General features: G+C 49.4%; 51 protein-coding genes (1 of these 51 cut by a window edge). 13 read left to right on the top strand and 38 right to left on the bottom strand.

The genetic code is table 11. The features are described 5' to 3' along the window. The 15 genes from N774_RS0112055 to N774_RS0111985 form a co-directional block, all read right to left on the bottom strand. On the bottom strand, positions 1-131 hold the beginning of the coding sequence (locus N774_RS0112055; protein WP_024861489.1) for an ABC transporter permease subunit. Its footprint begins 589 nt before the window's first position; the window shows 131 of its 720 coding nt (coding positions 1-131); it begins with the start codon at positions 129-131; the stop codon falls past the left edge of the window. Next, a complete protein-coding gene (locus tag N774_RS0112050) occupies positions 131-1,264 on the bottom strand; it encodes an ABC transporter ATP-binding protein (RefSeq protein ID WP_024861488.1) in 1,134 nt (377 codons plus the stop codon). Before N774_RS0112050 ends, N774_RS0112055 begins: the two co-directional genes overlap by 1 nt. A 112-nt stretch (positions 1,265-1,376) precedes the next feature. Further along, positions 1,377-2,255: a riboflavin biosynthesis protein RibF gene (gene ribF, locus N774_RS0112045; protein WP_024861487.1), complete on the bottom strand. Its 879-nt coding sequence runs from the start codon at positions 2,253-2,255 to the stop codon at positions 1,377-1,379. Positions 2,256-2,259: 4 nt separating this feature from the next. Then, entirely contained in the window at positions 2,260-3,153 is an 894-nt protein-coding gene (truB, locus tag N774_RS0112040; protein WP_024861486.1) for a tRNA pseudouridine(55) synthase TruB, read from the bottom strand. Then, positions 3,153-4,103, bottom strand: coding sequence for a DHH family phosphoesterase (locus N774_RS0112035; RefSeq protein WP_024861485.1), 951 nt, complete (start codon positions 4,101-4,103; stop codon positions 3,153-3,155). The genes truB and N774_RS0112035 overlap by 1 nt, the downstream gene beginning before the upstream one ends. A 12-nt stretch (positions 4,104-4,115) precedes the next feature. Continuing rightward, positions 4,116-4,454 carry a 30S ribosome-binding factor RbfA gene (rbfA, locus tag N774_RS0112030; RefSeq protein WP_024861484.1) on the bottom strand — a complete coding sequence of 113 codons (339 nt, stop codon included), beginning with the start codon at positions 4,452-4,454 and terminating at the stop codon, positions 4,116-4,118. 17 nt (positions 4,455-4,471) lie between these two features. Then, positions 4,472-5,050 carry a hypothetical protein gene (locus N774_RS0112025; protein ID WP_024861483.1) on the bottom strand — a complete coding sequence of 193 codons (579 nt, stop codon included), beginning with the start codon at positions 5,048-5,050 and terminating at the stop codon, positions 4,472-4,474. 41 nt (positions 5,051-5,091) lie between these two features. Next, positions 5,092-7,776, bottom strand: a complete 2,685-nt coding sequence (gene infB, locus N774_RS18880; protein ID WP_024861482.1) for a translation initiation factor IF-2 — start codon at positions 7,774-7,776, stop codon at positions 5,092-5,094. A gap of 106 nt (positions 7,777-7,882) precedes the next feature. Beyond that, positions 7,883-8,209: a L7Ae/L30e/S12e/Gadd45 family ribosomal protein gene (locus N774_RS0112015; protein ID WP_024861481.1), complete on the bottom strand. Its 327-nt coding sequence runs from the start codon at positions 8,207-8,209 to the stop codon at positions 7,883-7,885. After that, complete coding sequence (gene rnpM / locus N774_RS0112010) at positions 8,178-8,456, bottom strand: RNase P modulator RnpM (protein ID WP_024861480.1); 279 nt, start codon at positions 8,454-8,456, stop codon at positions 8,178-8,180. Before rnpM ends, N774_RS0112015 begins: the two co-directional genes overlap by 32 nt. A 2-nt stretch (positions 8,457-8,458) precedes the next feature. Continuing rightward, complete coding sequence (gene nusA, locus N774_RS0112005) at positions 8,459-9,691, bottom strand: transcription termination factor NusA (RefSeq protein WP_024861479.1); 1,233 nt, start codon at positions 9,689-9,691, stop codon at positions 8,459-8,461. Positions 9,692-9,740: 49 nt separating this feature from the next. After that, on the bottom strand, positions 9,741-10,214 hold the full coding sequence (gene rimP / locus N774_RS0112000) for a ribosome maturation factor RimP (RefSeq protein WP_024861478.1): 474 nt from the start codon (positions 10,212-10,214) through the stop codon (positions 9,741-9,743). A gap of 309 nt (positions 10,215-10,523) precedes the next feature. Next, a complete protein-coding gene (locus tag N774_RS0111995; RefSeq protein ID WP_024861477.1) occupies positions 10,524-10,991 on the bottom strand; it encodes a hypothetical protein in 468 nt (155 codons plus the stop codon). Between the two features lie 303 nt (positions 10,992-11,294). Further along, on the bottom strand, positions 11,295-12,023 hold the full coding sequence (locus tag N774_RS0111990; protein ID WP_024861476.1) for a hypothetical protein: 729 nt from the start codon (positions 12,021-12,023) through the stop codon (positions 11,295-11,297). Between the two features lie 12 nt (positions 12,024-12,035). Next, positions 12,036-12,482, bottom strand: a complete 447-nt coding sequence (locus N774_RS0111985) for a LytTR family DNA-binding domain-containing protein (RefSeq protein ID WP_024861475.1) — start codon at positions 12,480-12,482, stop codon at positions 12,036-12,038. Between the two features lie 451 nt (positions 12,483-12,933). Here N774_RS0111985 and N774_RS0111980 point away from each other — a divergent pair, with 451 nt between their 5' ends. Both N774_RS0111980 and N774_RS0111975 read left to right on the top strand, forming a co-directional pair. Further along, a complete protein-coding gene (locus tag N774_RS0111980; protein WP_024861474.1) occupies positions 12,934-15,351 on the top strand; it encodes a GH36-type glycosyl hydrolase domain-containing protein in 2,418 nt (805 codons plus the stop codon). Positions 15,352-15,647: 296 nt separating this feature from the next. Beyond that, positions 15,648-16,778 (top strand): ATP synthase F0 subunit B, encoded by a 1,131-nt coding sequence (locus tag N774_RS0111975; RefSeq protein WP_024861473.1) that lies wholly within the window; start codon positions 15,648-15,650, stop codon positions 16,776-16,778. Positions 16,779-16,844: 66 nt separating this feature from the next. On the opposite strand, the gene N774_RS0111970 is transcribed toward N774_RS0111975, so the two are convergent. From N774_RS0111970 to N774_RS0111935, 8 genes are all read right to left on the bottom strand, one after another. Beyond that, a complete protein-coding gene (locus N774_RS0111970) occupies positions 16,845-17,057 on the bottom strand; it encodes a helix-turn-helix transcriptional regulator (protein ID WP_431767935.1) in 213 nt (70 codons plus the stop codon). A 4-nt stretch (positions 17,058-17,061) separates the two neighbouring features. Continuing rightward, the gene (locus N774_RS0111965) at positions 17,062-17,400 is read right to left on the bottom strand and encodes a DUF6442 family protein (protein ID WP_024861471.1); all 339 of its coding nucleotides are present in this window, start codon (positions 17,398-17,400) and stop codon (positions 17,062-17,064) included. A gap of 14 nt (positions 17,401-17,414) precedes the next feature. Beyond that, the gene (locus N774_RS0111960; RefSeq protein WP_024861470.1) at positions 17,415-17,744 is read right to left on the bottom strand and encodes a DUF6442 family protein; all 330 of its coding nucleotides are present in this window, start codon (positions 17,742-17,744) and stop codon (positions 17,415-17,417) included. 15 nt (positions 17,745-17,759) lie between these two features. Continuing rightward, the gene (locus N774_RS0111955; RefSeq protein ID WP_024861469.1) at positions 17,760-18,089 is read right to left on the bottom strand and encodes a DUF6442 family protein; all 330 of its coding nucleotides are present in this window, start codon (positions 18,087-18,089) and stop codon (positions 17,760-17,762) included. Positions 18,090-18,103: 14 nt separating this feature from the next. Continuing rightward, positions 18,104-18,427, bottom strand: coding sequence for a DUF6442 family protein (locus tag N774_RS0111950; RefSeq protein ID WP_024861468.1), 324 nt, complete (start codon positions 18,425-18,427; stop codon positions 18,104-18,106). 253 nt (positions 18,428-18,680) lie between these two features. Beyond that, on the bottom strand, positions 18,681-22,142 hold the full coding sequence (gene mfd / locus N774_RS0111945; RefSeq protein ID WP_024861467.1) for a transcription-repair coupling factor: 3,462 nt from the start codon (positions 22,140-22,142) through the stop codon (positions 18,681-18,683). A gap of 17 nt (positions 22,143-22,159) precedes the next feature. Next, on the bottom strand, positions 22,160-22,786 hold the full coding sequence (gene pth, locus N774_RS0111940) for an aminoacyl-tRNA hydrolase (RefSeq protein ID WP_024861466.1): 627 nt from the start codon (positions 22,784-22,786) through the stop codon (positions 22,160-22,162). Between the two features lie 366 nt (positions 22,787-23,152). Next, complete coding sequence (locus N774_RS0111935) at positions 23,153-23,917, bottom strand: histidinol-phosphatase (RefSeq protein WP_024861465.1); 765 nt, start codon at positions 23,915-23,917, stop codon at positions 23,153-23,155. A gap of 656 nt (positions 23,918-24,573) precedes the next feature. On the opposite strand from N774_RS0111935, the gene N774_RS0111930 reads away from it, so the two are divergent. The 4 genes from N774_RS0111930 to N774_RS0111915 all read left to right on the top strand — a co-directional run bounded on the left by N774_RS0111930 (position 24,574) and on the right by N774_RS0111915 (position 29,249). Then, complete coding sequence (locus N774_RS0111930; protein ID WP_024861464.1) at positions 24,574-26,013, top strand: hypothetical protein; 1,440 nt, start codon at positions 24,574-24,576, stop codon at positions 26,011-26,013. 17 nt (positions 26,014-26,030) lie between these two features. After that, positions 26,031-26,705: a 2-C-methyl-D-erythritol 4-phosphate cytidylyltransferase gene (gene ispD / locus N774_RS0111925; protein ID WP_024861463.1), complete on the top strand. Its 675-nt coding sequence runs from the start codon at positions 26,031-26,033 to the stop codon at positions 26,703-26,705. A 187-nt stretch (positions 26,706-26,892) separates the two neighbouring features. After that, entirely contained in the window at positions 26,893-27,414 is a 522-nt protein-coding gene (locus tag N774_RS0111920; protein WP_024861462.1) for an RNA polymerase sigma factor, read from the top strand. Further along, entirely contained in the window at positions 27,384-29,249 is a 1,866-nt protein-coding gene (locus N774_RS0111915) for a hypothetical protein (RefSeq protein ID WP_024861461.1), read from the top strand. The genes N774_RS0111920 and N774_RS0111915 overlap by 31 nt, the downstream gene beginning before the upstream one ends. A gap of 284 nt (positions 29,250-29,533) precedes the next feature. On the opposite strand, the gene metG is transcribed toward N774_RS0111915, so the two are convergent. Further along, a complete protein-coding gene (metG, locus tag N774_RS0111910; RefSeq protein ID WP_024861460.1) occupies positions 29,534-31,525 on the bottom strand; it encodes a methionine--tRNA ligase in 1,992 nt (663 codons plus the stop codon). A gap of 210 nt (positions 31,526-31,735) precedes the next feature. Here metG and N774_RS18360 point away from each other — a divergent pair, with 210 nt between their 5' ends. The 3 genes from N774_RS18360 (at position 31,736) to N774_RS0111895 (ending at position 35,336) form a co-directional block, all read left to right on the top strand. Then, positions 31,736-32,875: a leucine-rich repeat protein gene (locus N774_RS18360; protein WP_024861459.1), complete on the top strand. Its 1,140-nt coding sequence runs from the start codon at positions 31,736-31,738 to the stop codon at positions 32,873-32,875. Positions 32,876-32,973: 98 nt separating this feature from the next. After that, positions 32,974-33,663, top strand: a complete 690-nt coding sequence (locus tag N774_RS0111900; protein ID WP_024861458.1) for a dockerin type I domain-containing protein — start codon at positions 32,974-32,976, stop codon at positions 33,661-33,663. 164 nt (positions 33,664-33,827) lie between these two features. Continuing rightward, positions 33,828-35,336: a zinc ribbon domain-containing protein gene (locus tag N774_RS0111895; RefSeq protein ID WP_024861457.1), complete on the top strand. Its 1,509-nt coding sequence runs from the start codon at positions 33,828-33,830 to the stop codon at positions 35,334-35,336. A gap of 100 nt (positions 35,337-35,436) precedes the next feature. Here the strand turns inward: N774_RS0111895 and N774_RS0111890 are convergent, their stop codons facing one another. The 5 genes from N774_RS0111890 to N774_RS0111870 all read right to left on the bottom strand — a co-directional run bounded on the left by N774_RS0111890 (position 35,437) and on the right by N774_RS0111870 (position 42,266). Continuing rightward, positions 35,437-36,405, bottom strand: coding sequence for a GTP-binding protein (locus tag N774_RS0111890; RefSeq protein ID WP_024861456.1), 969 nt, complete (start codon positions 36,403-36,405; stop codon positions 35,437-35,439). A gap of 19 nt (positions 36,406-36,424) precedes the next feature. Continuing rightward, positions 36,425-38,815: a leucine-rich repeat protein gene (locus N774_RS0111885; protein ID WP_024861455.1), complete on the bottom strand. Its 2,391-nt coding sequence runs from the start codon at positions 38,813-38,815 to the stop codon at positions 36,425-36,427. 135 nt (positions 38,816-38,950) lie between these two features. Further along, positions 38,951-39,964 (bottom strand): sensor histidine kinase, encoded by a 1,014-nt coding sequence (locus N774_RS0111880; RefSeq protein WP_024861454.1) that lies wholly within the window; start codon positions 39,962-39,964, stop codon positions 38,951-38,953. Further along, positions 39,961-40,626, bottom strand: coding sequence for a response regulator transcription factor (locus tag N774_RS0111875; RefSeq protein WP_024861453.1), 666 nt, complete (start codon positions 40,624-40,626; stop codon positions 39,961-39,963). The genes N774_RS0111880 and N774_RS0111875 overlap by 4 nt, the downstream gene beginning before the upstream one ends. Before the next feature lie 314 nt (positions 40,627-40,940). Next, the gene (locus tag N774_RS0111870; RefSeq protein ID WP_024861452.1) at positions 40,941-42,266 is read right to left on the bottom strand and encodes a hemolysin family protein; all 1,326 of its coding nucleotides are present in this window, start codon (positions 42,264-42,266) and stop codon (positions 40,941-40,943) included. A gap of 522 nt (positions 42,267-42,788) precedes the next feature. Between N774_RS0111870 and N774_RS17450 the strand changes: the two genes are divergently transcribed. After that, positions 42,789-43,982, top strand: coding sequence for an acyltransferase family protein (locus tag N774_RS17450; RefSeq protein ID WP_024861451.1), 1,194 nt, complete (start codon positions 42,789-42,791; stop codon positions 43,980-43,982). A 148-nt stretch (positions 43,983-44,130) separates the two neighbouring features. On the opposite strand, the gene N774_RS18355 is transcribed toward N774_RS17450, so the two are convergent. After that, positions 44,131-46,260 carry a sensor histidine kinase gene (locus N774_RS18355; protein WP_080770490.1) on the bottom strand — a complete coding sequence of 710 codons (2,130 nt, stop codon included), beginning with the start codon at positions 46,258-46,260 and terminating at the stop codon, positions 44,131-44,133. 18 nt (positions 46,261-46,278) lie between these two features. Then, complete coding sequence (locus N774_RS0111855) at positions 46,279-46,947, bottom strand: response regulator transcription factor (protein WP_024861449.1); 669 nt, start codon at positions 46,945-46,947, stop codon at positions 46,279-46,281. Between the two features lie 319 nt (positions 46,948-47,266). Between N774_RS0111855 and N774_RS0111850 the strand changes: the two genes are divergently transcribed. Continuing rightward, on the top strand, positions 47,267-47,968 hold the full coding sequence (locus N774_RS0111850; RefSeq protein ID WP_024861448.1) for a hypothetical protein: 702 nt from the start codon (positions 47,267-47,269) through the stop codon (positions 47,966-47,968). A gap of 1,091 nt (positions 47,969-49,059) precedes the next feature. Here the strand turns inward: N774_RS0111850 and N774_RS0111845 are convergent. The 6 genes from N774_RS0111845 to N774_RS0111820 all read right to left on the bottom strand — a co-directional run bounded on the left by N774_RS0111845 (position 49,060) and on the right by N774_RS0111820 (position 54,483). Beyond that, positions 49,060-49,926: an alpha/beta hydrolase gene (locus N774_RS0111845; protein ID WP_024861447.1), complete on the bottom strand. Its 867-nt coding sequence runs from the start codon at positions 49,924-49,926 to the stop codon at positions 49,060-49,062. Between the two features lie 20 nt (positions 49,927-49,946). After that, positions 49,947-50,156, bottom strand: coding sequence for a DUF3006 domain-containing protein (locus N774_RS17440; RefSeq protein ID WP_037280268.1), 210 nt, complete (start codon positions 50,154-50,156; stop codon positions 49,947-49,949). Positions 50,157-50,161: 5 nt separating this feature from the next. Further along, the gene (locus tag N774_RS19840; RefSeq protein WP_051463399.1) at positions 50,162-50,917 is read right to left on the bottom strand and encodes a ComEC/Rec2 family competence protein; all 756 of its coding nucleotides are present in this window, start codon (positions 50,915-50,917) and stop codon (positions 50,162-50,164) included. A gap of 101 nt (positions 50,918-51,018) precedes the next feature. Beyond that, on the bottom strand, positions 51,019-52,998 hold the full coding sequence (locus tag N774_RS0111830; RefSeq protein ID WP_024861446.1) for a YgiQ family radical SAM protein: 1,980 nt from the start codon (positions 52,996-52,998) through the stop codon (positions 51,019-51,021). Positions 52,999-53,008: 10 nt separating this feature from the next. Next, on the bottom strand, positions 53,009-53,737 hold the full coding sequence (locus tag N774_RS0111825) for a M48 family metallopeptidase (RefSeq protein WP_024861445.1): 729 nt from the start codon (positions 53,735-53,737) through the stop codon (positions 53,009-53,011). Positions 53,738-54,024: 287 nt separating this feature from the next. Then, entirely contained in the window at positions 54,025-54,483 is a 459-nt protein-coding gene (locus N774_RS0111820; protein ID WP_024861444.1) for an NUDIX hydrolase, read from the bottom strand. Between the two features lie 176 nt (positions 54,484-54,659). Between N774_RS0111820 and N774_RS0111815 the strand changes: the two genes are divergently transcribed. Together N774_RS0111815 and N774_RS0111810 are read left to right on the top strand one after the other, a co-directional pair. After that, the gene (locus tag N774_RS0111815; protein ID WP_080770488.1) at positions 54,660-55,835 is read left to right on the top strand and encodes a leucine-rich repeat domain-containing protein; all 1,176 of its coding nucleotides are present in this window, start codon (positions 54,660-54,662) and stop codon (positions 55,833-55,835) included. 207 nt (positions 55,836-56,042) lie between these two features. Beyond that, positions 56,043-56,345, top strand: coding sequence for an HU family DNA-binding protein (locus tag N774_RS0111810; RefSeq protein ID WP_024861442.1), 303 nt, complete (start codon positions 56,043-56,045; stop codon positions 56,343-56,345). A gap of 41 nt (positions 56,346-56,386) precedes the next feature. Here N774_RS0111810 and N774_RS0111805 read toward each other — a convergent pair whose 3' ends face one another. Beyond that, on the bottom strand, positions 56,387-57,475 hold the full coding sequence (locus N774_RS0111805) for an endonuclease/exonuclease/phosphatase family protein (RefSeq protein ID WP_024861441.1): 1,089 nt from the start codon (positions 57,473-57,475) through the stop codon (positions 56,387-56,389). Positions 57,476-57,671 lie beyond the last annotated feature (196 nt).

The raw sequence follows: 57,671 nt of genomic DNA, 5'->3' as shown, positions 1-57,671 counted from the left end.
TCGGCAAATCCGCTGGCGATAACTCCGTTATAGAAGAATATGCCCGATACCAGCCAGAACACAGCAAGAAATACATATGCTACGCCCGACGTAAAGAATGCGCCCATTTCGCGCCTGTATATAGCCAGCATTATTCCTCACCTCCGTTATTTTCCTCGCTGTCGGCAGCAGATGTATCATCATCGCTGCTGTCAACGATAGATTCTTCCTCATCAGCCTCCTGCACGGCTCTGAGCTTGCCGCTTGCAGTGGTCTTGATATCTATCTTTGGCTTGGACTTGGTCTTTACGTCGCTGTCGCCGTCTTTGCCGAGTCCCTCGTCCATGGTTATCCTGAGGAAGATGTCCTCGAGAGTGAGGTCTGAGAGCTGGAGCATGAGTATATTCCAGCCATTGTCAGCACAGAGCTTGTTGAGGTCACGGCGGATATCAGTCTTTCCGTCTGTCTCAACATCGTAATCGTAGATGCCCTTTTCGCGCTCCATATCTGCGCGGACATACTTTACGCCGCTCATAGCTCTGACAGCGTCTGCGATAAGACGCTTGTCGTCTGCGGTATGTGTGGGACCTTCGATACGAAGTGTCATCTTGTGCTTGTTTGTGATGTTCTTTGCTATCTCCTCGGCAGTACCGTCAGCAGCAACAGTTCCCTTGTTGATGATGATTATCCTGTCGCAGACAGCCTGTATCTCGGGAAGGATATGGGAAGAAAGGATAACTGTGTGCTTCTTGCCCAGCTTCTTGATAAGAGTTCTTATCTCGATTATCTGGTTGGGGTCCAGACCAACTGTAGGCTCGTCAAGTATGAGCACGGGCGGATTGTTGATAAGCGCCTGTGCGAGACCTACTCTCTGACGGTAACCTTTTGACAGGTTCTTGATTATTCTTCCTCTTACGTCCTCTATCTTGCAGAGGTTGCAAACGTCCTTGAGATGCGCTTTTCTCGGAAGCTTGCACTTCTTCATGTCGTATACGAAGCCCAGATATGCCTCAACTGTCATATCCACGTAAAGCGGCGGTATCTCGGGGAGATAGCCGATATTTGCCTTAGCTTTCTTTGGGTCCTCGAGAATATCCACTCCGTCGATGAGAACATCGCCCGAGGTAGACGAGATATATCCCGTCAGCATATTCATGGTCGTGGACTTTCCTGCGCCGTTTGGCCCCAGGAAGCCGAGTATCTCGCCCTTTTCGACCTTGAAGCTTATATTGTTTACGGCAAGCTTGTCGCCGTACATCTTAGTAAGGTTCCTGACCTCTATCATTGGGTTTTACCCTCCTTATTGCATTATCTTTGCGGCCGAACGCTGTCATGCCGCAGTTTCTTTACTATGTTAATACTTTATTGTGATAACAAAGTGAAAGCAATACGAATTTTTATAATATTTTCAGTGCGGACTTTATGTCGTTATCTATCTGCCCCTTCAGCTCGTCAAGTGAGCCGAACTTCATTTCGGGACGGATAAATCCGCATAATTCCACTATGAGCGGACTTCCGTAAAGGTCTCCCGAAAATCCGTGTATATATGTTTCGGCAAGAGGAGCGCCGCCGTATTTCACGGTGGGCTTCACGCCGATATCCGTTATGGACGGATAGGTCTTCCCGTTCACATGGGCTCTCGACGCATACACACCGTACTTCGGCACAAGCTGTCCCTCGCCGAAGAGCTGATTTGCCGTAGGAAAGCCGATAGTGCGTCCCAGCTGAGCTCCGCGGCTGACATCTTTGGCTATGATATAGGGCATGCCCAGCATAGCGTTTGCGCGGCTGAGCTCTCCCGAAATAAGGAGTTCACGCACCGCAGTCGAGGACACTCTTTCGCCGCCGCAGTATACGTCATCCACGGTCTGTACCGTGAAGCCGTACCTTTCACCAAAGCTGCGCAGCTCGTCCACGCCGCAGGAGGCTCCCTTGCCGAAGCGGAAGTCCCTGCCGCAGCATACAAATGCGGCGTTCATTTCGCCGCAGAGTACATCCTGTGCGAAGCAGCCGCCGTTCATGCCGCATATATCCTCAAACCGCGGAGAAAACACACGCTCGATGCCGCATTCCCTGCTTAGCAGCAGGCTCTTTTCGCTCTCGCTGTAGATGTAGCCTGCCGCGCCCTTGTTCGCCGTACTCTCAGGCGGAAAGGTAAAGGCGCAGGGTATGAGCCCCTGTTTTTTCTGCTCAAAGGCAGCTCCCAGCACAGCACGGTGCCCCAGATGCACTCCGTCGAACATTCCCAGAGCCACGGCTGTTTTGTTATTTCCCATGCCGTCACCCTAAATTCTTTCCGACGCGGAGCTCGCCGCTTTCAAGGTCCGCAAAGGCAGTGCCGATGAAGCCTCCGTCGAAGCCGTAGACTCCGTACTGTGATTCTCCCTCGCGTATGCCGCGTACCCTTGATATATCGAGCTTTACGCCGTTTCTGTACATTCTTGTCTGAGCCTCGCCCAGTCTCAGCTTCGGCAGCTTTTCAAATACACGCTCTATGGGGAGTATGAGCTCTTCGAGCCTGCCCTCGTCCCTTGCGCGCTGTATCTCCTCAAAGCTGTGGCAGTCATCAAGGGTAAAGCCCCCCGACGAGTTCCTCACCAGAGAGGTCATTATGCCTCCGCAGCCCAGCCTTTCGCCGATATCGCTGATAATAGTCCTTATATATGTGCCCTTGCCGCAGGCTATGGACATGACGCCCTCATGGGTGCTTTCGTCGTAGCTCTCCAGCACAAGGCTGTCAACTTCTATCTCTCGTGCCTGACGCTCGACCTCTATGCCCTGCCTTGCAAGGTCATAAAGGCGCTGTCCGTTGACCTGCACAGCGGAATACATGGGAGGGAGCTGCATTATATTCCCCGTAAAATCAGGCATTACAGCTTCAATATCCTCACGGCTCACCGCCATGTCCGAGTGCTTCCGCACCTCTCCCCACACGTCCTGTGTATCGGAGACAGCTCCCAGTCGGAAGCCCGCACGGTAGCTCTTGGTATTGTCAGGCATTATATCGCAGGCTTTCGTGGCGTTGCCCACGAAAACAGGCAGCACTCCCGTAGCCATGGGGTCGAGAGTACCACCGTGTCCGAGACGTTTCATTTGCAGTATGCCGCGGAGCTTCGCCACCACATCGAATGAGGTGAAGTCCTGCGGCTTGTTTACGCAGAGGATACCGTTCATCAGCTCAGTGCCCTTTCGACAACTTCAATGAGCTGCTTTTTAGCCTCCTCAAGAGGTCCGTTAACGGTACAGCCTGCTGCCTTGGCGTGACCGCCGCCGCCGATAGACTGGCATATAGTGGATACGTTTACGTCGTTTGCCGAGCGGAATGAGCACTTGTATACTCCGTCCTCACGCTCGCGCATGAGTATGCCCACTTCCGTTTCCTCAAGCTGTATGGTAAGAGGCGCAAAGCCCTCCAGCTCCTCCATGGAAACGTTCATTTCCTTCATCATATCCTGGGTCACCGCAGCTATGGCAAGCTTGCCGCCGAGACAGTACTCCATGAGCTCGTTGACCTTGGCTTCAAGCTTCAGTCTGCCCATAGACTTTACGTCGAACATATAGCGGTTTATCCTTGCGAAGTTGATATCGTAGCTGCGCATCATCTCTGCCGCTATCTCGTGAGCGCGTGGAGTGGTGCAGTCATACTTGAAGCAGCCCGAATCGGTTGCAATGCCGGTATAAAGGCACATTGCACAGTGTTTTGTTATCTTGACGCCCATGTACTGAGCCAGCTCGTAGATTATCTCGCAGGCAGCTGTAGCGTCGCCGCGGAGCAGTGTTCTCTCCGCGAAATTCTTGTTTGAGATGTGGTGGTCGATACATAACTGTACCTTGTCGCCGTAGATGTCCTTATAATCGCCCATAAGAGTAACATCAGCGATGTCCACCGCAATGACGGTCTTTGGTTCAAAATCCTCCCCCGCTCCCTCATCGGTGAGAAAGCTGTAGCGGGACGGAAATACGTCGTGGCACACTACTCTGCTGCGGATACCAAGCTGTGCAAGGATATCCTTCAGGCCGAAGCCTGCGCCTATGCAATCGCCGTCGGGATTGCGGTGTGTCAGTATTACTGCGTCCTCGCAGTTTCTGAGAAAGAGCTCAGCCTCACTGAAGCCTATATACATATGAAGCACTCCTTACAGTAGGTCATGGAGCTTTTTGCTTATCTCCGCACTTCTCTCTATTGAATTGTCGGCTATAAACGTAAGCTCAGGCGCTTTGCGCATTTTTAGTCTGTGAAAAAGCTCCCGCTTGATGAAGCCTGCGGCGCTTTTGAGTCCCTGAACGGACTCATTTGCTCTTTCGATGCCCTCAAAGCTGGATACATATATCTTGCAGCTTGACATGTCGCCCGAGAGGTCGGCACGTACGATAGTGAGCATCTTGTCTATCCTCGGATCCTTGAGTTCACGCAGGATAGCTGTCATTTCTCTCTTTATATCTTCAGCCATACGGCTGTTCTTGAAATTAGGCATTTCGATCCTTTCTGTCGTCAGAGTTTGACGGTAAAGCCTCCCCCTGTTGTTTCCTCATGCTTATCTGAGTCGGCAGCCTTTGCGGTCTTTTTTGAAGTCTTTTTAGCAGGCTTCTTTGCCGCTGTTTTCTTTGTGGCTGACTTTTTTCCGGAAGCTTTCTCCTCTTCGGTATCCTCGGGCTTTTCGGCTGCTTCCTCAGCCTCTTCCGCCTTCGGCTCCTCAGCATCCTCGGCAGACTCGCCTTCCTCTGCACCTTCGTGCTCCGTAAAGAAGCCACCCCCGAAGATATCCGCAGAAAAAGCCTCGTCCTCAGCCGTCAGGCTGTAGTCGGGGATCTCGTCGTCCCCCTCCTCGCCGTAGTAGATGTCGGCATAGTTGCCGTACTCAGGTTCAAGCTCTACATCGCGTACAGGACGCTCGATGCCCATAAGGTCGTCTGTATAGGGCTCGGGCGCCTCTATTGCACTGCACTGACCGAGAAGTATCTTCTTGACCGATTCAAAGAAGAATATATCGATAGGTCCGAAGTCGTCCCATGCCAGTGCTTCATTGCAGTACTGCAGCATATCCGCAGTACTCATTCTGCTGTTATCCATAAAGATTCCCCCTTTATCATTATTGAAAGATCATTAAGTCATTAATCCTCGCGGTACTCCTCAACGATGTAGGTCTCGAAGATATCGCCTTCCTTGACATCGCTGAACTTTTCAAGGCTGATACCGCACTCATAGCCCTCGGCTACTTCCTTTGCGTCGTCCTTGAAACGCTTGAGTCCTGCTATTTCGTCGTCTGCGATGATGATACCGTCGCGGACAACTCTTACCTTGCTGCCTCTTGTAACCTTACCGCTGAGTACGTAGCTTCCTGCTACCATACCAACGTTGGAGATCTTGTATACCTGACGGACCTCTACACGTCCCTGCTCAACATCGCGGAACTTAGGTGCCAGCATACCCTTCATAGCTGTAGATATCTCTTCTATCGCGTCATAGATGATGCGGTAGAGTCTGATATCTACGCCGTCACGGACTGCATTCTCCGCAGCAACTGGATCGGGTCTTACATTGAAGCCTACGATGATAGCGTTTGAAGCGGCAGCCAGCATTACGTCGCTCTCCTTTACCGCACCGACTGCACCGTGGATAACTCTTACTCTTACCTCGTTGTTGGAGAGCTTTTCAAGAGACTGCTTTACAGCCTCCACAGAGCCCTGTACGTCTGCCTTGACAACGATGGGGAGCTCCTTGATCTCGCCCTCTGCGATCTGGCTGAACAGGTTGTCGAGTGTGACCTTGCGGTATGCGTTGAACTGCTCCTGCTTAGCCTCGTGCTTTCTCTGCTCAACAAGCTCTCTTGCCAGTCTCTCGTCCTCAACAGCATTGAAGATATCGCCTGCGCTGGGAACTTCTGCAAGACCTGTTATCTCAACAGGTACGGAAGGACCTGCTGCCTTGACTGTTCTGCCCTTGTCGTTGGTCATAACTCTTACACGTCCAACGGCTGTGCCTGCGATGATAACGTCGCCCTGCTTCAGAGTACCGTTCTGTACCAGGAGTGTTGCGATAGGACCTCTGCCCTTGTCAAGACGAGCTTCGATAACTGTACCCTTTGCAAGTCTGTCGGGGTTAGCTTTAAGCTCCTTGACCTCTGCAACGAGAAGCACGTTCTCGAGAAGGTCGTCGATGCCCTCGCCTGTCTTAGCTGATACGGGTACGCAGATAACGTCACCGCCCCAGTCCTCGCATACGAGGTCGTACTTGGTGAGCTCTTCCTTGATTCGGTCGGGGTTAGCCCCCTCCTTATCCATTTTGTTGATAGCAACTATAATGGATACGCCTGCTGCCTTTGCGTGGTTGATGGACTCGACTGTCTGGGGCATGATACCGTCGTCTGCGGCAACAACGAGGATAGCGATATCTGTGATATTAGCACCTCTTGCACGCATAGAAGTGAATGCCTCATGTCCGGGAGTATCAAGGAATGTGATGTCCTGTCCGTTTACATTTACCTGATAAGCACCGATGTGCTGTGTGATGCCGCCTGCTTCGCCTGCTGCAACGTGAGCGTTTCTGATACGGTCAAGTATGGAAGTCTTACCGTGGTCAACGTGTCCCATTACAACTACAACAGGGCAGCGTGGCTGGAGGTTTGTATCGTCGTCGTCGGTATCGTCGATAAGACGCTCCTCGATAGTAACGATAACTTCCTTTTCTACCTTTGCACCCATTTCGTCTGCAACGATAGCTGCTGTATCGAAGTCTATCTCCTGATTTATGGAAGCCATTACGCCCAGCTTCATCAGCTGCTTGATAACATCTGTAGCTGTAGCTTTAAGACGTGTAGCCAGCTCTCCCACTGTGATGCTGTCGGGGATAAGTACCTTGAGCTGCTGCTTTCTTGCTCTCTCCAGCTCCAGTCTCTTGAGCTTCTCAGCCTCGCTCTCCTTCTTGGAGAACTGCTGACGTGTCCTCTGAGCGGACTTCTGATTTATTTTCTGCTTCTTTGAAGAGTAGTTGTCGTTCTTGTGCTTGTTGGAGGCTGCCATCTGGTCGTATCTCTCGTTGTACTTGTCGAGGTCAACGTAGCTTCCTCTTGTATCGACAGTACGGCGCTGAGTTGATGTCTGAGCCGTCTCGGAGCTGAATGCGGCGTTGAACTTTGTTCTCTCGCCTCTGTCCTGAGCCTTTGCAGGCTCTGTCTTTTTCTTGTCCTTTTTCTTGTCGTTCTTCTTTTCGGGTGCGGGAGCGGGAGTCTTTACCTCGGGCTTTGGCTCAGCCTTGGGAGCTTCCTCCTGCTTCTTTTCGGGCTCTGCCTTCTTCTCGGGCTCGGCAGACTTTGCAGGCTCTGACTTGACCTCAGCCTTGGGAGCTGTCTCCTTGACGGGAGCTGCTTCCTGCTTCTTCTCGGGCTTCTTCTCAGGCTTCTTCTCAGGCTCTGCCTTCTTTGCGGGAGCCTCCTGCTTCGGCTCTGCCTTTTTCTCGGCTGCGGGAGCCTTAGCTGCCTTTTCCGCTTTCTTCTCGGCAGGCTTCTCCTTTTTCTCGGCAGCAGCTGCTGTCTTCTTTGCGGCAGGCTTCTTCTCAGCCTTGGGAGCCTCCTCCTTTACAGGACGGGGATCGTTCTTGGAGTTGAAGTAATCGTTCAGTGAATCCACGGAATAGCGGTTCTTCATGTAGTGTTCGAGAACTGCGTTCATCTCCTCCTCTGTGAGAGAAGAGCCTGTTTTCTTTTTATTATCGCCCTTTTCAGCGAAATAATCGATTATTTCCTGTGCAGGGACGTTGATATCCTTTGCTGCGTCGCTTAACTTTATCTTTTTTGCCATAGGCTTTATTTACCTCCATTGTACTATGCCGTGCAGGTCACGGCGAAATTATGATCCGTATCTATATCAACGCATTACTGCGATATTTCGGACATTATAGTTAACGTCAAAAGATTTTGTCGTTTGCTATGATCTTCTCAAAGCCGTCTGCAAAGCCCTTGTCCGTCACAGCTATGACAGCTGTTTCCTTGCCGCAGAGCCTGCCGACGTCGAACTTGCTTATATCGGCTTCAAAATGTCTCACGGCGTACTTTTCACAGTAGTAGCGGACCTCCTTGACGGTCTTGGGGGAAGCGTCGGAAGCTGTCAGCAGGCATACGGCGGTGCCGTTCTTTGCGGCTTCAACTGCGCTGTCAAAGCCCTTTACGACTTTTCCTGCCCTAATGCATATTCCCAGCAGATTAATTATCCTGCGGTTCTTCTCCGAGCTCATTCATCATCACCTCGTAAACGCTGTCCTCTATCTTGCACGAGAATGATTTCTCAAAGCGTCTTGCCTTTCTGGCTTTGTCGAGACACTCACGGCTGCGGCAGATATACGCTCCTCTGCCTGCTGCCTTGCCCTTGAAGTCAAGGCTTATATCGCCCTCGGGAGACTTCACTACACGGATAAGCTCCATTTTGGGCTTCATCTCGCTGCAGCCGAGACACATTCTCATGGGTATTTTCTTAGGTTTCATAATTATTCCTCGTTTGCGGGAGCTTCTTCCTCAGCTGCTGCCTCTGCTGTTTCCTCGGCAGGAGCTGTCTCCTCAGCCTCAGCGATATCTGCTGTCTCCTCAGCTGCGGTCTCCTCCTCATCGGGAACAGACTCGAACACGGGAGCTACAAAGTCGGGGCTCATCTCGGGAGCTTCCTCGCCTGTGAGGTTGTCGAACTGTGGCTTGATGTCTATCTTGAAGCCTGTGAGCTTTGCAGCAAGCTTAGCGTTCTGACCCTTGTTGCCGATAGCAAGTGAGAGCTGATTGTTGGGAACGATAACTGTGCACGCCTTTTCCTCCATAGAGGTGATGACTGTCTTGAGAACCTCTGCTGGAGCAAGCGCTCTTGCGATGAACTCCTCTGGGACCTCGCTCCATGGGATAATGTCTATCTTCTCGCCGCTGAGCTCGTTGACTACAGCTGTGATCCTTGAACGCTTGGGACCGATGCATGCGCCTACTGCGTCAACGTTCTCGTCCTTTGACCAAACTGCGATCTTTGTTCTTGAACCTGCTTCACGTGAAATTGACTTAACTTCAACAGTTCCGTCGTATATCTCGGGGACTTCCTGCTCGAAGAGTCTCTTTACGAGGTCCTTATGTGTACGTGAGATCTTTACTACAGGCTTCTTGTTCTTGCCGATGATGCCTGTGATGTATACCTTTACGGACTTGCCCTCTTCAAGGTTCTCGCCGGGTATCTGCTCGTTGCGGAAGAGATAGAGCTCTGTTCCGTCGTAGACTACGGTAACTGTACCTCTGCCCGGCTCTACCTGTGATACCTTGGCAGTGATGCACTCATGCTCCTTCTGCTCGAACTTGCTGAGCATCTGCTCGCGGTTTATCTCTCTCAGGTCGCCCTTGATGGACTGCTTTGCGGAGAGGGCAGCCATTCTGCCAAGCTTGGAGATGTCAAGCTCCTTCATGATAGTGCCGCCCACCATAGCGTTGGGATCCATAGTCCTTGCAACGTCGATGTTCACCTCGTTCTCATCGATAGGCTCATCGTCGATGATATCCTGTCTGATATACATCTCGAACTTCTTTGTCTTGGGATCGATCTCAACGGAAATCCTCTCCTCGCTGTGGGGGTAAGCTCTTCTTGCTGCCTTGAGCATTGCCGATTTAACCTTTTCGATGAGAAGCTCGGTCTCTACGCTGTTTTCCTCGCCGAGTGCCTCGAGCGCCTTGAAAAAGTCCTTGTTCATGTTCATGTCTGTAAATTCCTCCAATATATTTTATTTTGGTTTTAAGCAAATATTGTTAAAAATCCAGATAAAGCTTTACAAAAGCTATATCCGCCAGAGGGAACTTCTTTTCCTCTCCGCTTTCGAGGACGACTGTTACGCCCTCCTTGTCTGCGCCTGCAAGCTGCGCGACTATTTCCTTTTCGCCGTCAATGGCTCTGATAAAGTGAACTCTTACGGTGTCGCCCTGACAGACCTCAAAGTGCTCCTCCTTGACCAGCTCGCGCTCCAGACCTGCCGAGCCCACTTCAAGCATGTAGCTCTGGGCAATGGGGTCCTTCTCATCAAGTATGTCGCTGATAGGAGCGTTGGCGCGTTCACAGTCCGCAATGGTTATGCCCTCGTCCTGATCGATGAACACGCGGAGATACCACATGGCGCCTTCCTTTTCGTAGCACACGTCCCAGAGGTAGTAGCCCAGCTCGTCGGTTATGGGCTTGATAAGGTCGTATACCTTTTGTTCCGTACCGCCGAATTTTTTGAATTTCATAGGCAGTTTTCCCCGATATATCGGGTCTCTCCTTTCTCTGTAAAGTTTAAGTTTCGATATAAATACTAAAGACCGGAAGGGTTCCGGTCTTTGGGTTTACTATCATCATAAAGTATTATACCACGGTTTTTCGCAAAAATCAAGTGTTTTTCGGAATTTTTTTCAAAAAATCGCAGTTTTTTCCCGCAAAACGGAAATACCCTATCGGCATGGACCGAAAAAGCTCCTCTCAAAACCTTGCGGCGGCTCTGAGAGGAGCTTTCTGTATATATATTATTAAATCCCTTTTTGTCCTATACCTGTATATGATCATCTTGTGCGAATACCGCTTTCGACTACAGCGAGCCGATCGCTTTCGCGTACATAAGGCCCGAAAGGACCCCAGTCCCTATCCCAGGCATCAGGATCATCAGGATTAATATAAGCTATCTCGCCAATAGAAACAGCTGTATTGTCAGCCATTTCAAGCCCGGGCTTTATTGGGTCTCCGCCGTGTATCAACTTCCAGATCTCAAATCTTCTTTTTGCTTCCTTCTCCTGTCTTTCCTTGATCGGGTCTCTTAAAGTCACGGTAGCTGTGCCTTTTACTAATGCTGCATCTTCACTGCTGACATATTTGAGAAGTTCGGCAATATAAGCCTCTTCAGCCTGCTCATCAGCCTTTGCCAGACTATAGCTTCTTCCCGCCGCGCTTGCGGACATTGCACTTGTCATTGGTACCGCACACATTGCTGTCGCTGCTAAAACTGTGATCATTCTCTTAAAATTAACCTTCATAATACTTCCTCCTTAAAAGAAATTGAAAAATACGTTTCTCGTAAAAACTCTTATGTATGTATTAAAATGTCTTTTTTTGCTTTGGATTTGTTTTAGGTGTCGCGCAACCCTATGCTTTTATTATACTTGTTTTTCAGCTTTTGCATAGGTGTCATTTGTCACTTTCTCAGTGACATTTGTCACTGTCTGAATGACAAATGTCACTCGGACGCATTGCTCGGTCAGATAACCTCATGCAAGGCTCGGATATCGGAACAGGCGACTCATAAAGCCGCCTGTAAACCTTCTTTTGTTCCTTTTGTTTTAATCCCAGCTGTCCACTGTAAGACCAAGCTGCGGGCATTCTATCGAGCCCGACTCATGTATCCTGAAATCAAATTCATAGCTTTCATCAGGCTCTTCATTCAGCAAATACTCTATATCGTTACTGTAATATACATTATGTGTGAATTTAAACTTGCCCTTATATCCGCCGATATCTATTGCTACCAGTGAATCGGGACATATATCATTCCCCCATTTCTCATGGGAAAAGGTGTAATCCACCCCTTCGCTGACTGTTATCTCCTGTTCGTCTCCCACATAATCGGAAGCGACCAGAATATACGGAAATACATCAAAGCTGTTCTTTGTAACATATATTTCAAGCTTTACATCGCCGTACTGCTTTGAAAAACGGTCATAGCCCTTTATCTCATCGCCGAATTTATAACCTGCGAACAGCGAATCCTCAAGGCTCTCTTCTCTGTAAAAATGCACCGACGGATATAATATCATGTCTTTCTTCTGCTTATTCATTTTTGCACTGAAAATCGATAATAATATCATCCATATCAGTGCAGTGCAAAGCATTGTAATGATAATGAACTTGACAGGTGACATCATTGGCTTAATGTCAGATTCCCTGCCCTCTGCAAGGCGCTTGTTTATCTTGTGCTTATACGCCGCCTTGTATATTGCAAAGCCTATCACTGCTTCCAAAAACACAATGCCTGTAGGTATAATGATACTTAAAATACTTATTCCACTCATGCTCTCCCCTCCTTATATACCTAAGAATTCCTTGAATATGTAGTAGTACGTCCTCGTCACGTCCACCTTTGCTCCGTTCTTCATGGTCAGCATGAACTTCTGGGACAGGGCGGGACGTATGCTTTTTATGTGCGATACGGACACTATAACGGAATTGCTCACGCGTATGAACTCCTTTGGGTCAAGTATCTCTTCAAGGCGTTTCAGTGTCTCGGACAGTCTGTACTCGTCCTCGCCGCAGTAGGCTGCGATATCGTGGGCAAAGCTCTCGATGTGGGATATCTCCTTGGTCTCGAGCCTGTATATCTCGCCGTTCCGCCGCCCTATAAGGTGAGACACTGTGACGTTGCTCTCGGAGAGTATGAGCTCGGCGCTGTCGTCTATGTCTATTCCCTTTTTTATAAGCTCTGACGCTATGGAGTCGTAGTGTTCGTCGCTTACTAACAATCTTATTTTCATTTGTGACTATCGCCTCCCTATATTTTTCCCCGCCGCAGTCGGGGCGAACATTGTACCTGTACATTGATTTTGAGACCAGTATTCTTCTCCCCGCCGCAGGCGGGGAGAAGAAACCCATAAAATAATGATAACACGTGTTTCCTGTGATTTTATTATAATTGAGCAGAATAAAAAAATCAATACTCTCCGCACACCTTGCACTCAGGACTTCACAGGTTGCAACCCCTACAACATAATGTATAGGTCAGGAGCGGCAGCCTATAACAATGTGCTTAGATTTACCAATATAATACAAATAGTAGTAAAAATATGCTCTTTTATCCCTGATGTTAATAATTTGTTCATCAACACCCCCTTGTCAAATTTTGCATTACATGGTATACTTAGAATGATATTTTATTGCCCATAGGAAAGCACTGTCCGAGGGCAGAATGAGAAGGAGAAATGTTTTATGCAGTACGGACACTTTGACCTTGAAAACAAAGAATACGTCATCACCAACCCCGCTACCCCCGCACCCTGGGCAAACTATCTCGGAGACCCCGAGTACGGCGCTATGATCTCAAATAACGCAGCAGGCTACAGCTTCGTTAAGTCAGGCGCAAACGGAAGACTTTCACGCTTCCGCTTCAACTCCGATATGGCTCTCCCGGGACGCTATATCTATATAAGAGACAATGACACTGCAGACTACTGGTCTGCTTCATGGCAGCCTGTGGGCAAGCCCCTTGACAAGTACAAGAGCGAATGCCGCCACGGTACTGCTTATACAGTAATTTCGGCAGAATATGCAGACATCAAGTCAGAAACTACATACTACGTTCCCTACGGCAAGACCTATGAGGTATGGAGAGCCAAGGTGACAAACAACTCCTCAAAGGAGAGAAAGCTGTCAGTATTCGGCTTTATCGAGTTCACCAACGAGCCCAACTATGAGCAGGATCAGGTAAACCTCCAGTACACTCTCTTCATCACACGTACAAGCTTTGAGGGCGGCAACCGTATCCTCCAGCACATGAACGAGAACACAGGCTTCGACGAGAACGGCTACAACGGTCAGGAGCGCTTCTTCGGTATGGTAGGTCAGCCCGTTACAGGCTGCTGCGGAAGTCTCAGCGACTTCATCGGCCCCTACAGAACATTCTCAAATCCTATCGCTGTCGAAAACGGCAAGTGCAGCGGCGTTATGAACTATAACTCCAACTCCTGCGGCGCTCTCCAGAGCGATATCACTCTTGCTCCCGGCGAGACAAAGGAGTTCATCTTCGTCCTCGGCGAGCGCAAGGACCCCGAGGCTGCTGCGATACTTGATGAGTACAAGGCAGCAGGCAAGGTAGACGCTGAGGTAAAGCAGCTGAAGGACTACTGGCACGGTCAGCTCTCTAACTTCAAGGTAGAGACTCCCTCCGACGAGTTCAACAACATGATAAACGTATGGAACGCTTACCAGTGCTTCATCACATTTATCTGGTCAAGGGCAGCTTCATTCGTATACTGCGGTCTCAGAAACGGCTACGGCTACCGCGATACAGTTCAGGATATTCAGGGTATCATTCACCTTGACCCCGAAATGGCAGCAGAGAAGATCCGCTTCATGCTTTCCGCTCAGGTAAGCAACGGCGGCGGACTTCCTCTTGTTAAGTTCGACCACAACGCAGGTCACGAGACCTGCCCCGACGAGAACGACGAGCACAGCGTTTACGCTAAGGAAACAGGTCACCCCTCATACCGTGCTGACGATGCACTGTGGCTCTTCCCCACTATCGTGAAGTACCTCGGCGAGAGCGGCAACAAGGGCTTCCTCGATGAAGTCATCACCTACGCAGAAGAGGGCGGCGGAAAGGCTACAGTTTATGAGCATCTCAAGAACGCTATCCGCTTCTCCATGGAGCGTCTCGGCAGCCACGACATGCCCGCAGGTCTCCACGCTGACTGGAACGACTGTCTCCGCCTCGGTGCACAGGGCGAGTCCACATTCGTGGCATTCCAGCTCTACTACGCTATGAACGTTATGCGTGACATGGCTAAGGACAAGAACGACAGCGACTATATCACATACCTGGACGGCGCTCAGAAGAAGCTTGGCGCAGCTCTTGAAAAGTGCTGGGACGAGGACAGATTTATCCGCGGTATCCGCGACAACGGTGTTATCGTAGGCGCTAAGAAGGATCCCGAGGCTAATATGTGGCTCAATCCTCAGAGTTGGAGCGTTATCTCACGCTTTGCTTCCGACGAGCAGGCTGAAAAGGCTATGAACAGCGTTCACGATATACTCAATACACCTTACGGAGCTAAGCTCCTCGAGCCTCCATACAAGTACCACCACTTCAAGGGCGCTCTCATGCAGGTATTCAACCTTGATACAAAGGAAAACGGCGGTATCTTCTCACAGTCACAGGGCTGGCTCATACTTGCCGAGTCCCTCCTCGGTCACGGTGACCGCGCATTCGAGTACTTCCTCGAAAGCTCACCTGCTGCAATGAACGACAAGGCTGAGATACGTGTTATGGAGCCATACGTTCACGGTCAGTTCACCGAGTCAAAGGCTTCACCTTACGAGGGACGTTCACACGTTCACTGGCTCACAGGTACAGCTTCAACTGTTATGGTAGGCTGCGTAGAGGGTATCTGCGGTATGCGTCCCGACCTTAACGGACTTGCTATCGCTCCGTCTATCCCTGCTATGTGGGACGGCTTCAGGATCGAGAAGAACTTCCGCGGCAAAAAGCTCAACATCACTGTTGACAACTCCGCACACGTTCAGAGCGGTGTCAAGGAGATAACTCTCAACGGCGAAAAGCTCACAGGCAATTACGTTCCTGCTGACAAGCTTGCTGCTGTAAACGAGATAAAGGTAGTTCTTGGTTAATGCATAATTAAGGCGCTGTGATGATCACAGCGCCTTTTTGTATCTGTAGGGGCGCCGTTTCGGCGCCCGTGAGCTTCGATGATATTGGCGCAGGCGGATAATATCCGCCCCTACACTACACACTCGCGGACGCGCAATGCGCGCCCCTACAAGCTAACGGCTAACAGCTAATATGACAGGCGTGTGAAAAAACGGAAAATTAACAGAAAAGACTTTACTTGCATGACCTTTTGTGCTACAATGTTGGTGTAAAGAAAGAAGGAGCGAGAGCTCCGAAATATACAAGGAGTGACATTATGAACTATAAAAGCTTTATCGCAGGTGCTATGGCTTTTGCACTGGCTGCCTGCGCGGCAGGCTGCGGAGATAAAAAGGACTCCGACAGCAAGCCTGACAGCAATAAAGAGACTACTGCTCCCGCAGAGACAACTGCCGAGCCTACCACAGAGGAGGCTGCCGAGCCCGAGCCGCCTAAGCCTGTAGAGGCAACAGACCCCAATGCGGTCACATTTGACGACGGCGTTTTTGATTTTGCATTTGCAAAGAATGACGACGACGACTGTGCAAAGGGTGAGCTTTCCGTTGTGGAGCTCATGGGCAACAAGATGCTGAAATTCACCGATGACAATACAGTTCCCCTAAAGGGCAAGGTCCAGAAAATAGGCATAAGCGCAACAAAGCTCCTGGGAAACGAGGGCGCAGCAAAGGTCCGCAGCATTGAGTTTGATATGTACGCTCAGGCTACAGCCGACCACCTCAAGACCGACGAAGCCGACGGAGTAAGAGCTCCCGGCTGGATAGGCGGAGGCGGCGGTACTGTCACCGCTCAGGAGAAGTGGTACGACTTCAAGGAATTCAGCGGCGGCGAGTACAACTTTGAGACCTCGGGCAATGTCCATGCGGTATTCAAGTTCCTCCTTGCTGACAGCGGACAGTGCTGGAGCGAGGAAATGGAGGACGCAAACTTCCTTATCATGCGCTGGGGCGTAGCCAATGAGTCGGATATGTTCATCGACAACATCGTGTTCTACGACGAGGATGGCAAGTCCATACCTCTTCTTAACCAGAAGTCAGATGCGGACAAGTTAAAGGAGTCCGCAAAGGAAAAGGCTTCGGAGGCTAAGGCTGAGTTCGACGAGGCAGTTGAAAATGCCAAGGCTGACGCTGAAAAGACCAAGGAAGAAATGAAAGCCGAAGCTGAAAAGACTAAGGAAGAGATGAAAGCCGAGTATGAAAAGGCTGTCTCTGACATGAAGTCTGATTTTGAAAAGGCAAAGAGCGAGATAGCAAACTCAGAGGAATACGAAAAGGTAAAGGCTGAGATAGAAAAAGCCGAGGAGCAGGTAAAAAATGATGCTGCCAAGGCTAAAGAGGCTATCGAAGAGGCTTCAAAGGCTATCGAAGAAGCAAAAAAGAATAATAAGTAATTATAAAGGCGAACCGCATGGTTCGCCTTTTTTGTAGGGGACGGCGTCCTCGACGTCCCGAAATAATCAGTCAAAATAAAATATCTCCTCGAACTTCTTATCAAGGGCGATGCAGAGTATCAGTGCCAGTTTGGCTGTGGGACTGAACTGCCCTGTCTCTATGGAGCTGATAGTATTACGGGACACGCCCACCATTTTCGCAAGCTCGTCCTGTGAGAGACGCTGCTCCCTGCGTATCTCTTTCAGGCGGTTTCGGAGTACAAGTGAATCGTCTATCATGTGCTCACCTCTTATAGTCCATAAGTGAAGTAATTTCACAGAATGCTAAAAATCCGAACCACAGCGCGAACCATACGGTGGCTGCAATTATGGGCAGCTTATGCTTCTTTTTGCTTGTGAAGCACCTGTACAGTCCCATAATAACAGGAGCGCTGAAAACAACTGTCATCAGTCCGATGTTGTACTCACCGTAAACATGCTTTTCCGCAAGAACGATAACACATGCGAAAATCACAACTGCTACAAGAGAAAAAACTGACATTTTTCTTATTTCTTCAATTTCGGGCAGATCCTGATTTTTGAATTCCTTCCTGCTTTTTTTGAGGATATCTTTTTTGTTCATGTGCTCTCACCGCCTTATGGTTTGAAGCCGAAAAGCTCGCATATTGCTATTGTAAAGAATATGAGAAATGTGAAAGCCGAGCTTGCCGCGCAGAAGATGTCAACTGCTTTTTTGCCCTTAATGGCTTTGTACAGGTGCATTGAGAATATCATAAAGCACTCCGTTGCTATAACAGCGAAATTTACTCGCCACGTAGCGATTATGGAAAGCAGAGTCCACAGGCAGGTAAATCCTATACTGCACATCAGAGCGAAAAAAGTGCTTTTTTTCATGCGGTCTATCTCGACGTAATCACGGTTCTTGTTTTCCTGACGGCTTTTTTCGAGTATCTCTTCTTTATTCATGATACAGTTACCTCCTTATGGCTTGAAGCCGAAAAGCTCGCATACAGCTATGAAAGACATAAGCAAAAACGTAGCTCCGCTAATGGCTGCACAGACAATATCCGCTGAATTTTTGCTCTTGACAGCTTTGTAAAGATGCATTGAAAACGTGATACAGAATTCCGTTGCGATAACGCCGATGTTCACGCGGCCTGTAGCGCAAAGCGACAGCATGGTGAATATTACGATAAAGCCCATACTGAAAACGATTGAGAACCTTGCGGCGCTTTTTGCCTTGTCAATCTCGGCAATGTCGCGGTTTTTATTTTCAAGTCTGCTTTTGGCGAGAATCTCTTCCTTATTCATATTGATACACCACCTTATTTTTCAAACAATTCCATTATTGCCACAAACGAGAACATAAGGAATGCTGCTCCCATAAGAAATGCACATACTATATGTTCGTTTTTTCTTGTTTTTATTGACTTGTGCAGATAAACTGCAAACATAACGCAGGTCTCCATAGCTGCAATGCTGCTGTTAAAGGGCTTATGAGCTATCATAGTAAGCGTTGAGAATATCAGGTAAAAGGCGAGACTGAATATTATAGCAAATCTTGAAGCGTCCTTTGTCTGAGATATTTCGGCAACATCGCGGTTCTTGTTTTCCTGTCTGCTTTTAGCAAGTATTTCTTCCTTGTTCATATTTGTACCTCCCATATCATGCAAAGTTTTATTGGCAATTTTTGACAAGTTTACTTGGTAATTGCATTATAGCACTGCCAAGTAAACTTGTCAAGACTTTGCAAAGCAAACTTGTCAAAATTGTGTAAATGCACAATTGGAGATAAGCAAAATAATGCTGATCGCACAATAATGTAGGGGCGGATATTATCCGCCCACGACAATTGTATTGTAACGCACGGGCGCCGAAACGGCGCCCCTACAGTCTTAGCTCTTAGTTTTTCTCGCGGTTCTGATAGATTATCTCCACGGTGTCGCGCATCATGTCAAAGGGACGAATCTTCGGCGATATCTTGACTGCCACATAGGACTTCCCTGCGCCGTTGAATGATATCCTGCCCTTGTACGCCTGCTGCAAGCCTATTATCTGCTCGGGCACAAGGTACTCCGTATAGAAGTACATAGCACCATTCTTCTGGGATATCTCAGTGATACCGAGGTGTGCTGCCTTGTTCCTCAGCAGTGATACGTCGATGAGTCCCACAACCGACTTGGGCGGCTCGCCGTAGCGGTCGATGAGCTCGTCGATGAGGTCGGTCTTGTCGCTGTCCTCGTTGACCAGCATTATCTTGCGGTACATATCTATTCGCTGATTGAGGCTGGAGATATACTTCTCGGGGATATGTGCGTCTATCTGGATATCCACAAGGCACTCGGGTACCTTCTCGGGCTGTATGCCCTTTTCCTCTGCAATAGCTTCGGAGAGGAGCTGCAAGTACATATCGTAGCCCACGGCTTCCATGTGTCCGTGCTGACGTCCGCCGAGAATACTTCCCGCACCTCTTATCTCAAGGTCGCGGAGGGCTATGCGGAAGCCGCTGCCGAACTGGGTGAACTCGCGCATGGCGTTAAGACGCTTTGTGGCAATCTCCGTCAGCACCTTGTCGCGCTGATAGGTGAAGTAGGCATAGCCGCGGCGGTTGGAACGTCCCACACGTCCGCGGAGCTGATAGAGCTGTGAAAGTCCGAATCGGTCGGAATCCTCAATAATTAGGGTATTGACGTTTGGTACGTCCACGCCTGTCTCTATGATTGTTGTGCACACAAGGATATCCACCTCATGCTCCACAAGCTGTTCCCATATGTCGGACATCTCGTCCTCGCTCATCTGACCGTGTGCAACGGCGATACGTGCATCGGGAAGCATTTCCTGCAAGCGTGAAGCGCAGGCGCGGATAGTCTCAACGCGGTTGTGGATATAGTAGACCTGACCGCCGCGGCGAAGCTCCCTGACGATAGCCTGAACCACCGTACCCATGTTGTACTCGATCACGTAGGTCTGGACGGGGTATCTGTCCTGCGGTGGCTCCTCGATGACGGACATGTCACGTATGCCGCTCATTGCCATGTTCAGAGTTCTGGGTATAGGCGTTGCGGAAAGCATGAGCACGTCAACTCCCGTAAAGCTCTCCTTGAACTTCTCCTTGTGAGCCACGCCGAAGCGCTGCTCCTCGTCGATTATGGCAAGTCCCAAGTCCTTGAACTCCACGGACTTCTGGATTATTTTATGCGTGCCGATTATGAGGTCGATGCGCCCCTGCTTCAGCTTCTTGATTATCTCCTGCTGCTGCTTTGGTGAACGGTATCTGCTGAGGAGCTCTATATTCACGGGGAAGTGCTCAAAGCGGCGGAGAGCGGTCTGGTAGTGCTGATAGGCAAGTACCGTGGTAGGCGCAAGTATAGCGCACTGCTTTCCCGAGAGCACACATTTCATGGCAGCTCTCAGTGCTACCTCGGTCTTGCCGAAGCCAACGTCGCCGCAGAGCAGCCGCTCCATAGGACGTGGACGCTCCATGTCAGCCTTTATCTCGGCTATGGAAGTGAGCTGGTCGTCGGTCTCCACATAGGGGAAACGCTCCTCGAAATCGTGCTGTATCTCGTCGTCGGGATAGAACGCAAAGCCAACGCTCTTTTCACGCTTTGCATAAAGGGCGATAAGCTCCTGTGCCATATCCTTTACGGCACGCTTTACGTTGCTGCGTGTCTTCTGCCACTCGCCCGAGCTGAGCTTGCTGAGCTTCACGCCGCTGTCGTCGCGGGGACCGATGTATTTCGACACCATATCCAGCTGAGTTACGGGGATATAGAGCTTATCCGTACCTGCGTACTGTATGGTGATGTAGTCCTTTGTGACGCCGTCCATTTCAAGCTTGCGTATGCCGATAAAGCGTCCGATACCGTGTCCCGAATGTACAACAAGGTCGCCCTCGGTGATATCCGCAAGGGAGCGAATCTCCTCGGCTTTGTTCTTCTTTTTGCGGCGCTTGCTGCGGACGGAATCCATTGAACGTCCCTGTGTAATGAGAACGGTCTTGTTCTCGGGGTACTCAAATCCGCCGCTGAAGCTGCCCGACATAAGCAGCACTCTGCCTGCAATGGGCTCAATGCCCTGAGAAGCAAGGTCGCAGGATATGCCGCTCTCGGTGATGTCCTGCTGTATTATGGGTAGGGTCTTGTCGCTGCCTGCCGCAAGTATCATGCGGTAGCCGCGGCGCTTGTATTCCTCCAGATCCTCGATGAGCTGCTTCATCTCGCCGCTCCAAGGTGCGGTCTGCATCGCCTCAAAGCTTACAAGTCTGCGGAAGTCTATACGGTCGCCGCCCTGCATGAAGCTGCTCATGTAGAGACATACACGCTTCTCGGCTCGGTGCTGCACCTCAGCCAGTTCAAGGACATAGCCGTCCAGTCCCTTGCAGAGCTGGCCGTCCTCCATGAGTATCTTTACGTCCTCGTTGTGACGGTTCATAACTCCTGCGGCAGTGTCCATAACGTCGGAATAATCACTGAAAAGCACAACTCCGTCAATATAATCGAAAACCGTTGAGGGCTCGCCGTAAACAAGAGGGTAGTACTTCACGCTGTGGGAGAGTATCTCCCCTGCCCTCAGCCTGTGAACATCGGCGCCAAGATGCTCGCGTACCTGCTCCATGCGCTTGCCGCGGACTTTCTTGCAGAGCTCCTCTATCTTGTCCGCAAGCTCCTCGTTGTCGTAGAGGACTTCTCCCGAGGGGTATATCTCCACCTTTTCAAGAGCGTCCGTGCGGCGCTGAGTGTCGGTCTCGAACTCGGATATGCTGTCTATCTCGTCGCCCCACAGCTCGATACGAACGGGCTTGTCGGACTGCACAGGGAATATGTCAAGGATAGAGCCGCGTATGGAGAACTGTGAAGCGCCCTCCACCTTTTCGCAGCGCTGATAGCCACACTTTGCAAGCGTAACCGCAAGCTCCGTTAGGTCAACTTCCTGTCCCTGTGTAAGCTCTATGCCTGCGGCGATAAGGACTCCCACAGGGATAACGGGCTGCATGACAGCCTCGATACTTGCGCAGATAACGCTGCAGCGACTTTTAGCCGCCTTTATGAGGGCGGCTATACGCATATGCTCGTATTCGTGGTTGGTACTGTCAACAGGAGTGAATACCAGCTCCTTTGAGGGGAAAAGCACAGCCTCCTCGCTGCCCGACATCATGTTGATGTCGTCGCTGAGCTTCTTAGCTTCCGCCTCCGAACCCGTGATGACAAGATTTATCTTTCCGCCGCTGAGGGCGTTTATGAGCTGCGCCCTGTGTATATGGGAAATACCCGTCACCGAGACGGGTGAGATATTTTTGTCAACAGCCTCCCGCAGACTTTTAAAGCCTGCAAGCTCGCTGAATAGTTGTTTAAAAAGTTCCATTTGCTTCTCCGTAAGAATCAGGAATTATACTTGTTCATGGCTTCGTCGGTCTTGTCCTGAACCATGAGCTTTATGCACTCGCAGGCGTTCTTCACGGACTCAGCCATTTTCTCCGAGTCCTCCTTGCCGAACTTGCCAAGCACCCATTTTGCTAAGTCGTAGTCGGGGTGAGGCTTCTTGCCGACGCCCATTTTTATGCGGGGAAAGTCGTCCCTTCCCGTCAGCTCACATATGCTGCGGAGACCATTGTGTCCGCCGTGGCTGCCCTTGCGGCGTATGCGGAGCTTTCCGCAGTCAAGGGATATATCGTCACATACGACTATTAGATTAGCCGCATCTATCTTGTAGAACTCCAGAGCCTGCACTATGGCTTCGCCGCTGTTGTTCATATAGGTGGTGGGCTGCAGCAGCAGGCAGCGCTTGCCCTCGATAGTGACCTCGGCAGTCTTGCCCTTGAACTTCAGGCGGTCTATCTTCTCGCCAAGCTGCTCCGCCAGCTCATCAAGCACCATGAAGCCTGCATTGTGGCGTGTGTTCTCGTATTCAAGTCCGGGATTGCCAAGACCTGCTATAACATATTCTATTTTACCTCTTGCCGCGTTAGAATTTGCGGCGATCCTGTCGAATACATCAAAAATGCTCATTTTATTTCTCCTTATGCCTATATTGTTGCTTTAACCAATGAACGGGATTCCAAAGGGTTCACAACCCTTTGGTCAGGTCAAGGGTTACTCCCCACAGGGTGGGGAGATGTCGCAATGCGACAGAGGGGACGGACCCGATTAGGGGGACAGCCCTTGCGGGGTTCGGGGCAGCGCCCCGAATACGACAGGCGCTCCGCAAAGGGTGAATTCAAAAACAGTCCAGTGGACTGTTTTTGAGAGGGTGACTCCCCACGGTGTGGGGAGATGTCGCGTAGCGACAGAGGGGACGGGCACGATTAGTGCCGCCCTGCAAGTGAGAGCGTTCCCTTTCTGGGCGGATAATATCCGCCCCTACAAGTTAGTCCGTTAATCTAAGCCCGTAAGTGTCTCCACAAGCTCAATGCCGATTTTTTCCGCAAACCGCATGCCCATTTCCATTGCTGCATGGTCGCACAGCGACTGCGGCAGATGTGCGTCACAGCCGATTATCGCCTTGTTCCCCACCTTTTTCGCAATGCGGAAAAAGCGCTCCGACGGGTAGTGTCTGCCCCCTGTCATGCCGAGCAGATTTATCTCCACGGGGATATTTTTTGATCTAAGGTACTCGCAGAGCCTCGTGTAGTGCTCCTCATAAAGCTCCGCATCTCCTGTGAAATCCAGCAGATCGGGGTGAGCGAGATAACGGTATCTCCCCGACTCCATGCCCTCGATTATGCGGTCAACGTACTTCACCAGTATCCTCTCGTCAGCAGTGGGAACTCCCATATAAACGCCGCAGGTCTCGGGATCGTTGAAGTGCTGTCCCATTATCATATAGTCAAGGGGATAGTCTGCAAGAAGCCTGTCCTGCGCTTCAACAAGCTGTGGTATATACTCCGCTTCAAAGCCGATATAGAGCTTTATATCGCCGGCGTACTCCTTTTTCAGTGCGGTCAGGGAGCTGAAATAGCCCTCCACCTCTGCGGGAGTCATTCTTATCTGTGAAACATAGCCGTCCTCAAACACCCACGGGCAGTGGTCCGCAAAGCCGAGCACCTTGAAGCCGCCCTCAATGGCGCTTTCCACGAATTCTCTGTCCTTTCCCCGTGCGTGACCGCAGCGGCTTGTGTGAGTATGATAATTTGCCAACATATGCAGCTATCCTTTCAAAGTATTGCTCCACCAATTAAGCATTGCCAAAAAGACGAAGACAGAAAGGAAATTTATCAAGGAAGGAAAACGCAGGAATGCTCTCGCATTTCAAGTTTTTCTGACGCAGAGAAATTTACTTTATGCCAAGGATTGGTTGGCAAGGTTTAGTTGGGGGAGCAATTAGATTATACCACTTTCCGCAAAAAAATTCAAGTCGGATCCAGCGCATATCAGGTTGACATCTTTTCGGCGTTATATTATAATTGAGATATATAAATGCTTATGTAGGGGCGGCGTTTCGCCGCCCGTTAGGGAACGCCTTCACTTGCAAGGCGGCACTAATCGTGCCCGTCCCCTCTGTCGCTACGCGACATCTCCCCACACCGTGGGGAGTCACCCTCTCAAAAACAGTCCACTGGACTGTTTTTGAATTCACCCTTTGCGAAGCGCCAGCCGTATTCGGGGCGCTGCCCCGAACCCCGCAAGGGCTGTCCCCCTAATCGGGTCCGTCCCCTCTGTCGCGTTGCGACATCTCCCCACCCTGTGGGGAGTAACCCTTGACCTGACCATAGGAACACAGTCCCTTTGGAATCCCATTCATGGGCTCGGCAAGTAATTTCGACAAATCATTTTTTGTTTAGATTTGGAGCTTTAATATGGAAAATATATTCTCCGTAAAACTTGGCAGGGCGCAGTGCGCCGCTGATTTAGGCGACGGCAGTGAGCGCGGCGAGTATGTCCCTCAGGACTACATACTGCAAAAGCTTGGCAGACCTCACCGTGCTGTAAGCCTTATGTACTGCTACTATCCGCTGGACAAGGAGTTCCCCGCGCGTATTTCAGAGGTGCCCGACATGCCCAAGGCTCGCTTCCAGTGGGACTACCCCTACGACGACTACTTCCCCTATCTGGGCGGTCTGAACGGCAGTACCGACGGCGAGCCCTTTGCTTCTATGCGCGATATACGCCGCCACGGTCAGGACGTTATCCTGACCCTGACCATCGACCCCTTTGTGTCCGACGACCACCTCGCCGCTATCGGTGACGACCTCCGCCCATTCGGCAGGCTCTTTCTGCGCATAAATCACGAGGCTACGGGCAACTGGTTCGAGTTCAACAAGCGTGCCACCTATCAGCAGGTTGCGGACTTCTACTGCCGCGCCGTTCACATCATAAAGGAGCATGCCCCCAATGTGCTGACTATACTTTGCATAGGCGGCGTGGAAGACCTCAGCTCCGAAGAAATGGTCAGGGAAAAGGAGTTCGCTCAGGCTGTCCGCGAGACCGATATATGGTCGGTGGACAAGTACATCTCCCTCCACTGGGGACACCCATTTGACATTGCTGAGACGGGCGGAAACTCTCATCAGCGAACCTCGGTACGTGATATCTTTGAAATGATAAAGCGAAGCTATGAGCGCTTCCTCTGCCTTAACGGCGGCGTTCCCAAACCCATGCTCGTATCGGAGCTGAACTCCGACGGCAATGTGGTGGGAGCTTTCGGACAGGCTGAGGACATACGCCGCTTCTACGACATGATAGATTCGGAAAATGCAGACTGGCTCAGTGGTGTGACATTTTATCAGTTCCGCGACCGCGGCAGGCTGGGACTTGAGATACAGGACGTGAACCGCTGCGATACAGGCGTTGAGCAGCCTGTTCTCGGCGTATACAGAGAGATAATAAACCGTCCCCGATTCATGCCGACCATGGCTGCAGGCGGCGAGGTATCCCTCCCTGTGAAGCTTCGCTGGGGCAGCTCCGAGGACGCTGAGGGCATTGCCATACCTCTGCATTTTGACGCTCAGCCCTGCTTCTGCGAGCTGTACTTCGAGGACGATTCAAACCTTATGATAGAGCTTAACGGACGGTGGTTCTACAAGTCACCCGAAGCAAGCTTCATCGACCTTATGCCTGCATTTTATAAGCGCAGGATAAGTACTCCCGCAGATATGGAGCTGAGGATATTCGCTCCACCTGCAACAGGCGAGAACGACCTGTCACAGCCCGACGGTATGTTCAATTATTATTATACACTGGAAAAGCTTCCGACTATACGGATAAGAACCTCTCCTGCCGAACCGTGCAGGGACTAAACATAAAGGAGAAAATTATGAAAACATCAGTTGTTATAGTTTGCGCAGGAAACTCCACCAGAATGGGCGGAGTAAACAAGATACTGCTCCCTCTTGGCGAGCGCAAGGTCATAGGCGTTACCATGCAGGCTTTTCAGTCCTGCGAGAGCGTCAGCGAGATAATCATCGTTGCCCGTGAGGACGATATCCCTGCTATTCAGGCAGAAGCGGAAGCCGCAGGCATAACCAAGCTCGCTGCCTGCACCATAGGCGGCTCTACCCGTCAGGAGAGCGTTTTCAACGGAGTCCGCAAAATATCCAAGGACACAGAGCTGGTAGCGATACACGACGGAGCTCGTCCCCTCGTAAAGCCCGAGCACATCGAAAAGGTCATCAAGGACGCTTCCGTATTCGGCGGCGCGACTTTGGGCGTTCCCGTAAAGGACACTATCAAGACCGTTGACGGCGGTCTTATAATCGACACTCCGCCGAGGAGCTCCCTTTACATCACTCAGACCCCTCAGATATTCAAGCGCAGGCTTTACTTTGAGGGCATCGACTTTGCTCTTGAGCACGGCCTTGACTTCACCGACGACTGCCAGCTTGTAGAAGCTATCGGCGGCAAGGTTGCCATGACCGTAGGCGACTACACCAATATAAAGATAACCACTCCCGAGGATATCGCCATTGCAGAAGTCCTTCTTCAAAGTTGAGAGTTTAGAATTGAGAGTTGAAAGTTGTGGTGTCGCCTGCGGCGACACTATTCAAATAATGTGAGCGAAGCGAACACATTAACTCTTCACTCTCAACTAAAAATTTTTTTCAAAGAAAAAAATTTTTTCTCCCCCTGCACAATTCCCGCTTTCCCATGTGTGTTATATGTGAAAGGAGGTCACAGCAATGAACAACGATACTACAGCATTATATGCTTTCAAAAAATACGGAAATACAGTTCTGCGCGCTGCTTTCGCGTTCAGCGGCAGCTACGCCGAGGCAGAGGACATCGTTCAGGACGTTTTCCTTTCATTACACACCGACCGGCGCACCTTCAACGACGACGAACACCTTAAAGCGTGGCTCCTGCGTGTCACTATCAACAAATGCAAGAATCTGCGGAGAAGCTTCCGCTTCAGCAGGACCTGCTCCATTGACGAACTCGAAGGCTCTGAGGTCATATGCGAAATGGATACTGCAAGCCGTGAGCTCCGACAGCAGATAGCTGCTCTGCCGAAGAAATATGCAGAGGTGATATTCCTGCATTACTATGAGGGCTACAGTATCAAGGAGATCGCTGCGATCACAGAGAAAAATGAAAACACCGTGGGTTCGCTGCTCAGGCGCGGACGCGAAAAGCTCAAAGCTGAACTCAGCAAGGAAGAGGAGGGAGATCTATGCCAAGTAAAGATTATAAAGACGCTCTGAACGACCTGCGTCTCAGCTCGGAATTCTGCGCAAAAATGGAGAAAAAGCTTTCAGAGTCTTCTTTCACCGACGATGAATATGAGGAAGTCGAAAACCACGTTGAGGTCGTAGAGACCAAGGGCTTCAAGAAGTACATCGCAGCAGCTGCCGTTATCGCTGTTATAGGTGCTGTTGGAAGCGGCGGATATCTGCGCATAAAGAACGACTTCGACTCAAAGGAACAGTACGGTATCGATTCCGAGATCGAAGAGGAGTCCGAAGTTAATGAAAGCTATGGAAAGATATTTGAATTTCCGTTCGGCTCAATAGATCTTGAAGGTCTGCTTTTCATTTACAGCGCTCCGAATTGCACCACCGAGATCTCTGCTACGGCTTCGGCAGAAACAGCCGATAAGCTTATGAATGTTCTGTCTCAGATCGATTGGGAAAGCTCCACAAGTATCTACGATCCGCTGATCGTAAACGACGAAACATCAGATATCAATGTCGGCAGTATGGGCATGCTCGGCTGTGATGCCATAAACTTCACTTATTACAAGGACGGCAGACAGATCACTGTTTATTTTTACAGCAGCGGTGATATAACAGCATTTCTGGACTCTTCCCGCAGCACCGTATTAAGGTATTCCATGACCTCTGAGCAGTTCGGCGAGATAAAGCATATACTCTTTGGTGATGAAACTATCATGCCTGATTTTGTAGGCATAAGGGCTGACTTTAACGGCGTCCGCTACAGCATGAAAAACAAATCGGGCAATGTCAGCGAAGATCAGGCTCTGCTTATATCATCATGCCTGAGCAGCAGCTTCTGGTATACCGATAACGAGTCCTATGAATGCTCCGACGAGGACGCCATAACATTTGCCATAACATTTTATCTCAGTGATGAAGACGGCGACTACAAGGTCGATCTTTACCCGTCGGGTATTGCGTTTGTTTCGACAATTGACAGCGAAAGCGGAAAGTCTCTGCAAAAGACCTATCATTTTTCTCCCTACAACTACTCTGACGTAGAAAAGATACTGAACGGTCTGCAGGACAATATTACCTGCCCCGTTGATCTGAGCTGTACGGGCGGAACTCTCATCAAATATGTAAACAAGAGTGAATGCACCTGCTATGATATTGGCAAATATGAGCTGGAGAGCTGGCAGAAGGTCCTTAACGCAGGCAGCTGGCATTCGGAACTGTCCACTGCAATGACGCAGAATTTAACTAAAACCACTGAGTCGATCATCATTAAGAACAATAATGCCATGTTATATATCTGCGACAACGGAACAGTAATATATGGTGATCTGAAAAAATCAAGCTTTCTCCCCGAAGTGTACAGTATAGATGATTTCGCGCCGCTGACAGAAGAAATGAAAGAGATGAGCAGCAAGATGACACCTCTCACTGACGACGAGCTTGTTAAAATGGAGCTCAACTCCTCACTGAACAATAATGATAAAGTCGACATATTGTCGGAATCTTTGAATAACGACTGGGAATCGACCCATATGTCAGACTCGGCCCACGACATTTCATCGGATGCTATAAGAGAAATATTTGAAAACACAGAATGGGAAAAGTCTGAAAAATTCTCGATGCCTGATATAAGCTCCGATGAGCAGGTTCGCTCCTTTGGATATTTTTCTGTTGTCATCACCGCCGATGACCCCAATGTAAAGGTATACACAATAAACAGTCACAGTGCGACGACTTCATTCGTATTCACCAATCAGGGCTTATACTCGGATTCAGAAACATCATGTGTATACAGATGCAAGGATCCCGAAAAGCTGGTCGAACAGATCGAAGAACTGATAAGTCAGAAAAAACATCAAAACTGAGATCTCAATAAATGATATAGTGAAATAGAAAAACTCCGCTTCACAGCGGAGTTTTTTGATGTCAATGACTTTTGTTTATTAAGGGACGCCCTCACTTGCAGAGCGCTTTATAACTGTGGGGCTTCGCCCCACACCCTACAAGGGCTGTCCCCCTAATCGGGTCCGTCCCCTCTGTCGCGTTGCGACATCTCCCCACCCTGTGGGGAGTAACCCTTGACCTGACCAAAGGGAGTATACTCCCTTTGGAATCCCAAGCATAGATTCAGCAATTTATATGCGTCATTCTACCTTATCTTTGAGCCTACAGGGATACTGTCGTCAACGAATATCACCTTTACTCCGTCGGGAGTATCTGCGGCACATATCATGCCGTTGCTGTCAACACCTCTCAGCTTTACAGGCTTTAAGTTTGCAATGAGCTGAAGCTTCTTTCCGATAAGGTCCTCGGGAGTATAGTACTGTGCTATACCCGATACCACCTGACGTCCGCCCATGCCGTCGTCAAGCTGCAAGCAGAGGAGCTTGTCTGACTTCTTCACCTTTTCGCAGGCAACTACCTTTGCAACTCTTATCTCTACCTTTGCAAAGTCATCAATGGTTATCTCGGGTTTGAGTTCTATCTTCTCGGTCTCGGCAGCAGCCTCGCCCTTTTCCTCTGAGGACAGCTTTGCCTTTGCCTCTTCCATGTTCTTTGTGAGGATAGCATTGAGCTCCTCTATCTCCTTGTCAACGTCGATTCTCGGGAAGAGTATCTCGCCCTTGTGAACTGTTACGTTTGCAGGAAGTACGCCGAACTTGCTGAGCTTTTCGTACTCAACATCTGCTGCGGAAGCGCCTATCTGCTCCCATACCTTTGGCATTGTGGAGGGCATGAACGGTGCAAGAAGCGCAGATGTAACACGGATAGCTTCAAGGAGATTATAGAGAACTGCTGCAAGACGGGCTTTCTTTGTCTCGTCCTTGCCCAGCTTCCACGGCTCGGTCTCATCGATGTACTTGTTAGCGCGGTCGACTACCTTGAATATCTCTTCAAGCACCTGCTTCAGCTTGGTCTCGTCGATGTACTTGTCAGTCTCAGCGCAGAGCCCTGTAACTGTTGCCTCAAACTCGTCGTCGATAGCCTCGCGCTCCCTGTCTGTGGGGAGAGTTCCGCCGAAGTACTTGTCAGCCATTGCAACGGTACGTGAAACAAGGTTTCCGAAGCCGTTGGCAAGGTCAGAGTTTATACGGTTTATCATTATTTCGTTGGAGAATAAGCTGTCTGCTCCCAGAGCCATCTCACGGAGGATATGGTATCTTATGGAGTCGCAGCCGTAGCGCTCGCCAAGCACGAAGGGGTCAACAACGTTGCCCAGTGACTTGGACATCTTAACGCTCTCGCCGCCCTTGCTCTGCATGGTGATATAGCCGTGTACTGCAAGGTGCTTAGGCAGTGGGAGCTCCAGAGCCATGAGCATTGCAGGCCAGATGATAGCGTGGAAACGCATGATATCCTTTGCTACCATGTGAACATCGGCAGGCCAGTACTTCTCATAGTCGCTGTGTGCGGAGTTCTCATAGCCGAGAGCTGTGATATAGTTTGAAAGGGCATCGATCCACACGTATACAACGTGCTTGTCGTCGAATGATACGGGTACGCCCCACTTGAATGTGGTTCTTGATACGCAGAGGTCCTCCAGACCGGGCTTGATGAAGTTGTTTACCAGCTCAACAGCTCTTGTCTTTGGACGGAGATAGTCAGTTTCAAGGAGAAGCTTCTCGATACGCTCTGCAAATGGTGACATCTTGAAGAAGTATGCCTCTTCCTTGGCGTACTTGACGGGTCTGTGACATTCGGGACAGCAGCCGTTCTCGTCAAGCTGAGAGTCTGTCCAGAAGCTCTCACAGGGAGTGCAGTACTTGCCCGAGTACTCGCCCTTGTAGATATAGCCCTTGTCGTAGAGAGCCTTGAATATCTTCTGTACCGCCTCTACGTGGTAGTCGTCGGTGGTACGGATATATCTGTCGTATGAGATGTTCATATATTTCCACAGGTTCTTGAACCTGTCAACGATGACGTCAACGTACTCCTTGGGAGTTACGCCCTGCTCGGCAGCCTTCTGCTCAATTTTGAGACCGTGCTCGTCAGTGCCTGTGAGGAACATTACGTCATAGCCCTGCATTCGCTTATAACGGGCGATAGAATCGCAGGCAACTGTTGTATAGCAGTGACCTATGTGGGGATTGCCCGATGGATAATAAATCGGCGTTGTGATGTAAAAGGGTTTCTTTGACATAAAAATCGCTCCAATCTGAGTGTAAAGATTCCGTTTCCGAATGAAAGAAACGGTTATCTTATATTATAACACATATGGTTAAAAAATGCAAGCTTGCGGAAAGACTGCACTATGTCTGTGTTTTTCATAAAAAAGTTTGCAAAAAATCAATAGACAACTGCTGCGAACCGTGATATAATATGTAAAAATACAGCAAAAAGGAGCGTCATTATGAAGTTATCAAAAATACACGCAATTCTCACCGCAGCCTGCCTTACAGCATGCCTTGCACCGGCAGCATTTGAAGCTATCCACGCAAACGCAATATATTACGCATGGACGGAAGCCGAGGACAGCGACTACATCGACGATATCCGCTACGACTTCTTTTCCGACCACGTTGTTGTCAGCCACTGCGAAAAAGGCGGCGATATCGTTATCCCTGCCGAGATAGAAGGACTTCCCGTTACGGATATATTTGACGGAGCATTTTACTCGGATACGATCACCTCTATCGTTCTTCCCGACTCTATCAAATCGCTGAGCAGCCACATGTGTTCAAGCTCTCCCAACCTGAGATCAGTAAAGCTCCCTGCAAATATCACGTCCATACCCGAACACGCATTTTCGGACTGCCGTTCTCTTGAAGAGATAAACATTCCCTCAGGCGTCACAGAAATAGGCAGATTTGCTTTTTTCGGCTGCACCTCACTAAAAAAAATTGATCTTCCAGATGGACTTTTAACTCTTGGTGACAATTGCTTCTGTGACTGCTCTCTGGAATCCGTCACTATCCCCAAGGGCGTTACCGAGCTGCCAAATTGGTGCTTCGGCGGCAACAGCTTCAAGGAGCTCACTATCCCCGAAACTGTCAAAAAGATAGACGGTTGGGCGTTCCATGAGTGCTATAATCTGGAGAAGCTCACCGTGCTCAATCCTCAGTGCGATATCGAATCCCGTCTTGATTTTGTCTTCGGCGGAGGACGCAGAGACGAGAACGGCGAGCTTATAGAGAAAAGAGTTCCATGCACCTGCTACGGCTACAAGGGCTCTACCCTTGAAAAATTGGCAAATGAAAGCACAGCCAAAAGCGCAGGCTTCACCTTTGTTGCTCTTGACGCCGAAAAGACCGTATCACTCGGCGACCCCAACGGCGACGGCAAGATAAACGCCGTTGACGCTTCCATAATACTTTCCAATTATGCAAGATTTTCCACCTCTGACGAAAAGCCCACAGCAGACGAAACAGCCTCCTGCGATGTCAACAAGGACGGCAAGATAAATGCCGTGGACGCCTCCACTGTCCTCACGTACTACGCTTACTGCGCCACAAACGAGGCTGTAGCCTTTGAGGACTTCCTGAAAAAATAAGGGTATATCTGCGAAAAATACACCTGTTGTATCTTGACTTTTTGTGCTTTGTAACGTATAATAAATGTAAATTTATCTACAGATAAGGAGGCATTCCCATGAGATCAATGAAATTATTGGCAGGTGCACTGGCAGGTATGTGCCTTGTATCCGCAAGCTCTGTTTTACTTCCGGCTTCTGCCGAGCAGTCCGACAACTCTATATCAGCTGTTATCGAAAAGATACTTGGCGACCCGTCGGGCGACGGTATCATAAACGCAGTGGACGCTTCGTATATCCTTGAGACCTATTCTGAATATTCAATAAACCTCGGCGAGCTCACAGACGAGATACTTGCCGTATGCGACGTCAACAAGGACGGCGCCGTAAACGCTATGGACGCTTCGTATGTACTTTCATACTACGTTGACCAGTCTATGAACAGCACTGACATCTCCATTGAGGATTTCATCAATAATATCATCAGCGAGGTCCGGAAGTGGAGTGACTTCGATAATAGTACATGGGATCCATGGGCGTCTGATGCGTCGAATCCATGGGATCCTGCAAGCTCAATGGAACCCGGTTACCAGATAGACCCGAACTTTGACTGGAGTTCATGGCTTCCCGAGGATCTCTTGGATGAAGACAATCCGTGGACATGGCCAAATCCGTGGAGTGACCCGAATGATATCGAAAACTGGGGCAGCTGGTACGATCAGCCGCTGCAGGAAATAGACGACAGCTGGTTTGAGGAAACTCTTAATGCTCTCAAAGAGATAGAGGATACCACAAACGAAAATGAATAAACACGAGCCCGCTTCGGCGGGCTTTTTATCGTTATATGCACTTTTTTGTCAAAAATCCCGATATGTAATACAATGTAACAGTTTTTTTTACTTGACATATCTATTGGTATGACTTATAATTGTAATAGCATTTACACAAAAATTTCTCATAGGAGGGATACCGAATGATATGCAAAAAATGCGGCAGTGAAATGCCAGACGACGCTTTATTCTGCACAGAATGCGGAGCTCACCTCGATAAGGAGCCTGCTCCCGATGTACATACCGATGACGAGCCCACCTCTATCCTCCCCCACCTTGAGGAGGTCATAGCAGCCAATGAGGAAACTCTCAGTCTTACCAGCGAGGACGTGGAGCTCCTTAACGACGAGCCCACGGAGATACTCAGCTCCTCCGAGACTATAGAGCTCCCCGAGCCCGAGCCGGTATCAGAGCCAGAGCCCGTGACCGAGGTCTTTACCGCTCCCAAGCCTGTGGCTGAGGAAAAGCCGCAAAAGCCTGCGGAGTTCCCCAAGCAGGAGGCACCCGCTGCTCCCGCAAATAATAACGGCTTCAACGACAACAGCAGCACCATGAAGATACCCGTACAGCCTCAGCAGTACGGCTCTAACAGCAACAGCAATCAGTCTACAGGCAATTCTCCTGTACAGAGCAGCATTGCTCCGCCACCTCCCATACCGCCTGTGCAGCCTGCTCCCGCACCTGCACCAGCTCCTGCTCCCACACCTATGCCTCAGCAGGAAAACAAGCCCAAGGCACGCAAGAAAGTGGGCGGCGGACGTATCTTCGGAGCTTCTCTCGTGACTATATTCACTATGCTTTTCCTGCTGGCGTTCAGTCTTACCCTTGCGGTAAAGATAGGCGCTAACGGCAGCGTTATCAGCAAGAGAGCCGAAAAGCTCAACGCAGAAACTACTCTCACAGCCCAGTTCGACGGCAAGGAGCTGTCAAAGACCCTCTATGATTCCATGGGCTTCCGCACAGCTACAAGAGGAGCTGCTGACGAGGCAGGCTTCAAGAGATACATGTTGAATACAGACTTCCGCGAGTACGCAGGAAGAACAGCCAAGGGCTATCTCGACTACATCATCGACGGCAAGGGCGGCGACCCGTCCATTACTGCCGAGGACTTCGTGAACGACTTCATCAGAGCAAACAAGAACGCAGTTGTCAATGAGTTCGAGTACGAGCTCAAAGACGACGAATATGAGCTCATCGAGAAGAATCTGGAAAAGGACAATTTCAGCGACACCATGAGCGTCAGGGAGTGGAGCAGAAAGATAGGCTTCGACGTGGACAAGTGCAGCTATGCTTTCTCATTCATCACTATCGGTATCCTCGGAGGTCTTGTGATCCTGTTCCTTATCTGGACCGCTGTTATAGTGGACAAGCGCGCAAAGCACGTTACAGGCTTCTTTGCGACCTCTTTCAATGTTGTGGGATTACTGGTGTTCTTATCGGGACTTGCTATCCTTATCGGTTCCGCTATCGCATTCACATTCACACACAAGGCTGTATACTACCTGACAGAGAGCCTGCTCCTGCCGTTTACAGTTATGCTTCTGATAATTGGTGCTGCGGAGCTCTTCCTCGGATTCATTTTCAGAAAGTCAAACAAGGCTATCAAGAAAAAGGCTAAAAAGGCAGCCGCTGCTGCTGCAGCTAACAAATAATAACTAAGCCCGAAAGCACATAACTTTCGGGCTTGCTTTATTGTGATATGTAGGGACGCCCAATGGGCGCCCCTACAAGCTAACGGCTAACGGCTAATGGCTAAATAGACACATATTCGGTATCGGTGTTCAGCGGCTTCAGATACTCATCGATACGCTGACGGGATATGTTGTCGCCTATGACTATGAGTACGGGCTGTCCCTCTGCAACACGGGACAGCTCTGTCTTTTCACGGGTAGCGTTTATTTTCAGCCATCCGACCTCCGCAGGGAGCGCTCCCTTGATGCGGAATATCCTGCCGCAGCTCTCGTCTGCGAATATCTCGGCAATAAGGTGCTCCACCTTATCCTGCGGAATGGCGATATGCATGAAGTAGTGAACGGAGCTCTCAATATCCTCGGGGCTGAACTTCTTAACGTAGCTCGAACCGCGGTAGCCTGCGCCGCCAAGAAGCCTGTAATCATCGTCTGTAAGGCTCTCCCAGTCCTTTGCAAAAACGTCGCGGAACGCAAGTCTGCGGTCACAGCGTATATCCTCAAGGGCTGAGTTCACATGGTCAAGTACGGACTGCACAAGGCTGTCCTCTGCTTCTCCGCGGAGCTTGCTTATTACCAGCTTTCCGCAGCATGCCGCCTGGGAGCCGAGCAGGTACTCCATCTGCGGAGAGAGCTGCTGCTCCATTTCTCCGTCGGCAATAGTGAGGATACTTCCTATCTCAAACCAGTTGTCCAGCGGCGGATCGTGGAGTATATCGAAGAACTCGTCCATGTCGAATATGCCCGAGGGCTCAACGATAACGCGGTCAAAATGCTGCATACCGAGAGATATGAGCTGGGTCTTGAAGCGCCGTCTGTGGCAGTCCGCGTCGCAGCCCCCCGCTATCATTTCAAGGCGGCAGCCCTCCTCTTTCAGCTCCTGCAGCATGAGCATGTCTATATTCACAGCGCCGAAGTCGTTTTCCAGTATGGCGATGCTCTCGCCTCTGCTCATGCAGTGCCGTGCGTATTTCAGCAGGAATGTGGTCTTTCCCGAACCGAGTATTCCCGTTATAAGGTCAATCCTTGTCATTTTATGAAGCTCCTGTGTGTTATTTGTCTGAGGGCGATATTGTTATTGTGTATGTGCCGCCCCTGAGATATGCAGGATTATCTGCGGGATCTTCCTTAGAGCTGGACAACATATCATTTTCCCAAAATGCACTTGGCGTATAATCAGGTCCCGCATGGAAATCCGAGATCTGCACTTTCAGTCCCGTATCCACGGTCATATCGCCGTTTTCGTCGTACCATGCAAAGCCCTCAACGCTGCCGTCGATGATGTTCCTGTAGTTAAGACCTCTTGTGCCCGGGTAGAACATTCCGCCAAGATTCACAAGCCGCAGCACACGCTGCTTTTCGTCGCTGACATCATAGTGAGGACTGTTTATGCTGTACTTGAACTCCATGCCGAATGCGTCATTCGACACCTCTGCGTCACAGTGCAGGATACGGACTCCGCCCTTTTTCGTGAACAGGGCATTGTGGTTGCCCTGCCAGCCATAAACCTCATTATTGGCTTCTCCCGTCACAAACTCAACTATGAAGTACTCGCTGAGCCAGTCGTCCTCCTGCTTTTTCGGTATGACGATGCAGGAGGGCTTCTGCTGTGAGGAGCTCAGAGTAAATGTCTGCTCGCCCCCTGTATAGACCTGTATGTCGTCATCTGCTATCCAGCCCAGCATGAGTTTTGAAAAAGCGGACAGGTCGCCGCTGCCCTCGTCCATGAGCTCCACACCTGCTTCGCCTTCCATTCCGCCGTTGCCGTTATCCTTGTCCTTGTCAAGAACGTAATAGTCCGTAAGTCCCATAGCATGGCAGAGCTCGTGAGCTAATTTGGCATTGTTGCCTGCACGCTCCTGATTCCAGAACGGACTCACGCAGTAGCTGCCTACCGTTATGCCGTCATAGCTGTTGCTGCCGTAATACTTCGCAGAAAAAGGCCACCAGTCAGGCATTTTGTCGCCGTCGTTGTCAACAGACGCCAGTCTTTCGGAAACCACTATCATCATGGAGTCCAGCACAGAATCATCGTTGACATCATAGGCACTGTAATCCAGCTCGTCTTCGAATGCCGCCATTATCTCCTCCACCAGCTCCTGAGCGTTGTTGCTGACGTATTCCTCGGCAGGCTTCTGTGCGGTATAATCAATAACGTCAAATTCAAGGTTCAGCTTTCCGTAGGACGCGCGGTCAAAATAAGCAGGTATGCTCTCCAGCGGATAGGCAAGGTCATTCTTGTTTTCCTCGCCGAAGCAGTGCTCCTTAACCGTTTCCGCAAAAATACCCGAAAAGAATACATCATCGGGGAAGCATACTGCAAACACGGGGATACGGCAGCTTCCGACACTTGGCAGTGTGGGCTCCAATGCGCTTACGTGAGCTTCTGCCCCAAGTCCTGTCATACTTGTGAGGAGCAGCCGCCTGAGCTCCACAAGGTCGAACATATCCAGCCTGTTATCCTCGCATAGATCAGCTGTTTCCCAGTGTTTCAGCTTTATTTTCCCGTTTCCCGACAGCCACCTCTGAAGCAGCACCAGATCGGCGATACTCTGTCGCTTGTCGCCGTTGACGTCGCCCCTCAAATGCTGAGGTGAGGTGTATTCGCTTACAGGCTTTATAGCATGGTTCGCTGCAAATATACGGCTATACTTCTCCATGAATCCGTCATAGCTCTCGTCGGGCAGATACACAGCGACTTCATCGCTGCAATTGTACATAAATGACAGTGGGTCGTAGCTCCAGTCGGGATTCCCACCCCATTCACTGTTTTGTTCTATGGCTTTGGTGCTCTCCAGAACAATGCTTTCCAGATGATCGCACTGCATAAAAGGTATGATCATCTCCGAGACATTTTTCGGGATAGTTATGGTCTCAAGGCAGTTATTGTGCGCAAAGGCTCCGTCGCCGATATATTCAAGAGACTCGGGCAGACAGAATGTAGGTATCTCAGTCTCCGCAAAGGCAGCTTCCCCTATCTTCATCAAGCCCTCGGGCAGTTCAACCGCAGCAAGCTCCTCGGCATGGCAAAAGGCATACTGATCTATCACCTTTACGGTATCAGCCACCTTATAGCGCCTGTCGGTCTTTCCCTGAGGATAGCGCACAAGCCTGTCCATAGCCTTGCTGTAGAGAACTCCGTCCACCGAGCAAAGATAGGGATTATCCTCAGCAGTATAATAAGCTGCGGCGGAGCAGTCTTCCGCATAAACAGTCCTGACTGTATCGGGCAGGCTGACCGATGTTATGTTCTTGTTGCTGACAATGTAGACCTCTGTTACCGCCCTGCCATCATGTTCCGCAGGTACAGCTACATCACCCGAACAAAAGCTGTCCAGCACAAAGGTATAATCGTCGCTGTATTCCATGCTGACTGCATCTGAGCCGACGGCAGGCTGTACCAGCATCGCCGCGGCTGCCGCTGCTGCAATAAGTCTGCTCATAGTATCACCTCTTTGTCTTAGTGAGTAGAGAGTAGAGAGTAGTAAGTAGTAGGGAACGGCGCCCCTACTACTCTCTGCTTTCTACTCACTACTTACTTAAATCAAAATTTTGCTCTGCAAAATTTTGATTTGATCTTACATTTTATAAAAGTCGTTCTTTGAAAAGGCTATGGTGAACTCGGTATAGCTGCCCTGCTCCGAGGTCACGGATATGGTGTGTCCGAGACGCTCGCAGAGGCTCTTCACGATGTACAGTCCCATACCCGTGGACTTTGCGTAGGAGCGCCCGTTCTCGCCTGTGAAGCTCTTATCGAACACTCTGCTTATGTCCCTTTCGGGTATGCCGATACCGTTGTCGCGGAAGTGCAGCAGCACTCGGTCGGAAAGCTCCTCTGCGCTTATGCGCATTACTATGTCCCGACCCTCAACTGTGTATTTAAGGCTGTTTGCAATGAACTGTCCCAGTATGAATTCCAGCCATTTTCCGTCAGTCATTACACTTACGTCAAGTCCCTCTGTCTCAATTGAAGCTCCTGCAAGCTGAATGTCCTCGCGGTTTTTCAGAGCAACATTTGACACTGTGCGCTTCAGTGAGTTCTCCTTGATGATGTAGTCCTTTTCGGCACTCTCCGAGCGTGCGTAATACAGCACCTGATCGGTATAGCCGTCTATGCGGCGGAGCTGTTCGAGGAACTTCTCACCCAGCCTGTCGCTGTGATTATGCGCCATGAGCTGCAAGCTCGCCACAGGCAGCTTCACCTCATGCACCCACATCTCGATGAACTCGCGGAAGTCAGCGGAGCTCCGCTGATACTTCGACACCTCCTCGCACATGGCTTTGTGAGCCTGACAAAGTACATCATAGGTGAGCTCGCCCTCTAAGAAGCCGGGCTTCTGCACCATTTCGTGGATAAGGTATTTTTTGTCAAGCAATTCAAGCTTGCCCATAAGGTCGGTGTAAAAATGCCTTTTGCGGAAGAAGCCCACAAGCTCCTCGGATATTAAAAACAGAATGAATATAACGGCAATAAATGTCACAAGCTGACCGCTGACCCTGTACGCCGACAGAAACAGCAGCATAAGCCCGAAGGACAGGGCTGCAATAGCGTAAAACCACAGCCTGTCGCGGATATAGTCACGGAATCTCATCTCAGTATGTACCCCTGCTTCTTGCGTGTTTCGATAGCGTCCTCGCAGCCAAGGTCTGCAAGCTTTGAACGCAGGCGGCTTATATTCACGGTGAGGGCGTTGTCGTTGACGAATTCGTCATTGTCCCAGAGAGCGGTCATCAGCTCGTCACGGGTGACGATATTGCCCTGTCTGTCCAGCATAAAGCGGAATATTATCATCTCGTTCTTGGTGAGGATAAGCTCACGGCTGCCGTCAGTAAGACAGCCCTTTGCGTCGTTTACCTGCAAGCCGTTATAGGTCTGCACAGAAGTCGAAGCTCCTGCCGCACGTTTCAGTACAGCGGATATCCTCAGCAGGAGTATAGTGGGATTGTAGGGCTTGGTGATATAGTCGTCAGCGCCGTAGCTCATGGAGAGCACCTCATCAGTCTCCGATGTGCGGCTGGTGACCATTATCACGGGAGTATCAGTCTCTTTGCGTATCTCTTTGAGAAGCTGCTCCCCATTTAGGTCGGGGATATTTATGTCCATGAGGATAAGGTCGGGCTTTGCGGCGAGTATCTTCGCCTTTGAGTCTGTGAAGTCCGTAAGGTACTCGGCTTCGTAGCCCGAATTGCGCAGGAGCTCCGCAAGCTCCTCGCGGATAGACCTGTCGTCCTCGACAATGAAGATCTTGCTCATATTTCACCTCGTTAATTGTTATTGTATCAATTATACCATAAACAAGCAGATAAAACAAGCCTGTAGGGGCGCCCTTTGGGCGTCCGCGAGTGTCTATGAAATTAAGACGGGCTGCCAAAGGCAGCCCCTACAGCGCGGAGCCCTCGCCGCCTTGCCACGTTGACGCTTGTTTCACTCGCTCACAATCATCAATGTCGTTACTCGTACATCGCTTACAGCACTTCTTTATTGGCGCGCTTTTAAGGGCGCCCCTACACTCTCAACTCTCAATTCTCAACTCTCAACTAAAAAAGGGCGGAATATCCGCCCTTTCATTACTCTTCTGTTTCTTCCTTTTCTTCGGGCGGGAGCTTCTCCACGCGACAGACCTCGATACGGTGGTGCTTTACCTCCACCACATTGATGTGAAGTCCACCTGCTTCAAGCTCCAGCTGTGTGCCGTCCTTGGGTATCTCCCCAAGCTTCGCTATGACGTAGCCGCCGAAGGTCTCGTACTTGTCCGCAGGAAGCGTTACCTCCAGCTCCTCGCATACGTCGCTGAGTGAGCTGATACCGGGAACTGTCCACTCGGTATCGCTTATCTTTTCGAGCCTTACAGCAGGCTCGTCCTCGGGGTCGTCGGCGAAATCGCCCACAAGCTCCTCAACAAGGTCGGTAACGGTGATAATACCGCTCATGCCGCCGTACTCGTCAACAACTATGGCGAAGTGGTCTGCGCCCCGCTGCTTCATCTGGTCGAAAAGGCGGTCAGCCTTCATGTTCTCGTGTACAAAGCAGGGCTCGCGGACAGCCTTTGCCATGATATTCTCACGGCTCTTGTCCTCAAGTCGGAAGTAGTCCTTTGCATTGAGCACGCCTATAACGTTGTCCACGCTCTCGCCGCATATAGGGAATGCCGAGTGACGGGTGCGGTGGATAGTTTCCTCCCACACGCTTATATCGTCGTCGCTCCACAGCACGTCCACGTCTGTACGGTGAGTGCAGACCTGCTCCGCAGTCATATCGTCAAAGGCGAACACGTTTTTGATTATGCGGTTCTCGTCCTCGTCGATAGTTCCCTTTTCAGCACCTGCGTCGGACATCATGAGTATCTCTTCCTCGGTAACGGTATCGTCGTCGCTGTCGGGGTCAATGCCCATAAGGCGGAGTATACCGTTTGCGGAAGCGTTCAGCAGCCATACCAGCGGTGCGAAAAATGCTGCCACGAAGCTTACTGTGCCGCTCATGGCAAGAGCAATCTTCTCGGGGTCCTTCATTGCAAGGCGCTTGGGTACCAGCTCGCCGAATACCAGTGTAAAATAGGAAAGTATCAGTGTGATAAGAACTACGGACACCTTCTTGATAACAGCCGCAGGTATGCCGATGCCTGTTTTCACTATTACAGATGTGAGGAGCTCAGAAAAGCTGTCTGCGGCAAATGCCGCACCTATGAAGCCTGCAAGTGTGATAGCCACCTGTATAGTTGCAAGGAATCGTGTGGGCGTATCGGTAAGCTTTTTCAGTCTCGCGGCTTTTTTGTTGCCGCTGGCGGCAAGCTTTTCAAGCCGCACGTCGCTTGTGGAGATGACCGCCACCTCCGTACAGGCGAAAAGCGCATTAAGCGCGATAAGTACGATTTGCAGAATTATCTGCCCTAACATATTCATATCCTCCGTTAAATCATATCCTTATTTGTCTATAACCTCATAAAGGCACAGCCTAACACAAACGATAGTGCAGACCATGCCTTGATATCACATATTTAACGAAGTATGTTCCGTAATTATAAGGATTACTGCCGTCAGGGGCACCGTCCATTATGATTTTCATCTCCTGTTCTGTGTAAATATAATAGTATTATAACATATAATTGTGAATAAATCAAGATGCGCGGCTTAATTTAGTGAACAGTGCACAGCGATTTGCAGGGAGCGGTGTTTTCGTTTATCGCTCTGCCGAGCACTGTATAACATTCATTTCAATGCCATGTACACTTTTCCCCCGATACTTGACAGTTTTCTGCATTTGTGCTATACTAAATAACTGTGAAAACCATATGCACATATATTGCGCAAGGGCTCTGAAATTCGTTTGTGTAACGGTTTCAGAGGCTTTTTATGTTATGGAAAGATCATCAAAACGTATTTTATGTTGATAATCGATCAAGATCAAGGTGGTATTATATGAATAATGTTGTAACAGACGGTGTCGGGAGTAATATTACGGACACAAAAGCAGCTGCGAAGGCGCAGAAGCCTGCTGCTAAAAAGAGAGACTCCAATCTGGAGCTTTTCCGTATAATCACAATGCTGCTTATCATAGCACATCATTTTGTGGTGAATTCAGGTCTTAAAGATATGGACGGACCTATCAGCTCTTCACCGTTCACATTCAATTCCCTGTTCCTTCTTGTATTCGGAGCGTGGGGCAAGATCGGGATAAACTGTTTTGTGATGATAACAGGTTATTTCATGTGTAAAATGAATATAACAGCCAAGAAGTTCGCAAAACTGTTCTGTGAAGTGATGTTTTACAGGATTGTGCTGCAGATGATATTCTGGATAAGCGGATATGAACCTTTTTCAGTTGTGAATTTAGTTCTGACGCTCATTCCGATAACCGATCTGACACAGGACTTTACGCAGTGTTTCCTCATTTTCTTCCTGTTCATACCGTTTCTGAACACACTTATCAGCCATATAAGTGAAAGGATGCATATAGGTCTCATATTCCTCTGCGGACTGACATACGTCCTTCTCGGCACAATAAGAGGCGGTCCGTTCGCTGTAGATATGAACTATGTATCATGGTTCATGGTGATATATGTCATTGCGTCATATTTCAGGCTGTATCCCAAGAAATGGACCAACAATACAGCACGCTGCGGAGTCCTTTTCTTCCTGTCCGTGACCGCCGCTGCTCTGAGCGTGATCGGATGCACAGCTGCAGGAGAAAGATTCGGCAGGTTCGCACCTTATTATCTTGTAAGCGATTCCAACTCGTTCCTTGCACTGATCGCGGGAGTATTTGCATTCCTGTTCTTCAAGAATATAAAGATCCCATACAACAGGTTTATCAATACGATAGCTGCATCTTCTTTCGGTGTTTTACTGATACATACTCACAGTGATTCCATGAGGCAGTGGCTTTGGGGAGATGTGCTTGACAACGTAGGACATTTCAGCGACAAGCTGATGCCGCTGTATGCGATATGCAGTGTTATTGTGATCTTTGCAGTTTGTACAGTGATCGATATTCTGCGCATCAATTTACTTGAAAAGCCTTTTTTCAGATTCTGGGACAAAAAAGAGAGCGGTTGGACAGAAAAGATAAAGGGTTTCGCAGACAGGATATTCAGGAAAATGGATATAGAGTAAAAACCGACGGAGCGCACAGTATGCGCCCACATAAATATGTTTTTAAGGGACGCCCAATGGGCGTCCCTGTATTTTAATTCTAAATTCACGGGCGCCGAAAGGGCGCCCCTACAAATAAGGGGCGCGATTTTATCGCGCCCCCGTTGATTTACTGCATTGTTACCATAAAGCATACGCTCTTTCCCGGCTGGTTCATAACATGTATCTTGAACTTATGCTTATCAATTACGGATTTCGCAATTGCAAGTCCAAGTCCGTAGCCGCCTGTGGAGCGGTTTCTCGAAGCATCGCTGCGGTAGAATCTCTCGAATATCTTCTCAGTATCCTCTTCCTTGATGCCCTCGCCTGTGTTGTATACCGAGAACAGCTTTCTGTCGCCCACTCTCTTCAGTGCTACCCTTACGGTACCGCCGTCGTTGGAGTACTTCAGAGCATTGTCGATGAATATTGCAGCCATCTGCTTGATGTGCTTTTCGCTTCCGCTGAGCATTATATCATCCTCAACGTTGACCTCGAACTTCTTGTTGCTCTCAAACGCCTGACACTCAAAGGGCAGTGCGGTGTTGATTATCGCCTTGCTGAGATTGAAGTACTTGCGCTCGATATCAGTGGTATTGTTCTCCAGTCTTGTCAGGTTGAGCAGGTCGTTTACCAGTACGCTCATACGGTCGGTCTGCGCCTTGATATAGTCAAGCCACCTGTTGGGACCTATCTCACCCGAAAGTACATCTGCGTTTGTGGATATAACTGTAAGAGGAGTTTTCAGCTCGTGGCTCGCATCGGAAACGAACTGCTTCTGCTTGTCGAATGCGACCTTGATAGGCTGAATGCTTCTCTTGCTGAGGAAGTAAGCCAGTACAGAAAGAATGACCAGCGCAATAGAGCCAATTATAACAGTTGTACGCTTGAGCTGTCCAAGCATTTCCATTTCGTAGCTCTTGTCGGTGAGAACTATGATAGTGCCGTTTGATTTGTCCTCCTTATAGAACTGATAGGAGTTTATCATATCAGTATCGTCGCCGTTTTCAAGAATGGCTGTGATGTACTTCTGAGCGTTCTCTGAGCTTATCTTGTCATTGTAAAGAGTATCGAGATACTCGCCCTTTGTATCAGCCATGAGTACAAAGTAATCGATATAGCCCAGTGTCTTCGGGATAGGCTCTACCCTTGAATAGGACATGGGTGCAGGCTCTGCCTTGGAAGCCTCTGCTGTTGAGGGAGCTGTCTTTTCGCTGTTTGAAAGGACAGTAAAGCCGTCCAGCACTGTATCTCCGTTATAAACGGTATTTGTGAGAGTATACCCGCCGTCTGCTCCGAAGCTCTGGGACTCGGCAATGAGCTCGTCATCATTTTCTTCGTCCTGCTCCTGAGCATCTTCACCGTCGCTGTAGCGCTTATAGCTCTGTTCGTTCTCGTATACCTTAACGCCCTTTTTGTTGTCGGGCTCCTTGCTGTACATCTTGGGAGTTCCGCTGTCGCCTGTGTTCCACTGAGTCCATGGGTTCCACGGGTTCATATTGTTCCACGGGTTCCACGGATTGGTCGGGTTCCACGGGTTCCACGGGTTCCACGGGTTATTGGGGTCACCGTTGTTGTTATTGCCGCCCTGCTGCTGTCCCCAGTTATTCCAGTTCTGCTGACCGCCGTTATTGTTCCAGTAATCGTTCCAGTATTTTTCCCAGTCCTGCTGATTCCAGTTGCTCCAGTCCTGCGGCTGTTGCTGCTGTTGCTGCTGCCACCATGCGTTCCAGTCAAACTCTTCAGTGGACGAGGGTGCCTGAGTTTCGGGAGCCTGAGTCTCTGGAGCCTGTGTCTCCGCAGGCTGAGCCTCCTCGTGGTGCTCCTCATGGTACTCGGGCTCGTCGGGAGTATTCTGCTCTACGGACTCTGTGTTCTCGTCAGTTGAAGGAACTGCACCTGTTGTCTCTGCCTGCTTTGTAGTCGGATCGGCAGATGAAGAAGTCGTGGCAGTCTCTGTAGTAGTTGGCTTTGCCTGAGATTCCGCGGGCTTCGGCGGAGGCACATCGGCCTTTTCGTGTCTTTCATTCTTGGGCTCGGCGGGCTTGGTATAAGTAAATGTGGAATTCTTGTCATTATACTCGATACCTGCCGCTATCTGCATGAGCACTTCCTTGGACTGTCCTCGCATGACCTCCTTGGTGATAACGTTTATAGAACCGATAAGTGCAATGAAAACAGCCAGGAGAATACTTACGATCATTGAGAAAAGCTTCATCTGCGCTTTTCTGAACATACGATCATGAGGTTTCCTTAACATTGCGTCATTCCTCCTTCATCATTCAAGAGAATAGCCTATACCTCTTGCAGTCTTGATCTGAACAGGAGCAGATATTACCGAGAGCTTCTTTCTGAGGAATGAGATGTATACCTCGATGTTGTTGTACTCAACATCGCTCTCATAGCCCCATATCTTCTCGATTATCCTCTCCTTGGGAAGTATCTGGTGTGGATTGGATATGAGGAGCTCCATTATCTGGTACTCCTTCAGTGAGAGCTTAACATCGCTGCCCTTCCACATTACCGAGCAGGTGTTCTTGTTAAGCTCAAGACCGTTATAGTCAAGTCTGTTCTCGTCAACTATCTCGCCCTTTCTTCTGGTGAGGGCTCTTACACGCGCAAGGAGCTCACCCGTAACGAAAGGCTTTGTGAGGTAGTCGTCCGCTCCGCAGTCAAGACCGTTTATCTTGTCCTCGATCTCGCTTCGTGCGGTAAGCAGAAGAACAGGCGTATGTATATGCTCGCGGCGGAGATTCCTCAGCACCTCCATACCGTTCATGCCCGGGAGCATGATGTCCAGTATGATGCAGTCATAAACTCCCGTAAGAGCATTATCAAGCCCGTCGACTCCGTCATAGACAGTATCAACGTTGTACATATTTCTTTTCAGTATTTCCGACAGAGCGTCGGCAAGCTGTATCTCGTCCTCGACAACGAGAAGTCTCATACAAATACCCCCTTGAATATCCGCATTCGGGCACGGTATATATCTGTGAGAGCGGACACCTTTCCACTCTACTTATATTATAGCACAAAATATTGAAATAAGCTTAAAGATTTTTAAGTTTAATAAATTGATTAGGAAAAAAATCAGCGATTTTTTTGTGCACATCAACAGTTTTGCTTTTAAATTGCCAGTAGGCGTTGACTAACCTATAAATTTGTGATATGATTGTTTACACAGACGGGTGAAAATAATTTACTGTTTTTACTCATTATATAGAAAATATATAGGTTCATATGTTTAAGATGGGAGGGGCAAAGATATGTTATCACCTATAGAACGAAAAAAGGCAGGCTTTCCTCTGCTCACATCTCACGCTGCTGAGATGAAAAAATACGCGGAAGTGTACAGCCTCTTCGTTGATAAGGGCTACTCCAAGGAACTGTGTGAGGCTTATGCCGACGCTTTCATCGACAATGTCAAGAAACCCACAGACTTCGATATAATCCAGATAGCATCTCTTTACGATCGTATCCACGATAATAAGACAGCTTACTTTTATCTTGAAAAGCTTATAGATAAAAAGCTCAGCGGCGACGAGAAATTCGGCTACTGCACCGAAATGCTCAGCACCATAAGCAAAATCGGCAACTGGCGTGAAGCCGAGGACTTCCGCACACAGAACATAAGCTTTTTGCAGAAGTACTGCAGCAAGACCTGTTTAAAGCGTCAGGCAAAGCTCTACATATCCCTCGCACTTGCAGACTGTGCCGCAAAAAGCTACACTCAAGCGCTGAAGCTGCTGAAATTCGGCTACAAGCCACAGGGCAGGAACGACTCCATGCTGCTTGAGATATTCATTACAAGCGTGTATATCTTCGCAAAAGCAGATGACGTGGAGGGTCTTGAGGGCGCTCTCGCAAACGCCAACGGCTGTCTGAAGCTCTTCAAGGATTTTGATTTCTCATGGCAGGAGGAGTACTACCGCCAGAGGATCAAGGACGCCTCTCAGGGCATTATCTGAAAAAATCACAGGCTCCGGGTTCAGACCCGGAGCTTTTTATGCCTCCGTCACTGAAAATTTTTGATTAAATGATAAAAAAATATCAAAAATATTCAAAATCTCCTGAAAATATTTCACCTGACAATTTTATATTATTTTTAACCATAGCAAATTCGGTCAGTTCACAGTTCAATACATCATGTACGTTAAAAGATGTTGTAATCGTGCTATAATTTTTAGCACAGCCTAAAGCAACGTATCTACGATGTTTTGTCAATGCGATTTTTGTTCTGACCGTCAGTCAGCAGTATATTTTTATTTTTATGGCTAAAAACAAATTTGATAAAATTAATAGTTTAGTTCATAATTACTTAATATAAAATATAATACTAATTTTAGCAATATAGTGCTAATTTTGAGCAATATAATCAATTGAACTTCTTGCCGCCATGCTTTATAATACAATTGTTGGTAGAAAAACCGCCGAAAAATCGGCTTTCTCTACCGCCACATAATTTCAACAGATTTTTATGTGTCCTGTAACAAAATCGGCAAGTATGTCTTTCTTTGCTTGATCCGGTATCAAACTCCGCCGGATCCTCGGTTTCACCAATTCGATCCAGCACACATCGGACTTATTTCAACTGCTATTAAACATTAATGCCTATAATATGTTTAATCGCCTAAAGCAGTTCGCACATCGCTTGAAACGACTCAGCAAGCATGATATTACAGCAAGAAGATATATGGCACTACGGATTTTGTGCCTGCCGTATGACAAATGCGTATAGAGGGTGCGCATGCGTCAACTCAATAGCGACCTTGATTGGCTTTTTGAGAGGGTGTCAATGAAGGTCGTTATTCTTTTGCAATCTTGTTCTATACCTATATATAAAAGGCTGCCGAACGGCAGTCTTTTTTCGTGCTCAGGTTATTTATTGCATTATTGGCGGAACGGCGAGGGTGACTCCCTGTAGTACAGGGAGATGTCAGCGGAGCTGACAGAGGGTCGCGGCGCCTGTTGGGCGCCGTTCCCTACAGTCGGTCATTTGCAGTTTTACGGAGATTGACGGGCGGATAATATCCGCCCCCTACTATGGACAACTGATCGCTCACATGAGCTCCTTGAAAAAGTCACACTCGTCGGCATTAGCCTGTGCGGCAAACTCGGACTTTACATCACAGTGGAAAACGTGTCCGAGAGGATGTGCCTCGTCGCCGTAAAGCTTGTACTTGTACTTCACGCCCACTTCGTCGAGTCTCTCCATAAGAGCAGGAGCCTCGTCACGGAGGAAGTCCTCATTGGCTGTCATTATGTAGCAGGGCGGGAAGCTCTCATTGGCAAGCTTTACTATATTGAGCTTTCCCAGTAATGCAGGGTAGTCCTCTTTTTTGAGGAAGTCTTTAAGTGACTTGACCGTGCCCGTATCCTCTATCCTGTATATTCCGCAGTTGAGGGCAATTCCCTTGAATTTCAGTCCCTCGGGAACTGTGAACGGGTACATCTTTGCGTACTCCTTATCCGCGCATATGCAGGCATAAATGGCAATGCCCATTGCGCCTGCGGAGTCTCCCACAGCAAAGAGATCATCAAGGTCAAAGCCGTACTCCTCCGCATTCTTCATGACCCACCCAAACACCATGTTGGTGTCCTCAAACTGCGCAGGGAAACGGTGCTCAGGAGCAAGTCTGTAGGAGTAGTTCACTACCGCAAAGCCGTGCTTGGCAAGCTCCATGCAGTAGAACTGGTAGACCTTCTTGTCGCCGTATACCCAGCCGCCGCCGTGGAAGCTGACTATAACAGGCAGCTTTCCGCTGAGTGCCTTGGGACGGTATACGTCCAGCACATGCCATGTGTCGTCAGTGCCGTACTTTATATCGTCAAAGCGCTCTATCTCAGGTGGAGTAGTCAGTCCCGCATCGCGCTTTGCGTCGCTCTCTTCACACATTTTTCTGAATATCTTGCTTCGTATTGACATTATTCTTTTTTCCTTTCATGTTACTGTTTTTCCAGTTTTTTCAGTTTTTTTCTCATGGTGCTGCGGCGTTCTGCCACAGCTTTTTTATTTATGATATAAACGCCGTCTTTCACTTCGAGCACGTCTCCCTCACGCGCTTCCTCGGGAAGCATCTCACGGGGGACGTTTTTCATTCCGCTTTCCGTTTCAAGTACAGCGTATTCACCTTCAAACCTGTCTATGACTGTCATGGTCGTTACCTTTCCCGAGCTATCTTTATGTCAGAGCCGTCAGACTCCGCAATTACAGTGCCGCTGACGTCGGTACGGCACACCATATCCGCATATTTCTCCAGCCTTTTCAGGGTACTGTCGTGAGGGTGTCCGTAGGGATTGTCCCTGCCGCAGGAGATAACGGCTATCTTCGGACGGATAATGTCCAGAAACTCCTCCGTGGAGGAATAGGTGCTGCCGTGATGCCCCGCCTTGTAGAGCATGACCCTTTGCAGCCTGCCGCCCTGTATCATAGCCTCTTCGGACTCCGCCTCGGCGTCTCCCGTGAACAGGCACCTGTTATCGCCGTGAGTCAGCATGAACGCTATGGAATAGTTGTTCATGTCCTCGTAAAAGCTGCCCTCGGGAGCTATTATCTCTGCCTTTGCACTGCCTATATCAAGCACCTGTCCCACATACGCCTCTTTTACGGGAACGTGCTTTGCTGCACAGCTGTCAAGAAATCGCTCATAGAACACCGTAGTTGGTATCTGCTCGTCGGGGATATGTGGTATGAGCACCTCTCCCACGTCAAAAACATCGATGATATTGTACATGCCGCCCATATGGTCGGAGTGAGGGTGGGTGGCGATCACATAGTCCAGCCGCCCCACACCAAGCCCGCGGAGGTAGTCCTCCACCTTATAGGAGACCTCGTTCTCGCCGCAGTCCACCAGCATGGTAACGCCGTTGGCGGCAATGAATGTGCAGTCCCCCTGCCCCACGTCAATGAAGTGCATGACCAGCTTGTCCTCATTTGGGAATGTATGCTTTGGCTTGCGGAAGTACCGCCAGCCTATAAACAGCAGAACAGCTGCCGTTATCAGCAGCCATAAAAGGTTCAGTGCTTTCTTTTTCCGTTCTGCCCGTTCTTTTTCCCGTTTTTCTGCCAGCTCGCGGAGGTACTGTTTTTGCTGCGAGCTGAGCCTGTACTTCTCTCCTGCTGCCTCGACGAAGCTTTCCGTGTCTTTGAAGTATTTTGCCACGACTTGTCACCGCCTTTTCGGGGAGTATTGCTCTGTCCGCGGCTGTCGTCCGCCACAAGGCATTTCGGCGAAGTACCGATAAGGTCGCGGCGTCCCGCAGCTTTGAGAGCTTCCAGTACTATCTCCCTGTTCTGAGGGCGGAAGTATTGGAGCAGAGCTCGCTGCATAGCCTTTTCCTTGGGAGTTTTCGGCACGTAGACCTTTTCCATTGTGTAGGGGTCAAGCTCCGTATAGAACATCGCCGTGGATATAGTTCCGGGAGTTGGATAGAAGTCCTGCACCTGTTCGGGACGTATCTTGTTATCCCTGAGGAAGAGTGCAAGGTCAATGGCTTCATTCAGTGTGCTTCCGGGGTGTGAGGACATGAGATAGGGCACAAGGTACTGCTCCTTGCCCATGCTCTTTGTTACCTCGTAAAAGCGCTTCTGGAAGCGCTTGTAGGCTTCGATATGTGGCTTGCCCATTTTGTCAAGGACTACCGCCGAGCAGTGCTCGGGAGCGACCTTGAGCTGTCCGCTGACGTGGTGCATGATGAGCTCCCGCATAAACTCGTCGTCCTTGTCCTCGATGAGGTAGTCATAGCGTATACCCGAACGGATAAATACCCTTTTCACGCCCTTGACCTGCCTTATCTTACGGAGCATGGACAGGTACTCGGTGTGGTCGACTTTCAGCGCAGGGCAGGGATTCGGTGCAAGGCACTTCTTACCCATGCAAAGTCCCTTGGTGAGCTGTTTGTCGCAGGAGGGACGTCGGAAGTCCGCCGTGGGACCGCCTACGTCGTGTATATAGCCCTTGAAGTCAGGCATTTTCGTAATGCGCTCCGCTTCCGCAAGTACGGACTCCACACTGCGGACAGTGATACGTCTTCCCTGATGAAGAGCTATGGAGCAGAAATTGCAGTAGCCGAAGCAGCCGCGGTTGTGAGTGATAGAAAAGCGAACCTCCTCTATTCCGGGCACTCCGCCCAGCGCCTCGTAGGACGGATGTATCGCCCTTGTGTAGGGCAGTGAGTAGATATGGTCAAGCTCCTCTGTGGTAAGGCTGTAGGCGGGTGGCAGCTGCACCAGCATCATCTTGCCGTGGCGCTGTATTATGGTCTTTCCGTAGACCTCGTCCTGCCAGTCGTACTGTATCTTTACCGCCTTTGCGTACTCGGGCTTGCTATCCCGCACCTGCTCGAATGAGGGGCACTGTGCCGCGCCGAGGGGCGTATTCACAGGCTCCGTGAGGTAGCAGGTGCCGCGTATATCATGCATATCGTGTACGCTCTCCCCTGCAGCAAGACGGGTGCAGAACTCCTGTATCTGATGCTCGCCCATGCCGTACATGAGCAGGTCTGCGCCGCTGTCCACAAGCACCGAAGGACGCACTGCGTCGTCCCAGTAGTCATAGTGTGCAAAGCGGCGGAGAGAAGCCTCCAGACCGCCTATGGCTATGGTGATATCCCCGAAGTATTCGCGGAGCTTCTGACAGTAGACTATTACCGCACGGTCAGGGCGCTTGCCTGCAACGCCTCCTGCGGTATACGCATCATCGGAGCGCTTTCTCTTTGCCGCTGTGTAATGCGCAACCATAGAGTCGATATTGCCTGCGGTCACAAGAAAGGCATACTTAGGCGCACCGAAGCGGCGGAAGTCCCTGTCCGTATGCCAGTCGGGCTGAGAGATAACGCCAACGGTAAAACCCATGCTCTCGATAAGGCGGGTAACGATAGCCGCTCCGAAGCTTGGGTGGTCAACGTATGCGTCGCCTGTTATATATATGAAATCGAACTGCTCTATGCCAAGCTCGTCCATTTCCTTTTTAGTCGTAGGCAGAAAGCCCTCGTACATGTTATCACCTCTACAGTATCACTGTTTTTTCAAGCTCTTTCTTGCTTGCTTTCCAGTCGGGGAACTCCGCGCTAAGAAGCGCATAGAAATCCTTTGAGTGGTTGGGGTGTATAAAATGGCAGAACTCATGCGTCACCACATGCTCTATGCAGTGCCGCGGAGCTTCTATGAGCCGCCTGTTCAGCGTTATTATGCCCTTGGTGTAATTGCAGCTTCCCCACCGCGATCTCATGGTGCGTATTTTCAGCTGAGAAAGGTCAACATCGTATTTCAGGAATTTACCGTGGACTTTCACTATCAGATCATGGAACACATCGCTGCACTGTCTTTCGTACCAGCCCTCCACAAGCTCCTTTGCGTGCTGAATGTCGCTTGTATCTTTCATATGTACTTCAAGTGCCATGCCCCACAGAGCAATGAATTCACGGCTGTCGGTCATAAGCTCCAGTCTCAGCTGCCTGCCCAGAAACATAAGTGCAGAGCCGTTTTCATAGCTGGGCTGAGCTTTTTTCATGTCACGCTCTGCGTAGTACTCAGCTGCTCTGCGGATATTATCGCTCCTGCTGATTATGAAGCTCTCTATCTCTCCCACAGGTACGCGCTTTGGCGCGGACACATACACCTCTCCGCTTTCCTTAACGCGAAGATTGATGTTTTTCACTTTTTTCCGTTCAAGTGTGTACTCCATAGCTCCATATGGAGTTGCCACACGCCTTATTTCAGTTGATAATGCTTTCATTTCCATCTCCTTTTAAACAATTATATCGCAGTAAAGCCTTTGTGTCAACCTCTTATGCTTTGCGCAGTATTTGTAGGGAACGCCGCCCTCGGTGTTCCGTGTAGGGGCGGATATTATCCGCCCGAAATGTAGGGAACGGCGCAGCTAACAGCTGCACGTACCCTCTGTCCTGCTGACATCTCCCTGCACAGCAGGGAGTCACTCGACGTCCCTTTAAGGAACGCCGCTGAAAGCATTATCCGCAAAACAAAAAGCCCTCACAGCCGAAGCCGTAAGGACCTGATGTATCATTTTCTATTCAGATATTCCCTGAGCTTGTCAAATATGCCCAGTCCGCGGGGATCGTTCTCCGCAGGCAGCTTATCAAGAGGAAAGAACCTCTGTGTTATGACTTCCTCGTCCTGCGCTTTCAGCTCCCCCGAAAAATCGCGGCATACATATATTATCCCTGCGGCGTAGGTCTGATCGCCGTTGGGATACTCATAAAAAGACTCCTTCCCCGACAGGTCCATGAAAAACTCAAGCCTGCCGCAGGTAAGCCCCGTCTCTTCAAGCACCTCTCTGCGGGCGCACTCCTCAAAGCTCTCCCCCAGCTCCATTGAGCCTGCGGGATAGTCCCAGAAGCCATTGTCGCTGCGCTTCTGGAGAAGTATCTCATTGTTTTCGTTTACGAGTATAACTCCCGCACCAGCCATGATAAGCGGTCTGCTGCCGAGAGTTTTGCGAAGCTCCAGAATATATCCCATACCGAAGTGCTCCTTTGCGTGATTTTTTATAATTATATCAGAGTTTGAACGGCATGTCAATCATACCGCGGAGTTGTCTCTGCGGCAGTATTTGCTTTGTTGTTAATAAACAAAATATCTGTTGACTTAACAGCTTTGATGTGATATAATGATATAAACTATGGGTGGATAACCACATGACCGAAAGAAGGTGGATCATTATGTTTATACAGGGCAGATGCTACAAATGCGGCGGATTCCTTGCTATCGACGGCTCAGAGGACGCGTCTGTATGTCCGTTCTGCGGCAAGCCCTTTATCGTCGAAAAAGCCGTGAAGTACTTTCAGAAATCCGAACCAAATAATATCAGCGTGGAAAAGGCTCCCGACGATCACGACGACAGCGACTTCATCGTAGAGCGAAGCATTCTGATCCGCTACAACGGCTACACCAAAAAGGACGTGCGTATCCCCGACGGCATAACTGTCATCGGCGAGAACGCATTTCAGGGCATGAACAATATCGAGTCCGTTTATATACCCGAGGGCGTTGAGATCATTAGCGAGGGTGCTTTTTCGGGCTGCAAGAACCTACAGGCTATCCACATCCCCGAAACCTTGGAAACTATAGACATAGACGCATTCAGCGGCTGCGTAAAGCTCAGGAATATGACCTTTCCCGACAGCATTAAAAATATCGAGTCAAGCGCTTTCACAGGCTGCACAAGTCTGGAAGCGGTCAATATCCCTCCGAAGGTGGAACTGCTGCCGTGGAGGATATTCGAGGGCTGCACAAGTCTGAAATACATCATCATTCCCGCAAGGGTCAAGACCATTGAGGACTACGCCTTTGCCGAGTGCACCTCTCTTGAAGAGATAAGGTTTGAATGTATCCATTCAGACGACGGCGATACCGCAGGAGTTTTCAGGATAGGTATGAACGCATTCAGGAACTGCAAGGCTCTCGGCAGCATAATTATCCCCGATACCGTCAGATTCATCGGCAATCAGGCATTCAGAGGCTGCTCGGGCTTGAAAAAGCTCCTTATCCCGCAGAGCATAAAGGCTGTCTATCCAATGGCATTTGCGGACTGCACAGGTCTTGAACAGATCACATTTGAGGGAGATACCGAGCTTTACAAGGGCAGCAACCCTTATAAGTACGAGAAAAATTCCGCCACCTTCCATAACTGCCCAAAGCTTCTCGATATTACATACAGCAAGCTTCAGCCGAACTACTGGGCTTTCCCTGCTTACTTTGCCGCTCAGGAGCCCGTCAACATAGAAAACGGCAGGTGCAGACACTGCGGCGGAGAATTCAAGGGCATTTTCGATAAGGTGTGCTCAGTCTGCAAAACTCCGAAAGATTACTGATTCACAAAGTCCTTGCAGTACAAGCTGTAAGGACTTTTTATACATTAAACTGCCTTTTCTGAGGACATAAATACATACAAAACCTGTTTTTTTATAATAAATAAAGCTTTTATAGCAAAAAGCCTTGACAAAGCGTCTGTAATGAACTATAATAATGACAGCAAAAACATGTACATACCTTAAAATCATTGATATGGAGGAATTCACATGAATAAGGCAGAACTTATTGACGCAATCGCAAATGAAACAGGTCTTTCCAAGAAGAATGTTGATGCAGCTATCAAGTCTTTTGTAAACGTTGTATCAGATACTCTTCAGAAGAAGGACAAGGTACAGCTCATCGGCTTCGGAACATTTGAGACTGCTGAGAGAGCAGCAAGAACAGGTCACAACCCTGCAACAGGCAAGGCTATCAAGATCGCAGCTTCTACATCAGTTAAATTCAAAGCAGGCGCAGCACTCAAAGAAAAGGTAAATACAAAGGCTGCAAAAAAGTCCAAGAAAAAGTAATATCAGAAAAACCGATACGATGATTCGTATCGGTTTTTTATTTACGGTATAAGTCTGAATTCCATTTCAACGGGATTGTGATCGGAATATTTAAAGCCTGTATCAATGGTGGTATTTGAGAGAACCTCCACATTATCCGAGACAATAAAGCCGTCGATCAGTATAACGAACTGCTGAGGATTGTAGGGTGCGTCCGCCACACGGCAGCTTGGAACATTTGAGGAGCACACCAGACGCAGCGGCTTTCCCTCAAAGCATTCCGTTTTAAGGGGCTTTGCCCATGTGTACTGATCACCCTTTATGCCAAAATACTCCGATGAATCTCCGAGAAGATCCTTGTTCATGTCGCCTCCGCCGATAATATAATTGCCCGCTTCATATTCCTGAGACATATCCGCAAGAAGAAGCTCCAGCTGTTCGTCGGAGATGTTTCCGTTTGAGGAGTAAGCCGACAGATGTACATTGTACAGTACAAGCTGCTTGTCTCCAACAGGCAGATAGGACTTGCTGTAGCAGCGGTCAAGGTCAACTATCTTCATGTACGAATCCTCAACAGGCAGCTGCCTGCGTATGGCACTGTCAATATCAAAGCTGCTCAGGGTCAGCAAGCCCGATCTTGACTTTCCGTGGGGCTGGGTGAACGGATAGAACAGGAACGCACTGTCCCAGTTGACAGCAAAAACGCTGCTGCCGTCCTTCATAGCCTGAGTGAGATATTCCCTTTCGTCAACATGATAGGAACGTGTTGCGTCCAGATCCACTTCCTGCAATATCATGAGGTCGGCATCAAGACTGCCCATAAAGTCAGTCATAGCCTGCATATTCTTTTCAAGACGCTCTTTGCTCCAAGCCCAACTCTCGGTGCCGCCGTCCATAAAGAAGCTGTAGTCGGGCTCATAGGCTCCGAAGCCCGCGTTGAATGACACTATCTTGTATTCAGTGCCAGTCTGTATGGGCGAGGTCTTTCCGCGAACCACGTCAAGCTGCTGATTATCAGGGATACGCTTATACGAAATAAACAGGTAAGCGATATACCCCAGCAGGATAAGAAGCAGAAATGCAATGATAGTTATAATGATACGAAGGGGACGATGTCTCCGCTTTGCCGAAGCTTTTTTATTCTCAGCCATTTTTAAACCTTCTTCTGTAATAATTGCTTGATCTTGTGCAGCGAATGATAATATACAGCAGTCCACGCAGAACAGTTCAGCTCCTGACAGTACTCACTGTATTGCACTATGATACCACATTTCGGCTTTTTTGTCAATGATATTGTATTCAGAAATACGCCGCCCGAATTTGATAATCATTCTCAAATATGAAAAT

This window comes from Ruminococcus flavefaciens AE3010 (genome assembly GCF_000526795.1).
Taxonomy (GTDB): Bacteria; Bacillota; Clostridia; order Oscillospirales; family Ruminococcaceae; genus Ruminococcus; species Ruminococcus flavefaciens_D.
Note: the sequence above shows the minus strand (reverse complement) of the source record. Positions and strands in the feature narration are given on the sequence as shown.

Bases quoted from the DNA above. Each gene is read 5' to 3' on its own strand.
- N774_RS0112025 (WP_024861483.1), bottom strand. From the start codon at position 5,050: ATGGATAACAGCAGAATGAGTACTGCGGATATGCTGCAGTACTGCAAT.
- N774_RS18355 (WP_080770490.1), bottom strand. From the start codon at position 46,260: ATGTTAAGGAAACCTCATGATCGTATGTTCAGAAAAGCGCAGATGAAG.
- N774_RS0112035 (WP_024861485.1), bottom strand. From the start codon at position 4,103: ATGTATATAGGCTTCAGTGAGGCTGAGCTCTTTCTCAGAAACTGCGAG.
- N774_RS0111870 (WP_024861452.1), bottom strand. From the start codon at position 42,266: ATGTTAGGGCAGATAATTCTGCAAATCGTACTTATCGCGCTTAATGCG.
- N774_RS0111895 (WP_024861457.1), top strand. From the start codon at position 33,828: ATGATATGCAAAAAATGCGGCAGTGAAATGCCAGACGACGCTTTATTC.
- N774_RS17450 (WP_024861451.1), top strand. From the start codon at position 42,789: ATGAATAATGTTGTAACAGACGGTGTCGGGAGTAATATTACGGACACA.
- truB (WP_024861486.1), bottom strand. From the start codon at position 3,153: ATGAACGGTATCCTCTGCGTAAACAAGCCGCAGGACTTCACCTCATTC.
- N774_RS0111830 (WP_024861446.1), bottom strand. From the start codon at position 52,998: ATGTACGAGGGCTTTCTGCCTACGACTAAAAAGGAAATGGACGAGCTT.
- N774_RS0111855 (WP_024861449.1), bottom strand. From the start codon at position 46,947: ATGAGACTTCTCGTTGTCGAGGACGAGATACAGCTTGCCGACGCTCTG.
- rbfA (WP_024861484.1), bottom strand. From the start codon at position 4,454: ATGCCTAATTTCAAGAACAGCCGTATGGCTGAAGATATAAAGAGAGAA.
- N774_RS0111890 (WP_024861456.1), bottom strand. From the start codon at position 36,405: ATGACAAGGATTGACCTTATAACGGGAATACTCGGTTCGGGAAAGACC.
- N774_RS0111885 (WP_024861455.1), bottom strand. From the start codon at position 38,815: ATGAGCAGACTTATTGCAGCAGCGGCAGCCGCGGCGATGCTGGTACAG.
- N774_RS0111965 (WP_024861471.1), bottom strand. From the start codon at position 17,400: ATGAACAAAAAAGATATCCTCAAAAAAAGCAGGAAGGAATTCAAAAAT.
- rnpM (WP_024861480.1), bottom strand. From the start codon at position 8,456: ATGAAACCTAAGAAAATACCCATGAGAATGTGTCTCGGCTGCAGCGAG.
- N774_RS0111970 (WP_431767935.1), bottom strand. From the start codon at position 17,057: ATGATAGACGATTCACTTGTACTCCGAAACCGCCTGAAAGAGATACGC.
- N774_RS0111845 (WP_024861447.1), bottom strand. From the start codon at position 49,926: ATGTCAATACGAAGCAAGATATTCAGAAAAATGTGTGAAGAGAGCGAC.
- N774_RS0111955 (WP_024861469.1), bottom strand. From the start codon at position 18,089: ATGAATAAGGAAGAGATTCTCGCCAAAAGCAGACTTGAAAATAAAAAC.
- N774_RS0111930 (WP_024861464.1), top strand. From the start codon at position 24,574: ATGGAAAATATATTCTCCGTAAAACTTGGCAGGGCGCAGTGCGCCGCT.
- N774_RS0111805 (WP_024861441.1), bottom strand. From the start codon at position 57,475: ATGGCTGAGAATAAAAAAGCTTCGGCAAAGCGGAGACATCGTCCCCTT.
- N774_RS19840 (WP_051463399.1), bottom strand. From the start codon at position 50,917: ATGCACTTCATTGACGTGGGGCAGGGGGACTGCACATTCATTGCCGCC.
- N774_RS0111825 (WP_024861445.1), bottom strand. From the start codon at position 53,737: ATGAAAGCATTATCAACTGAAATAAGGCGTGTGGCAACTCCATATGGA.
- N774_RS18360 (WP_024861459.1), top strand. From the start codon at position 31,736: ATGAAGTTATCAAAAATACACGCAATTCTCACCGCAGCCTGCCTTACA.
- N774_RS0111810 (WP_024861442.1), top strand. From the start codon at position 56,043: ATGAATAAGGCAGAACTTATTGACGCAATCGCAAATGAAACAGGTCTT.
- N774_RS0111915 (WP_024861461.1), top strand. From the start codon at position 27,384: ATGCCAAGTAAAGATTATAAAGACGCTCTGAACGACCTGCGTCTCAGC.
- N774_RS0111820 (WP_024861444.1), bottom strand. From the start codon at position 54,483: ATGGGATATATTCTGGAGCTTCGCAAAACTCTCGGCAGCAGACCGCTT.
- N774_RS0111875 (WP_024861453.1), bottom strand. From the start codon at position 40,626: ATGAGCAAGATCTTCATTGTCGAGGACGACAGGTCTATCCGCGAGGAG.
- N774_RS0112050 (WP_024861488.1), bottom strand. From the start codon at position 1,264: ATGATAGAGGTCAGGAACCTTACTAAGATGTACGGCGACAAGCTTGCC.
- N774_RS0111980 (WP_024861474.1), top strand. From the start codon at position 12,934: ATGCAGTACGGACACTTTGACCTTGAAAACAAAGAATACGTCATCACC.
- N774_RS0111960 (WP_024861470.1), bottom strand. From the start codon at position 17,744: ATGAATAAAGAAGAGATACTCGAAAAAAGCCGTCAGGAAAACAAGAAC.
- N774_RS0111985 (WP_024861475.1), bottom strand. From the start codon at position 12,482: ATGAAAATAAGATTGTTAGTAAGCGACGAACACTACGACTCCATAGCG.
- N774_RS17440 (WP_037280268.1), bottom strand. From the start codon at position 50,156: ATGACAGTCATAGACAGGTTTGAAGGTGAATACGCTGTACTTGAAACG.
- nusA (WP_024861479.1), bottom strand. From the start codon at position 9,691: ATGAACATGAACAAGGACTTTTTCAAGGCGCTCGAGGCACTCGGCGAG.
- metG (WP_024861460.1), bottom strand. From the start codon at position 31,525: ATGTCAAAGAAACCCTTTTACATCACAACGCCGATTTATTATCCATCG.
- rimP (WP_024861478.1), bottom strand. From the start codon at position 10,214: ATGAAATTCAAAAAATTCGGCGGTACGGAACAAAAGGTATACGACCTT.
- N774_RS0111995 (WP_024861477.1), bottom strand. From the start codon at position 10,991: ATGAAGGTTAATTTTAAGAGAATGATCACAGTTTTAGCAGCGACAGCA.
- ribF (WP_024861487.1), bottom strand. From the start codon at position 2,255: ATGGGAAATAACAAAACAGCCGTGGCTCTGGGAATGTTCGACGGAGTG.
- N774_RS0111950 (WP_024861468.1), bottom strand. From the start codon at position 18,427: ATGAACAAGGAAGAAATACTTGCTAAAAGCAGACAGGAAAACAAGAAC.
- N774_RS0111850 (WP_024861448.1), top strand. From the start codon at position 47,267: ATGTTATCACCTATAGAACGAAAAAAGGCAGGCTTTCCTCTGCTCACA.
- N774_RS0111990 (WP_024861476.1), bottom strand. From the start codon at position 12,023: ATGAGTGGAATAAGTATTTTAAGTATCATTATACCTACAGGCATTGTG.
- N774_RS0112015 (WP_024861481.1), bottom strand. From the start codon at position 8,209: ATGAGCTCGGAGAAGAACCGCAGGATAATTAATCTGCTGGGAATATGC.
- pth (WP_024861466.1), bottom strand. From the start codon at position 22,786: ATGAGCATTTTTGATGTATTCGACAGGATCGCCGCAAATTCTAACGCG.
- N774_RS0111880 (WP_024861454.1), bottom strand. From the start codon at position 39,964: ATGAGATTCCGTGACTATATCCGCGACAGGCTGTGGTTTTACGCTATT.
- N774_RS0111935 (WP_024861465.1), bottom strand. From the start codon at position 23,917: ATGTTGGCAAATTATCATACTCACACAAGCCGCTGCGGTCACGCACGG.
- N774_RS0111900 (WP_024861458.1), top strand. From the start codon at position 32,974: ATGAGATCAATGAAATTATTGGCAGGTGCACTGGCAGGTATGTGCCTT.
- N774_RS0111920 (WP_024861462.1), top strand. From the start codon at position 26,893: ATGAACAACGATACTACAGCATTATATGCTTTCAAAAAATACGGAAAT.
- infB (WP_024861482.1), bottom strand. From the start codon at position 7,776: ATGGCAAAAAAGATAAAGTTAAGCGACGCAGCAAAGGATATCAACGTC.
- mfd (WP_024861467.1), bottom strand. From the start codon at position 22,142: ATGGAACTTTTTAAACAACTATTCAGCGAGCTTGCAGGCTTTAAAAGT.
- N774_RS0111815 (WP_080770488.1), top strand. From the start codon at position 54,660: ATGACCGAAAGAAGGTGGATCATTATGTTTATACAGGGCAGATGCTAC.
- N774_RS0111975 (WP_024861473.1), top strand. From the start codon at position 15,648: ATGAACTATAAAAGCTTTATCGCAGGTGCTATGGCTTTTGCACTGGCT.
- ispD (WP_024861463.1), top strand. From the start codon at position 26,031: ATGAAAACATCAGTTGTTATAGTTTGCGCAGGAAACTCCACCAGAATG.